Annotated in this window: 46 protein-coding genes, 1 tRNA gene and 1 pseudogene (1 of these 48 running past the window's edge); 21 read left to right on the top strand and 27 right to left on the bottom strand. The window is 69.6% G+C overall.

Going from position 1 to position 57671, the window contains the following annotated elements; translation table 11 throughout:
- A pseudogene (locus ACF1CT_RS23915) lies at positions 1 to 774 on the bottom strand (hypothetical protein) (it extends 514 nt beyond the left edge of the window).
- A 413-nt stretch (positions 775 to 1187) separates the two neighbouring features.
- Between ACF1CT_RS23915 and ACF1CT_RS23910 the strand changes: the two are divergent.
- From ACF1CT_RS23910 to ACF1CT_RS23885, 6 genes are all read left to right on the top strand, one after another.
- Entirely contained in the window at positions 1188 to 4346 is a 3159-nt protein-coding gene (locus ACF1CT_RS23910) for a SulP family inorganic anion transporter (protein WP_391785957.1), read from the top strand.
- Between the two features lie 277 nt (positions 4347 to 4623).
- Positions 4624 to 6594 (top strand): acetate--CoA ligase, encoded by a 1971-nt coding sequence (gene acs / locus ACF1CT_RS23905; RefSeq protein WP_391785956.1) that lies wholly within the window; start codon positions 4624 to 4626, stop codon positions 6592 to 6594.
- Positions 6595 to 6890: 296 nt separating this feature from the next.
- Entirely contained in the window at positions 6891 to 8294 is a 1404-nt protein-coding gene (gene nhaA / locus ACF1CT_RS23900) for a Na+/H+ antiporter NhaA (protein WP_391785955.1), read from the top strand.
- 47 nt (positions 8295 to 8341) lie between these two features.
- On the top strand, positions 8342 to 8875 hold the full coding sequence (locus ACF1CT_RS23895) for a phage holin family protein (protein ID WP_391785954.1): 534 nt from the start codon (positions 8342 to 8344) through the stop codon (positions 8873 to 8875).
- Between the two features lie 377 nt (positions 8876 to 9252).
- The gene (locus ACF1CT_RS23890) at positions 9253 to 10176 is read left to right on the top strand and encodes an alpha/beta fold hydrolase (protein WP_391786070.1); all 924 of its coding nucleotides are present in this window, start codon (positions 9253 to 9255) and stop codon (positions 10174 to 10176) included.
- Positions 10177 to 10281: 105 nt separating this feature from the next.
- A complete protein-coding gene (locus ACF1CT_RS23885) occupies positions 10282 to 10485 on the top strand; it encodes a hypothetical protein (RefSeq protein WP_391785953.1) in 204 nt (67 codons plus the stop codon).
- Between the two features lie 340 nt (positions 10486 to 10825).
- On the opposite strand, the gene ACF1CT_RS23880 is transcribed toward ACF1CT_RS23885, so the two are convergent.
- The 3 genes from ACF1CT_RS23880 to nth all read right to left on the bottom strand — a co-directional run bounded on the left by ACF1CT_RS23880 (position 10826) and on the right by nth (position 13986).
- A complete protein-coding gene (locus ACF1CT_RS23880; protein ID WP_391785952.1) occupies positions 10826 to 12031 on the bottom strand; it encodes a MarP family serine protease in 1206 nt (401 codons plus the stop codon).
- A gap of 90 nt (positions 12032 to 12121) precedes the next feature.
- Positions 12122 to 12862, bottom strand: a complete 741-nt coding sequence (locus tag ACF1CT_RS23875; protein WP_391786069.1) for an NUDIX hydrolase — start codon at positions 12860 to 12862, stop codon at positions 12122 to 12124.
- A gap of 305 nt (positions 12863 to 13167) precedes the next feature.
- Positions 13168 to 13986 (bottom strand): endonuclease III, encoded by an 819-nt coding sequence (gene nth, locus ACF1CT_RS23870; protein ID WP_391785951.1) that lies wholly within the window; start codon positions 13984 to 13986, stop codon positions 13168 to 13170.
- Between the two features lie 481 nt (positions 13987 to 14467).
- Between nth and ACF1CT_RS23865 the strand changes: the two genes are divergently transcribed.
- Positions 14468 to 15142 (top strand): Crp/Fnr family transcriptional regulator, encoded by a 675-nt coding sequence (locus tag ACF1CT_RS23865; protein ID WP_014046869.1) that lies wholly within the window; start codon positions 14468 to 14470, stop codon positions 15140 to 15142.
- A 219-nt stretch (positions 15143 to 15361) separates the two neighbouring features.
- Here ACF1CT_RS23865 and ACF1CT_RS23860 read toward each other — a convergent pair whose 3' ends face one another.
- From ACF1CT_RS23860 to ACF1CT_RS23845, 4 genes are all read right to left on the bottom strand, one after another.
- Positions 15362 to 16207, bottom strand: a complete 846-nt coding sequence (locus tag ACF1CT_RS23860; protein ID WP_391785950.1) for an MBL fold metallo-hydrolase — start codon at positions 16205 to 16207, stop codon at positions 15362 to 15364.
- Positions 16204 to 17112 carry an NUDIX hydrolase gene (locus ACF1CT_RS23855; protein ID WP_391785949.1) on the bottom strand — a complete coding sequence of 303 codons (909 nt, stop codon included), beginning with the start codon at positions 17110 to 17112 and terminating at the stop codon, positions 16204 to 16206. Before ACF1CT_RS23855 ends, ACF1CT_RS23860 begins: the two co-directional genes overlap by 4 nt.
- A 509-nt stretch (positions 17113 to 17621) precedes the next feature.
- The gene (locus ACF1CT_RS23850; RefSeq protein ID WP_391785948.1) at positions 17622 to 18092 is read right to left on the bottom strand and encodes a RidA family protein; all 471 of its coding nucleotides are present in this window, start codon (positions 18090 to 18092) and stop codon (positions 17622 to 17624) included.
- Positions 18092 to 18250 carry a DUF4177 domain-containing protein gene (locus tag ACF1CT_RS23845; protein ID WP_003967454.1) on the bottom strand — a complete coding sequence of 53 codons (159 nt, stop codon included), beginning with the start codon at positions 18248 to 18250 and terminating at the stop codon, positions 18092 to 18094. Before ACF1CT_RS23845 ends, ACF1CT_RS23850 begins: the two co-directional genes overlap by 1 nt.
- An 82-nt stretch (positions 18251 to 18332) precedes the next feature.
- On the opposite strand from ACF1CT_RS23845, the gene ACF1CT_RS23840 reads away from it, so the two are divergent.
- Positions 18333 to 19343 carry an ArsA family ATPase gene (locus tag ACF1CT_RS23840; RefSeq protein WP_391785947.1) on the top strand — a complete coding sequence of 337 codons (1011 nt, stop codon included), beginning with the start codon at positions 18333 to 18335 and terminating at the stop codon, positions 19341 to 19343.
- A 281-nt stretch (positions 19344 to 19624) separates the two neighbouring features.
- Entirely contained in the window at positions 19625 to 21283 is a 1659-nt protein-coding gene (locus tag ACF1CT_RS23835; protein ID WP_391785946.1) for an ArsA family ATPase, read from the top strand.
- A 13-nt stretch (positions 21284 to 21296) separates the two neighbouring features.
- On the opposite strand, the gene ACF1CT_RS23830 is transcribed toward ACF1CT_RS23835, so the two are convergent.
- Positions 21297 to 21650, bottom strand: coding sequence for a WhiB family transcriptional regulator (locus ACF1CT_RS23830; protein WP_391785945.1), 354 nt, complete (start codon positions 21648 to 21650; stop codon positions 21297 to 21299).
- A gap of 386 nt (positions 21651 to 22036) precedes the next feature.
- Here ACF1CT_RS23830 and ACF1CT_RS23825 point away from each other — a divergent pair, with 386 nt between their 5' ends.
- A complete protein-coding gene (locus ACF1CT_RS23825; protein ID WP_391785944.1) occupies positions 22037 to 24307 on the top strand; it encodes a transglycosylase domain-containing protein in 2271 nt (756 codons plus the stop codon).
- Between the two features lie 402 nt (positions 24308 to 24709).
- On the opposite strand, the gene ACF1CT_RS23820 is transcribed toward ACF1CT_RS23825, so the two are convergent.
- Positions 24710 to 25174: a GatB/YqeY domain-containing protein gene (locus ACF1CT_RS23820; RefSeq protein ID WP_391785943.1), complete on the bottom strand. Its 465-nt coding sequence runs from the start codon at positions 25172 to 25174 to the stop codon at positions 24710 to 24712.
- A gap of 295 nt (positions 25175 to 25469) precedes the next feature.
- On the opposite strand from ACF1CT_RS23820, the gene ACF1CT_RS23815 reads away from it, so the two are divergent.
- Positions 25470 to 26408, top strand: a complete 939-nt coding sequence (locus ACF1CT_RS23815; protein ID WP_391785942.1) for a metallophosphoesterase — start codon at positions 25470 to 25472, stop codon at positions 26406 to 26408.
- Between the two features lie 123 nt (positions 26409 to 26531).
- Positions 26532 to 26605 (top strand) — tRNA-Pro (locus ACF1CT_RS23810).
- A 275-nt stretch (positions 26606 to 26880) separates the two neighbouring features.
- Here the strand turns inward: ACF1CT_RS23810 and ACF1CT_RS23805 are convergent.
- The 3 genes from ACF1CT_RS23805 to ACF1CT_RS23795 all read right to left on the bottom strand — a co-directional run bounded on the left by ACF1CT_RS23805 (position 26881) and on the right by ACF1CT_RS23795 (position 29905).
- Complete coding sequence (locus ACF1CT_RS23805; protein ID WP_391785941.1) at positions 26881 to 27582, bottom strand: GIY-YIG nuclease family protein; 702 nt, start codon at positions 27580 to 27582, stop codon at positions 26881 to 26883.
- Between the two features lie 351 nt (positions 27583 to 27933).
- Positions 27934 to 29421 (bottom strand): alpha/beta hydrolase, encoded by a 1488-nt coding sequence (locus ACF1CT_RS23800; RefSeq protein ID WP_391785940.1) that lies wholly within the window; start codon positions 29419 to 29421, stop codon positions 27934 to 27936.
- Between the two features lie 154 nt (positions 29422 to 29575).
- Positions 29576 to 29905 carry a DUF4190 domain-containing protein gene (locus ACF1CT_RS23795; protein WP_391785939.1) on the bottom strand — a complete coding sequence of 110 codons (330 nt, stop codon included), beginning with the start codon at positions 29903 to 29905 and terminating at the stop codon, positions 29576 to 29578.
- Positions 29906 to 30146: 241 nt separating this feature from the next.
- On the opposite strand from ACF1CT_RS23795, the gene ACF1CT_RS23790 reads away from it, so the two are divergent.
- On the top strand, positions 30147 to 31448 hold the full coding sequence (locus ACF1CT_RS23790) for a histidine kinase (protein WP_391785938.1): 1302 nt from the start codon (positions 30147 to 30149) through the stop codon (positions 31446 to 31448).
- Positions 31445 to 32161, top strand: a complete 717-nt coding sequence (locus ACF1CT_RS23785) for a response regulator (protein WP_391785937.1) — start codon at positions 31445 to 31447, stop codon at positions 32159 to 32161. Before ACF1CT_RS23790 ends, ACF1CT_RS23785 begins: the two co-directional genes overlap by 4 nt.
- A gap of 114 nt (positions 32162 to 32275) precedes the next feature.
- Here the strand turns inward: ACF1CT_RS23785 and ACF1CT_RS23780 are convergent, their stop codons facing one another.
- Positions 32276 to 32728, bottom strand: coding sequence for a MarR family transcriptional regulator (locus ACF1CT_RS23780; RefSeq protein ID WP_391785936.1), 453 nt, complete (start codon positions 32726 to 32728; stop codon positions 32276 to 32278).
- Between the two features lie 112 nt (positions 32729 to 32840).
- On the opposite strand from ACF1CT_RS23780, the gene ACF1CT_RS23775 reads away from it, so the two are divergent.
- Positions 32841 to 33683, top strand: coding sequence for an alpha/beta hydrolase (locus ACF1CT_RS23775; RefSeq protein WP_391785935.1), 843 nt, complete (start codon positions 32841 to 32843; stop codon positions 33681 to 33683).
- Here ACF1CT_RS23775 and ACF1CT_RS23770 read toward each other — a convergent pair.
- Positions 33670 to 34173 (bottom strand): FBP domain-containing protein, encoded by a 504-nt coding sequence (locus ACF1CT_RS23770; protein ID WP_391785934.1) that lies wholly within the window; start codon positions 34171 to 34173, stop codon positions 33670 to 33672. The two genes, ACF1CT_RS23775 and ACF1CT_RS23770, sit on opposite strands and share 14 nt — an antisense overlap.
- A 709-nt stretch (positions 34174 to 34882) precedes the next feature.
- On the opposite strand from ACF1CT_RS23770, the gene ACF1CT_RS23765 reads away from it, so the two are divergent.
- On the top strand, positions 34883 to 35686 hold the full coding sequence (locus tag ACF1CT_RS23765; RefSeq protein ID WP_391785933.1) for an SGNH/GDSL hydrolase family protein: 804 nt from the start codon (positions 34883 to 34885) through the stop codon (positions 35684 to 35686).
- 371 nt (positions 35687 to 36057) lie between these two features.
- Here ACF1CT_RS23765 and ACF1CT_RS23760 read toward each other — a convergent pair whose 3' ends face one another.
- Together ACF1CT_RS23760 and ACF1CT_RS23755 are read right to left on the bottom strand one after the other, a co-directional pair.
- Complete coding sequence (locus ACF1CT_RS23760) at positions 36058 to 36447, bottom strand: nuclear transport factor 2 family protein (protein ID WP_391785932.1); 390 nt, start codon at positions 36445 to 36447, stop codon at positions 36058 to 36060.
- Between the two features lie 52 nt (positions 36448 to 36499).
- A complete protein-coding gene (locus tag ACF1CT_RS23755; protein WP_391785931.1) occupies positions 36500 to 37339 on the bottom strand; it encodes a class I SAM-dependent methyltransferase in 840 nt (279 codons plus the stop codon).
- A 157-nt stretch (positions 37340 to 37496) separates the two neighbouring features.
- On the opposite strand from ACF1CT_RS23755, the gene ACF1CT_RS23750 reads away from it, so the two are divergent.
- A complete protein-coding gene (locus tag ACF1CT_RS23750) occupies positions 37497 to 39428 on the top strand; it encodes a S9 family peptidase (RefSeq protein WP_391786068.1) in 1932 nt (643 codons plus the stop codon).
- A 178-nt stretch (positions 39429 to 39606) separates the two neighbouring features.
- Entirely contained in the window at positions 39607 to 40602 is a 996-nt protein-coding gene (locus ACF1CT_RS23745; RefSeq protein ID WP_391785930.1) for an SURF1 family cytochrome oxidase biogenesis protein, read from the top strand.
- Between the two features lie 102 nt (positions 40603 to 40704).
- On the opposite strand, the gene ACF1CT_RS23740 is transcribed toward ACF1CT_RS23745, so the two are convergent.
- The 7 genes from ACF1CT_RS23740 to ACF1CT_RS23710 all read right to left on the bottom strand — a co-directional run bounded on the left by ACF1CT_RS23740 (position 40705) and on the right by ACF1CT_RS23710 (position 47942).
- A complete protein-coding gene (locus ACF1CT_RS23740) occupies positions 40705 to 42285 on the bottom strand; it encodes a hypothetical protein (protein WP_391785929.1) in 1581 nt (526 codons plus the stop codon).
- Entirely contained in the window at positions 42282 to 42857 is a 576-nt protein-coding gene (locus ACF1CT_RS23735; RefSeq protein ID WP_391786067.1) for a SigE family RNA polymerase sigma factor, read from the bottom strand. The genes ACF1CT_RS23740 and ACF1CT_RS23735 overlap by 4 nt, the downstream gene beginning before the upstream one ends.
- A gap of 359 nt (positions 42858 to 43216) precedes the next feature.
- A complete protein-coding gene (locus ACF1CT_RS23730; RefSeq protein WP_391785928.1) occupies positions 43217 to 44293 on the bottom strand; it encodes an aspartate-semialdehyde dehydrogenase in 1077 nt (358 codons plus the stop codon).
- Positions 44290 to 45561: an aspartate kinase gene (locus ACF1CT_RS23725; protein WP_391785927.1), complete on the bottom strand. Its 1272-nt coding sequence runs from the start codon at positions 45559 to 45561 to the stop codon at positions 44290 to 44292. The genes ACF1CT_RS23730 and ACF1CT_RS23725 overlap by 4 nt, the downstream gene beginning before the upstream one ends.
- Before the next feature lie 288 nt (positions 45562 to 45849).
- Complete coding sequence (locus ACF1CT_RS23720; RefSeq protein ID WP_391785926.1) at positions 45850 to 46509, bottom strand: DUF5063 domain-containing protein; 660 nt, start codon at positions 46507 to 46509, stop codon at positions 45850 to 45852.
- A 160-nt stretch (positions 46510 to 46669) separates the two neighbouring features.
- Complete coding sequence (recR, locus tag ACF1CT_RS23715) at positions 46670 to 47269, bottom strand: recombination mediator RecR (protein WP_391785925.1); 600 nt, start codon at positions 47267 to 47269, stop codon at positions 46670 to 46672.
- A gap of 337 nt (positions 47270 to 47606) precedes the next feature.
- Entirely contained in the window at positions 47607 to 47942 is a 336-nt protein-coding gene (locus ACF1CT_RS23710; protein ID WP_391785924.1) for a YbaB/EbfC family nucleoid-associated protein, read from the bottom strand.
- A 356-nt stretch (positions 47943 to 48298) separates the two neighbouring features.
- Here ACF1CT_RS23710 and ACF1CT_RS23705 point away from each other — a divergent pair, with 356 nt between their 5' ends.
- A complete protein-coding gene (locus ACF1CT_RS23705; RefSeq protein ID WP_391785923.1) occupies positions 48299 to 49123 on the top strand; it encodes an SLATT domain-containing protein in 825 nt (274 codons plus the stop codon).
- A gap of 315 nt (positions 49124 to 49438) precedes the next feature.
- Here the strand turns inward: ACF1CT_RS23705 and ACF1CT_RS23700 are convergent, their stop codons facing one another.
- The 3 genes from ACF1CT_RS23700 to ACF1CT_RS23690 form a co-directional block, all read right to left on the bottom strand.
- The gene (locus ACF1CT_RS23700) at positions 49439 to 50089 is read right to left on the bottom strand and encodes a hypothetical protein (protein WP_391786066.1); all 651 of its coding nucleotides are present in this window, start codon (positions 50087 to 50089) and stop codon (positions 49439 to 49441) included.
- Positions 50090 to 50290: 201 nt separating this feature from the next.
- Positions 50291 to 51085 carry a GntR family transcriptional regulator gene (locus ACF1CT_RS23695; protein WP_391785922.1) on the bottom strand — a complete coding sequence of 265 codons (795 nt, stop codon included), beginning with the start codon at positions 51083 to 51085 and terminating at the stop codon, positions 50291 to 50293.
- Between the two features lie 295 nt (positions 51086 to 51380).
- On the bottom strand, positions 51381 to 52754 hold the full coding sequence (locus tag ACF1CT_RS23690) for an aspartate aminotransferase family protein (RefSeq protein ID WP_391785921.1): 1374 nt from the start codon (positions 52752 to 52754) through the stop codon (positions 51381 to 51383).
- A 528-nt stretch (positions 52755 to 53282) separates the two neighbouring features.
- Between ACF1CT_RS23690 and ACF1CT_RS23685 the strand changes: the two genes are divergently transcribed.
- Together ACF1CT_RS23685 and ACF1CT_RS23680 are read left to right on the top strand one after the other, a co-directional pair.
- Positions 53283 to 55430, top strand: coding sequence for a protein kinase (locus ACF1CT_RS23685; protein WP_391785920.1), 2148 nt, complete (start codon positions 53283 to 53285; stop codon positions 55428 to 55430).
- 534 nt (positions 55431 to 55964) lie between these two features.
- Positions 55965 to 57560, top strand: a complete 1596-nt coding sequence (locus ACF1CT_RS23680) for a helix-turn-helix domain-containing protein (RefSeq protein ID WP_391786065.1) — start codon at positions 55965 to 55967, stop codon at positions 57558 to 57560.
- Positions 57561 to 57671: the final 111 nt, after the last annotated feature.

The raw sequence follows: 57671 nt of genomic DNA, 5'->3' as shown, positions 1-57671 counted from the left end.
TCGGCCAGACCTGATTGTTGACCCCACTGGAGTCGTAGCGGAAGCCCATCGCTCGCGCTGCCGCCACCATGTTCCCCCTTCTCTCCAGACAAGGAGTACGGCCACCGACGAGCTCCCTGTCGTAGTCGAAGGGGAGCGGCTTCTCCTTGTTGAGGGCGGGGTCGTTGGTCTTCCAGTTCTTCACAGAGGACTTGGCCTGATCGATCTCGCTCCTCCACTGATCGACGGTCCAGGTACCGACGCCACCGTCCGATCCACAGAAGCGACCGTTGAAATGGGTACCGATCTCACTTCCGTCCGCCCAGGCGCCTCGCACCTGGGTGATGGTGTCGCGGATGCCCTCGGTGTCGTTGAACCCGATGTCGGAGCTGCCGATGTTGTGCCGTGGCGGGTCGTAGAGCATCCGCTTGCTCTCCGGGAACATGTACACACCACTGAGGAAATACGTCATGCTCGCGCGGTATTTCCTGCCCACCTCACGGAAGCGCGAGAAGGGCTTCTGGCTGTCCTCACCGGCGCCGTCCCATGAGAGCACCACGAATTGGGGCGGTTCCGGCCTTCGCTGAGGCTCTTGGCCACAGGCCGCATCGGCTGGCTGCGGGTGAAGGCTGTGGCGCCGGCCCCGATGAGGCGGAACGCGCTTCCGGACCCGGTTCTCGGAAAGTTCTTCTTCACTGCGGGCCCGGGCCTCTCGGCACGTGGTCCGGCCGCACCGGTCACGCCGTGCGACCGGGCGGAGCAGCCGACCGGGCCCGCAGCCGGCGCGATGGACATGCCGCACGAGGCCGACCGCCCGGCAACGCTCCCACCCCCGCTCCTCCCCTCCCTGATCCCCCTCTCCGCAGCTCCTCTTCCCGTGCTTCTGCCCCTCCGTGCACGGACCGTCGTGGCAGCCGGCATTCACCCCGCCTCCCTTCGTATTCACTTTGCGCAGAATGTGCAGTTTTGGAGCTAATGCGAGCGCACGCCAGCGGAGCCGACAGTGGCACGAAAGGCCACATGAAAAACTGCTTATTCACCTGAATGAGTGAATGAATAGGTCATTTGACCCCAAGCATGGACATCGATATTTACTCTCCATTACGATCTATTTACTAAGAGTTGGTAAATCCCGCCGCCGCACGCCGTGATTCACGGCCGCTTCTCTCACGTTTCGCGCCCACGCCTTCCGGAGGAGACGGGAAAACATGTCTGCCTGTGTACCCACACGCCATAAACGCGCGTCCCGCAGCTCGCGCCCACCCCGTGCCCTGGGGGTCAAGCGACCGCACAGCCCGCCGCGGCCATCGCCACCACGTGGTCCTCGATTCCGTGTCACGAGCGCCGATCTCTCCGCGTCGATCACGGTCTTCCTGCTCGCCGTCCCCATGTCGCTCGGCCTGGCCGTCGCCATGGACGCCCCGCTGACAGCCGGACTCCTCTCCGCCGCGATCGGCGGCATCGTCGCCGGACTGCTCGGCGGCACCCCCCTCCAGGTCAGCGGGCCGTCCGCCGGACTGACCGTCGTCACAGCCGAGTTGATCCAGATCTACGGCTGGCGCACCACCTGCGCCATCACCATCGGCGCCGGATTGCTGCAGATCGTGCTGGGCTCAATCCGGGCGGCACGCAGCGCTCTCGCGGTCAGCCCTGCCATCGTGCACGGCACACTCGCCGGCATCGGCGTGGCCATCGCACTCGCCCAGCTTCACATCGTGCTCGGCGGCTCGCCCCAGAGCTCGGCGGTATCCAACTTCGCCGCGCTGCCGGAGCAGTTGGGGAAGGTGGCTCCTTCCGCGCCATTGATCGGTGTGCTGACCATCTCCATCCTGATCCTGTGGCCGCGGGCTCCCGGCCGGATCGGCCGGGCAGTACGACGCGTTCCGGCCGCCCTTGTCGCAGTGGTGACCGCAACGGGAGTGGCTGCGGTCGCGGCGCCCGGAATCGCTCGCGTCGACCTGCCGTCCTGGCGCGCGCACGCGCTTCCGGAGCTGCCTCACGGGCCAGTCCTCGCACTTTCCACCGCCGTGTTCACAGTGATGCTGGTAGCCAGCCTTGAATCGCTGCTCGCTGCGGTCGCCGTGGACAAACTGACCGCCGACCGTGTCGGCGGACGGGCCGTCGCCAGGAACAGGTCAGTAGACAAATCGCCGTCGGGCACCTCTCCCACGCCTGCGACGCATACCGCCTCGGACCGGAGCTCACTTTCCGGCGCGGGCACGGGCTCCGCTCCGGCCACACATGTCAGACCGGGCCACGACTCCTCGTTCCCTGACCCCTCTTCTGCTTCCTCAGACGCACCGGGCTCACCGGGCTCACCGGGCTCACCGGGCTCACCGGGCTCACCGGGCTCACCGGGCTCACCGGGCTCACCGGGCTCACCGGGCATGGTGGACACAACAAAGACCTCGACGTTGCCAACCGTGTCCGACCATCCCAGCGGCCCGACCGAACCCACCTCACCGACTTCACCCGCTCCGCCTGTCGGGCGTTCCGACCTCGACCGTGAGCTGCGTGCGCAGGGCATCGCCAACACTCTGTCCGGTTTGGTGGGCGGTCTGGCGGTGTCCGGCGGAGCGGTGCGGAGTTCGGCGAATGTCAGGGCGGGAGCGACCGGCCGCGCCTCCACCGTGCTGCACGGGGTCTGGGTGATTGTCGCCACCGTTCTGCTGGTCACCGTCCTGGAACAGATTCCGTTGGCCGCGCTCGCCGCACTGGTCATGATGGTCGGTATCCAAATGGTGAGCTTCGCCCACATCCGTAACGTCCACAGGCACCGGGAATTCCTTGTGTACGGCGCGACGATCACCGGTGTCGTCGTCCTCGGCGTCCTCAAAGGGGTGGCGATCGGCATCGCCGTAGCAGTGGTCGTCGCCCTTCACCGTCTGGCTCGTACCAGAATCAGTGTCACCGATCGGGGTGGACAACATCTTGTGGTCGTGCGGGGCCAGTTGACGTTTCTCGCAGTACCTCGGCTCAGCCGGATCCTCGGCCGATTGCCACAGGACGGGGATGCGGTCGTCGAACTGGACGGCTTCTTCATGGACCACGCGGCCTACGAGACGATCCAGGACTGGAGCATTGCCCAGACTGCCCACGGCGGCAGTGTCGTTTTCACCGGCAGGTCCGGGGGACGGATCGCGGAGCCCGCCGCAGCGGCGCATTCCTGCTGCCGGCCCTGGACCCCGTGGCGCAACCATCAGTGCCACGACCGGTCCGACCCGCTATTCGCCCCCCACCACGACCTCGACGCCTCCCTGAACAGCGCCCGCACCAACGTCAGCCGCTCCCCCGAGCCCGAACCCGAACCCAACCCCGGCCCCGGCCCTGGCCCCGGCGTTGTCGGCCCCGGAACGAACGAAGTTCGCGGCACGGGTTCCGGCACCGTGTGCGGCCCTGTTCCTGCTCCCGTCCCAGGTTCTGGCTCCGGTTTTCTCTCCGTCGCCGACTCCGCCCCCACCGGCCTCGGACCGAGCGCTACCGCCTCACCAGAAATCCACGGCACCTCGACCCGGGGCCCGGATCGGGCCCACTCCTTCGCCGCCGCCCCGCGCCCGACGAGCACCAGGCACCTGATCAGTGGGCTCAGTTCGTTCCAGCGCAACACTGCCCCGCTGGTGCGTGAGGAACTGGCCCGGCTGGCCAGAGAGGGTCAGCGGCCCTCCCAGCTCTTCATCACCTGCGCCGATTCGCGTCTGGTCACCAGCATGATCACGGCAAGCGGACCGGGTGATCTGTTCACTGTCCGGAACATCGGCAATCTGGTCCCACCGCCGGACGCCGAACCGGCGGACAATTCTGTGGGGGCCGCCGTCGAATACGCGATGAACGTGCTGGGGGTGGGGTCCATCACGGTCTGCGGACACTCCGGCTGTGGTGCGATGGACGCGCTGATCGAAGGCCGCCCGGCCCCGGACACCCCGCACACTGCCCTGTGGCGGTGGCTGAGACACGGGCTGCCGAGCCTGGAACGCATGGATTCCCGCCGTCATTCGTGGGCTCGGATTTCCGGCCGACTGCCGGTGGACGCCGTGGAACAGCTCTGCCTCACCAACGTCGTCCAGCAGCTGGAACATCTACGTGCCCACGAAGCGGTGGCTCGACGGCTCGCCGAAGGCACACTCCACTTGCACGGGATGTACTTTCACGTGGGCGAAGCGCAGGCATATCTGCTGGCCGAGGGTGCGAGCACCGGCCTGGCCCTCGACGAGGTCTTCGACAGGGTGGACCCCGGCGACCCGAGCGGCCCCGGCGACCCCAGCGGCCCCAGCGGCCCGGGAAACTCCAGTGCTTCCGGTCCCGATGCCTCACCGGGTGAGACAGATACCTCATCCGACCCGGACGATCGGGAACGCGCCGACGCCTGAACCGGAAACCCACCGGCATCTGAACCGGACGGGCTCCCGACCCGTGGAAATTCCGTAGGACCGTGTGGCCCCGCCTCTCACGGCACCACCCCTACCACCTCAAGTGGTGTCGCATCGTGTCACTCCGCACCGTGCCGCACGGCGCGGCGCAGCATGTGGGAGGCGGGCCCGTGTCTCCATACACCGAAACACAGGTCTAAACCAATTCCCGGCAGACTCTTGTCACCTGGCCCCTGGCCTGATGAGCTATGCGCGGGACACAACGGACACCCTGGGAATGGGAGATGTCGTGAGCAACGAAAGCCTGGCCAATCTGCTTCGTGAGGAGAGGCGGTTTGCACCGCCTGCCGATCTGGCAGCGAACGCCAACGTCAAGGCGGAGGCGTACGAGCAGGCCGAGGCTGACCGGCTGGGCTTCTGGGCCGAGCAGGCCCGCCGCCTGACCTGGGCCACGGAGCCGACCGAAACGCTCGATTGGAGCAACCCGCCCTTCGCCAAATGGTTCGCGGACGGCAAGCTCAATGTCGCGTACAACTGCGTGGACCGCCACGTCGAGGCCGGCCATGGCGACCGGGTCGCCATCCATTTCGAAGGTGAGCCGGGCGACAGCCGTGCCATCACCTACGCCGACCTGAAGGACGAGGTCTCCCGGGCCGCGAACGCCCTCATCGAGCTCGGTGTCGGCAAGGGCGACCGGGTCGCCGTCTACCTCCCGATGATCCCCGAGGCCGCCATCGCGATGCTGGCCTGTGCCCGCATCGGCGCCGCGCACTCGGTGGTGTTCGGCGGCTTCTCCGCCGACGCCATCGCCGCCCGCATCCAGGACGCGGACGCCAAGGTCGTGATCACCGCCGACGGCGGCTACCGCCGCGGCAAGCCGTCCGCGCTCAAGCCCGCCGTGGACGAAGCCGTCTCCCGCATCGACGGCGTCGAGCACGTGCTCGTGGTACGCCGCACCGGCCAGGACACCGCGTGGACCGAGGGCCGTGACGTCTGGTGGCACGAGATCACCGGTCGGCAGTCCGCCGAGCACACTCCCGAGGCGTTCGAGGCGGAGCAGCCGCTCTTCATCCTCTACACCTCTGGTACGACGGGTAAGCCGAAGGGCATCCTGCACACCTCCGGCGGTTACCTCACCCAGGCGGCGTACACCCACCACGCGGTCTTCGACCTCAAGCCGGAGACCGACGTCTTCTGGTGCACCGCCGACATCGGCTGGGTGACCGGGCACTCCTACATCGTCTACGGCCCGCTGGCCAACGGCGCGACGCAGGTCATGTACGAGGGCACGCCCGACACCCCGCACCAGGGGCGCTTCTGGGAGATCGTGCAGAAGTACGGCGTCACGATCCTCTACACCGCGCCGACCGCGATCCGAACGTTCATGAAGTGGGGCGACGACATCCCCGCCAAGTTCGACCTGAGCAGTCTTCGGGTCCTCGGATCGGTCGGTGAGCCGATCAATCCCGAGGCGTGGATGTGGTACCGCAAGCACATCGGTGCGGACAAGTGCCCGATCGTCGACACCTGGTGGCAGACCGAGACGGGCGCGATGATGATCGCGCCGCTGCCGGGCGTCACGGAGACCAAGCCGGGGAGCGCCCAGCGCGCCCTGCCCGGTATCTCCGCCACGGTGGTCGACGACGAGGCCCGCGAGGTCCCGAACGGCGGGGGTGGCTACCTCGTCCTGACCGAGCCGTGGCCGTCGATGCTCCGTACCATCTGGGGCGACGATCAGCGCTTCATCGACACCTACTGGTCTCGTTTCGAAGGCAAGTACTTCGCCGGCGACGGTGCGAAGAAGGACGAGGACGGCGACATCTGGCTGCTCGGCCGGGTCGACGACGTGATGCTCGTGTCCGGGCACAACATCTCGACCACAGAGGTGGAGTCCGCGCTCGTGTCGCACCCGTCGGTCGCCGAGGCCGCCGTGGTCGGCGCCGCCGACGAGACGACCGGCCAGGCCATCGTCGCGTTCGTGATACTGCGAGGATCGGCCAGCGCCTCCGACGCACTGGTCGCGGAACTGCGCAACCACGTCGGCGCCACGCTCGGCCCGATCGCCAAGCCGAAGCGGGTTCTTCCGGTCGCCGAACTGCCGAAAACCCGATCCGGCAAGATCATGCGGCGTCTGCTGCGTGACGTCGCCGAGAACCGCGAGCTCGGCGACGTCACGACGCTCACCGATTCGTCGGTGATGGACCTCATCCAGACCCAGCTGCCGTCGTCCTCGTCCTCCGAGGACTGAACACGTCGTCCCCTGAGGGCTGAGCAGATCGCTCCGCCCCGGGCGTTCGTTCCTTCGGCACCCCGGCGCAGGAGGACGGACATACGGCCAGCAGCGATCTGAGGGGCATCCGGCGACGCGCCGGGTGCCCCTCAGGCGTTTACGGTGGTGATCACCGGATTGAGCCGGGCATACCCGGGGTACAGTGTCAGGCGCGTCAAGAAAACAACAAAGCTCCACTGGGTGTGCCGGGAAGTCTGGTCGGCGAGTGCATCAGCCATGCCGTCGCCGCAGCACCGACCCGGAGGTCCCCACCCGTGGACGCCCCCACCCGCACGCCCTCTTCCCGCCGTACCTTCCTGGGAAGGCTGCCCCTTCCCGAGCGGAACTACCTCGCGGACGCCCTGCGCACCGAGACCGTCGGCGGAGTCATTCTGCTGGTCGCGGCGATAGCGGCCCTGCTGTGGGCGAACACCTTCGGTTCCAGTTACGACGCCGTCAGTGATCTGCACTTCGGCCCCGGTTTCCTGGGGCTCAATCTCTCCGTCGAACACTGGGCGGCGGACGGGCTTCTCGCGATCTTCTTCTTCGTCGCGGGTGTCGAACTCAAACGGGAACTCGTCGCGGGGGAACTCCGCGACCCCAGGGCCGCAGCCCTCCCGGTCGTCGCCGCGCTGTGCGGAATGGCGGTTCCAGCCGTCGTCTACACGCTGGTGGCCGTGACCGGTGGCGGTTCCACCGACGGCTGGGCCGTACCCACCGCAACCGATATCGCCTTCGCGCTCGCCGTCCTCGCGGTCATCGGCACCTCGCTGCCGAACGCGCTGCGCGCCTTCCTGCTGACACTCGCCGTCGTCGACGACCTCTTCGCGATCCTGATCATCGCGGTCTTCTTCACCGAGGAGATCAACTTCATCGCGCTGATCGGAGCCTTCATCGGCCTCACCGTGTTCTACCTGCTGCTGCGCCTCGATGTGCGCGGCTGGTACATCTACGTTCCGCTCGCCATGGTCATCTGGGGCTTGATGTACAACAGCGGCATCCACGCCACCATCGCCGGTGTCGCCATGGGCCTGATGCTGCGCTGCACGCGCCGGGACGGTGAGACGCAGTCCCCCGGCGAGCACATCGAGCATCTGATCCGCCCCCTCTCGGCCGGTGTCGCGGTACCGCTGTTCGCTCTCTTCTCCGCCGGAGTGTCGCTCTCCGGCGGGGCGCTGGCGCACGTCTTCACCCGGCCCGAAACACTCGGTGTCGTCCTGGGTCTCGTCGTCGGCAAGACGGTCGGCATCTTCGGCGGTACATGGCTGGCCACCCGCTTCACCAAGGCGGAACTGAACAAGGACCTGGCCTGGGCGGATGTCTTCGCGGTCGCCTCGCTCGCCGGAATCGGCTTCACCGTCTCGCTGCTCATCGGCGAACTGGCCTTCGTCGGTGACAAGGACACAATCAACGAGATCAAGGCCGCCGTCCTGATCGGCTCGCTGACAGCCGCCCTGGTCTCCGGGGTACTGCTCAAACTTCGGGTACGCAAGTACCGAATGCTGCACGAGGCGGAGGAACTGGACGAGGACGAGGACGGCGTGCCCGACATCTACGAGCAGGACGACCCGGAGTACCACCTGCGGATGGCCGCGATCCACGAGAAAAAGGCGGCCGAGCACCGTCGTCTTGCCCAACTGGCGGGGGCAGCGAGCAGCAAGCCGGACAGTCCGGCATGATCTGACACCAGATGTGTTGAGCAGGAGAGCAGGAGAGGGAGTCAGGGATGAGCGACCCCGGCAACAACGCGGACAACGCCGACCGCAGTCTCGGACAGCTGGTAGCCGCGGCGACGGCCGAGATGTCCGCACTGGTGCACGACGAGATCGCCCTGGCCAAGGCCGAGGTGCGCCAGGACGTCAAGCGCGGCGTCACCGGCAGCGTGGTGATCATCGTCGCGGGCGTGCTGTTCCTGTTCGCGATCCCGGTGCTGAGCTTCGCGGCGGCATACGGAATCCACAACCTGGGGCTTGGGCTGGCCTGGTCGTTCCTGATCGTCGGCGGCGCCTTCATCATCCTCGGAGTACTGCTCGCGCTGTTCGCCATCGCCAAGTTCAAGAAGGTGAAACCGCCGGAGAAGTCCATCGCCTCGGCGAAGCAGACGGCGGCCGTGCTGCAGGGCGTCAAGCCGCATCCGCGCCCCGCCATCACAGCGGGGACAGGCCGTCCGGCCACCGGCGGCAGCACATTGGCGGACAGGGCGCTGGAGCAGTCTCCGGTGCAGGACAACGCGTCGGCTGTGGCACGCTCGTCGACATGACGGTCTCCGATTCCAACGCATCCGACCCGGTAAGTCCGGATGACCCGGCGAACCGAGCAGGACGGGCAGGTCCTGGCGGTCGGACGGCTCGGGGCATCCGGACGGGTCAGGCGGGACCGGACGGCCGGGAACCCCAGGACGGTTCTGCGGGCTCGGACGGTTCCGCGAGCGCCTCGACTCCTACGAGCGCCTCGGCTCCTGCGAGCCCGTCCGGACCATCCGGCACGTCCGGAACCTCAGGCACGTACAGGTCAGGCTCCGGCGAGACGTTCAGCCCACCTCACCCGTCCAGCCCTGCGCCCCCGCCCGCCCCGTCCGGCTCACATGGCTCAGACGTTTCGCCCGGCTCACCCGGTGCACACGCCACGCCCGGCTCCATCGGTGCGAGCGGGCCCGTACGCCTGGACGGACCTTGGACCCACCGGGACGTGGCGGCCAATGGTGCGCGCTTCCACATCGCCGAGCTCGGCGAAGGGCCACTCGTACTGCTGTTGCACGGCTTCCCCCAGTTCTGGTGGACCTGGCGCCATCAGCTCACCGCGCTGGCCGATGCCGGGTTCCGCGCCGTGGCGATGGATCTGCGGGGTGTCGGCGGCAGCGACCGTACACCCAGGGGTTATGACCCGGCCAACCTGGCACTCGACGTCACCGGCGTCATCCGCTCGCTCGGTGAACCCGATGCCGCCCTCGTCGGTCATGACCTGGGCGGCTACCTCGCCTGGACGGCTGCCGTGATGCGGCCGAAGCTGGTGCGCCGGCTCGTGGTCTCCTCGATGCCGCATCCCCGCCGTTGGCGCTCCTCGATGCTCTCCGACTTCGCCCAGACCCGGGCGGGATCCTACGTATGGGGCTTCCAGCGTCCGTGGGTACCGGAACGTCAGCTCGTTGCCGAAGAAGGAGCGTTGGTGGGCCGACTGCTCCACGACTGGGCGGGACCCCGGACGCCGGGCTTCCCCGACGACGCCACGGTCGATATCTATCGGCGTGCGATGTGCATCCCGTCGACCGCACACTGCTCGATCGAGCCGTACCGCTGGATGGTGCGCTCCCTCGCCCGTCCGGACGGAATCCAGTTCAACCGGCGGATGAAACTGCCGGTGCGCGTCCCCACCCTGCACCTGCACGGGTCGCTCGATCCGGCTGTCCGCACCCGGAGCGCGGCGGGTTCGGGCGAGTACGTCGAGGCACCGTACCGTTGGCGACTTTTCGATGGTCTGGGGCACTTCCCGCATGAGGAGGACCCGATCGGCTTCTCGGCCGAACTCATCAGCTGGCTCAAGGATCCCGAGCCCGACCGGTAGCCCACGGGTGCAGTTGTCCGGCGAATGGCCAATTGCCCGGCGCATAGGCCAATTGGCTGACGGATGGGCGGTTACCGACCATGTGGCACGGGCAGACGTCGAGGTATGGGCTGGACGCACGACTTCGGTGACGCAGCACGCAACCGTCGCTCGACCGCCACGGCAGGTCCGAGCAATCACGAGGGGGGCGGCCCCCAGGGCCGGGTGTACGACATGCATGTTCTGCACGATCCCCAGCTGGGCATTCCGCGTATTCTGCGCCGCAGAGCCCGTTGGGTCTCGGCGCGGCTGCGCCATCCGCGCGGCTGACAGCCGCGCCGGTCGGCTGACAACTGCTCCGGTCGACAGGGAACTTCACCGGCCGAACCAGGAACCTGTGGCGCGTCGAGCCTGTGGCGCGTCGTCCCTGTGGCGCGTCTCGTCCCTGCCATGACGGGCGTGAGCGGGGATGGCCGGTCGGGGCGTGTGGTCGGTAAGGGCCTGTATTCGCCCGGCACGTATGTACGGTCACCGTCGCGGCGGGCGGAGCGCGGTCGGCCGCGCCGACGACCGGCAACGGACGAGGACGCTGTATCCCTCGATCGAGCGAAGCCGAGAGCGCGGTGAAGCAGGCGTCGCCGCACCACCGCCGGAGATTACGGGGCCGTCCTCACAGAGCGCACCCCTGGCTGTCGACCTGCTGATTGGCTGCGAGGCCGTGCGCGATGTCCTGGCGGATCTCGTCTGCCGTCAGCGCATAGCCGGTGTCGGGGTCGTCGAGCGACTTCGCGAACACGACTCCGTACACCCTTCCGTCGGGGGTCAGCAGCGGTCCGCCCGAGTTCCCCTGCCGGACGGTCGCGTACAGCGAGTACACATCGCGCTGGACGGTGCCCCGACGGTAGATGTCCGGGCCCTTGGCGTCGATGCGGCCCCGGACGCGCGCGGCCCGCACGTCGTACGAGCCGTTCTCCGGGAAGCCCGCGACGATGGCGCTGTTCCCGGTCCGGGCGTCGTGGTCGGTGTCGGTGAACTTCAACGGCTTCGCGTCGAGGTCCGGCACATCGAGTACGGCGATGTCACGCCGCCAGTCGTAGAGCACGACCTTCGCGTCGTACAGCCGCCCCTGGCCACCGATCTGAACGGTCGGCTCCTCCACACCGCCGACGACGTGGGCGTTCGTCATCACACGTCGGTCGGCGAACACGAAGCCGGTTCCTTCGAGGACCTTGCCGCAACTCGGGGCCGTGCCCACGACCTTCACGATGGACTGTTTGGCGCGGGCCGCGACGGGGCTGCCCATCAGCGCCGGATCCGGAGCCTGAACCTCCGTGATCGGCTCGTTGGCGAAGGGGCTGAAGACCTGCGGGAAACCGTTCTGCGCGAGCACCGAGGAGAAGTCGGTGAACCAGGTCGAGGCCTGGACGGGCATCACCCGCGAGATGCCGAGCAGGACCGAGGAGCTTCGGACCTCCTTGCCCAGCGTCGGCAGCGAGGTACCGGCCAGCGCCGAACCGATCAGCCAGGCGACCAGCAGCATCGCGACCACGTTGACCAGCGCGCCCCCGGTGGCGTCGAGGGCGCGCGCCGGTGACCAGGTGATGTACCGGCGAAGCTTGTTCCCGAGATGTGTGGTGAACGCCTGCCCCACCGAGGCACAGACGATCACGATCACGACCGCGACGACCGCCGCCGTTGACGAGACCTCGGAGCCGTCCGTCACCTTGTCCCACAGAATCGGCAGCAGGTAGACGGCGACGAGTCCGCCGCCCAGGAACCCGATCACCGACAGGATGCCGACGACGAACCCCTGTCGATAGCCGATGACCGCGAACCACACGGCGCCGGCCAACAGCAGGATGTCCAGCACGTTCACCGTCTATTGCCTCGCAGATTCGTCACCGGGGGCCCGTTGCCTTCGGCTGGTTCCGGGTGGGCCCGGACAGCGCAGCACGGAGTCAGCCTGTCATGCGCGCCAGTCGAGAGGCACCTGCTTGGCGGAGTCCCACGGACGCTCCCAGCCCGCGAAATGCAGAATCCGGTCGATCACTCCTGCGGTGAAACCCCACACAAGGGCGGATTCGACCATAAACGCCGGACCCAGGTGCCCGCGCGGATGAACCGCCGTCGCCCGATTGGCCGGATCAGTGAGATCCGCCACGGGAACGGTGAAGACTCGCGCGGTCTCACCCGGATCGACGACCCGGACCGGGCTCCGCGACCGCCACCAGCCCAGAACCGGCGTCACGACGAAGCCGCTCACCGGGATGTAGAGCCGCGGCAGCACGCCGAAGACCTGGACACCGCGCGGATCGAGGCCGGTCTCCTCCTTCGCCTCCCGCAGCGCGGCTCTGAGCGGCCCTGTCGTCGCCTGATCGCCGTCCTCCGGGTCCAGGGCCCCACCGGGGAAGGAAGGCTGCCCCGCGTGGGACCGCAGGTTCCCGGCCCTCTCCATGAGAAGCAGTTCGGGTCCACGCTCGCCCTCGCCGAACAGGACGAGCACCGCGGACTGGCGCCCCGCGCCGCTCTCGGGCGGCAGAAATCGGCTGAGCTGGTCGGGCTCGACGGTCTGCGCGGCACGGGCGACCGGGCCGAGCCAGTCGGGCAGGCCCTCGGTCGTGACGGGGACGGTGAAAGCGGCATCCTGGCCCGCCGCCGCGCCCGTGGTGGCCTCGGCGGCGGCAACGGCCGCGGCGGGGCCGGTCACCGCTGGACGGCCCGCCTCGGCTGCCGAGGCGACCTCCGGTGCGGCCGTCTCTCCTCGGGGCCGTTGCCGCGTCGCGTCGTCGCGTTCGTGCGCGCCCTGCGCGTGCGCGCTAGCTTCCCCGGCGGACCACTCACGTGCCGCGGCCTGCTGGTCGGCGCGCTGCGGGTGCGTACTCGGTCCGTGCGCGGTCTGCTGATGCTCGTGCGTGGTCTGTCCCCGTGTGCTCGGTTCGTGCGTCTTCATGGGCACCCCTCGTCTCACAACGCCTGGCGTCACGCATTTCGTTCCGCGGTGAACGCCCTGTGTCAGCCGGCCCCCAGCGCGGGCGCCGGCTTCCCCGGGAAGTCCGCCGGTGGACTCAGCCGCTGACCGGGTTGACCGCCCATCTCGTACTTCAGCAGCTTTCTGGCCTTCTCCGGATCCGTCTCGCCCTCCCCGTACGCGGGACACAGCGGAGCGATCGGACAGGCGCCGCAGGCCGGTTTGCGGGCGTGACAGATGCGCCGGCCGTGGAAGATGACGCGGTGCGAGAGCATCGTCCACTCGCTCTTCGGGAAGATCGCGCCGACCTCGGCCTCCACCTTCTCCGGGTCCTCCTGGTCCGTCCACTTCCAGCGACGGACCAGACGGCCGAAGTGCGTGTCGACAGTGATGCCGGGTACGCCGAACGCGTTGCCGAGGACAACGTTGGCGGTCTTGCGTCCGACCCCCGGAAGCGTGACGAGGTCGGACAGCCGACCCGGTACCTCACCGCCGAAATTGTCCCTGAGCGCCGCCGAAAGACCGATGAGCGACCTGGTCTTGGCCCGGAAGAAACCCGTCGGCCGGACGAGCTCCTCCAACTCCTCCGGAACGGCTGCGGCCATGTCCTCCGGAGTGGGGTAGGCGGCGAAGACCGCGGGGGTGGTCTGGTTGACCCTCAAGTCGGTGGTCTGGGCGGAGAGGACCGTGGCGACGAGAAGCTCGAAGGGGTTCCTGAAGTCCAGCTCGGGGTGCGCGTACGGGTAGAGCTCGGCCAGCTCACGGTTGATCCTCCGGGCGCGACGGACCATCGCCAGATGCGACTCCGGTTTCGCCCCGGCCCTCACCCCGGCTTTCGTTCCGCGTTCCGCGGCGGCCTTCACCGTTCCCCTTGCCGGGGGCCTGGCCCCGGACCGTGCCGACGACCCGGCCACGACACCCTTCGCGACCCGCGGAGCCTTCGCACCCTTCGAGGCCTTCGCATTCCCCGAGGCCCTCACGCCCTCCGAGACCTTCGCGTTCTCCGAGGCCTTCGCTCCAGCTCTTCGTGCCTGCGGGCCATCGGGGCGATTTGTCACCGTTTCCGAACGACTCGCATCCTGTTCGCCCACAGCGGAATCACGGCCTTCCGACACTCCATCAGCCCCCTCGGCCTGCACTCTCACTGGCGTTTCGGACACCCGGCCAGCCTAGAGCCACGCACCGACATCCGCCCCGTCCACTGCGCATACGCCCCCGATCGGCCCCCTGCCTCACGGTTCGGCACGCCCGTGCGTCAAACTGGTTTGTGATTGATCGCACTGTTTTACCGTCCGGCATGATGGGGACCACGGTTCCCTGGACAGGCCGACAAGGAGAGAACTCGTGGACGACGTTCTGCGGCGCGCCCCGCTTTTCGCGGCGCTCGATGATGAGCAGGCCGCGGAGCTCCGCGCCTCGATGAGTGAGGTGACCCTCGCACGCGGCGACGCGCTCTTCCACGAGGGCGACCCGGGTGACCGCCTCTACGTGGTCACCGAGGGCAAGGTGAAGCTCCACCGCACCTCCCCCGACGGGCGCGAGAACATGCTGGCGGTCCTCGGCCCCGGCGAGCTCATCGGCGAGCTCTCGCTCTTCGACCCGGGCCCGCGCACCGCCACCGCGACCGCGCTCACCGAGGTCAAGCTCCTCGGCCTCGGTCACGGCGACCTCCAGCCCTGGCTGAACGCGCGGCCCGAGGTGGCCACGGCGCTGCTGCGCGCCGTCGCCCGCCGACTCCGCAAGACCAACGACCAGATGTCCGACCTGGTCTTCTCGGACGTTCCCGGCCGTGTCGCCCGTGCCCTCCTCGACCTCTCCCGCCGCTTCGGCGTCCAGTCCGAGGAAGGCATCCACGTCGTCCACGACCTGACACAGGAGGAGCTGGCCCAGCTGGTCGGCGCCTCCCGCGAGACGGTCAACAAGGCACTCGCCGACTTCGCCGGCCGTGGCTGGCTGCGTCTGGAAGCACGTGCCGTGATCCTGCTGGACGTGGAACGCCTGGCGAAGCGGTCCCGCTGACCGACCAGCGGCTCGCACCCGCGGGGGAGCCCGGGGAGTCCGGGACAGCAGTCGTCACGACCGCACGGCGGGCTCCGTGCAACGACGCCGCACAGCGGCTCCGCGCGCCTTGCCGCTCGGGCGTGAGCCCGCGCCGGTCGCCCCCGGGCGAGGGGCCACGTGCGTAGGGGCCCGTACGACGTGCGTGAGAGGCCCGCGGCCCTGCGGGCCTCTCACGCGTCAGTCCCGGTCCGACCGGATCAGCCCGTGCTCGCCCAGGTACTCCAGCTGTGCCCGCACGGACAGCTCGGCGGCCGGCCACAGGGAACGGTCCACATCCCTGTACACGTGCGCCACCACCTCGGCCGGCGTCCCGTGCCCGGCCTCGACCGCCGTCTCCACCTGGGCAAGCCGGTGGGCCCGGTGCGCGAGGTAGAAGTCGACCGCGCCCTGCGCGTCCTCCAGCACCGGCCCGTGCCCCGGCAGCACCGTGTGCACACCGTCGTCGACGGTCAGCGAGCGCAGTCTGCGCAGCGAGTCGAGGTAGTCGCCGAGCCGCCCGTCGGGGTGCGCGACGACCGTGGTGCCGCGCCCGAGAACGGTGTCGCCCGTCAGCACCGCCCGGTCGGCGGGCAGGTGGAAGGAGAGAGAGTCCGCGGTGTGCCCGGGCGTCGGTACGACACGGAGTTCCAGCCCTCCGGTCGTGATCACGTCGCCCGTGCTCAGCCCCTCGTCGCCGAGGCGGAGCGCCGGGTCCAGGGCGCGCACCTTCGTTCCGGTCAGCTCGGCGAAGCGCGCCGCGCCCTCGGCGTGGTCGGGGTGGCCGTGGGTGAGCAGGGTGAGCGCGATACGACGGCCCTCCCGTTCGGCGGTGGCGACGACCGCCCGCAGGTGGGTGTCGTCCAACGGTCCCGGGTCGATGACGACCGCGAGGTCGGAGTCGGGTTCGGCCACGATCCAGGTGTTGGTGCCGTCCAGCGTCATCGGCGAGGGGTTGGGCGCGAGGACGTTGATCGTGCGCGTGGTCGCGGGTCCGGACAGTACCCCGCCGCGTGGCTGTCCGGGCAGTGCGGACGCGTCACTCATACGGGCTCGCCTCCCGCGCCGCGGGCGGCGGTCGGCCCGCTCGGAATGTGCTTGGTGAACTCGTCGTGCCCCGGCCAGCTCAGCACCAGGGCGTCGCCCTCCAGCCTCGCCCGCGCGAGAACGGGCGCGAGGTCCTGCGAATCCGCGGCTTTCAGCGCCTCGGCGGCCGTCCCGTAGGGCCGCAGCGCCCGCAGCGTCGACACGGTCGGCGGCATCATCAGCAGCTCCCCGCGGTCGTAACCGTCGGCCGCCTCCCCGGGACCGATCCACACGGTCCGGTCGGCCTCGGTGGAGGCGTTGCGGGTTCGCTGCCCCCCGGGGAGGGCGGCGACGAAGAACCAGGTGTCGTAGCGGCGTGGCTCGAACTCGGGGGTGATCCAGCGCGCCCAGGCGCCCAGCAGGTCGGAGCGCAGGACCAGACCACGTCGGTCCAGGAACTCCGCGAAGGACAGTTCCCGGGCGACCAGTGCCTCGCGGTCGGCCTCCCAGTCCGTCCCGGTGATGTCGCCGACCACCGAGTCGGCGGTCGGTCCGGCGAGGAGGACGCCCGCCTCCTCGTACGTCTCGCGGACCGCCGCGCAGACGATGGCCTGTGCCTCGGCCGGTGTCCCGACCCCCAGTCGTTCGGCCCAGCTCTCCAGAGCGGGACCGGCCCAGTCGACCAGTCGGTCGTCGTCGCGCGGGTCGACGCCGCCGCCCGGATAGGCGTACGCCCCGCCGGCGAAGGCCATGGAGGCGCGGCGGCGCAGCATGTGAACGGCCGGTCCGCACTCGGCCCCGTCGGCGGGATCCCGGAGCAGCATCACCGTGGCGGCCCGCCTCGGCACCGCGGGCGTCAGCTCGCCTGCGGCGAGTGCCCGAATCCGGTCGGGCCATTCCGGTGGGTACCACTGACCATTGGACATGGCCGGAGGCTATCCGGAACCGCGCCGATGTTCGAGAGGCGGAGTGATCGCCATAATCACCGCAATCGCTCCAACCGCCGCGATCACCTTGACGGTCACCATCACCATGCGTGACCTCCCCCGTCACCACGGTTCCGGATGACCGCCGTAAGCACCGTCATCACCGTAGACGCCGTAAACGCCGTAAACGCCGTGATTGCTGTGATTGCTGTGATTGCTGTGATTGCTGTGATTGCTGTGATTGCTGTTCGGAAAGTACAGCGATCGTTCCCGCACGCGCACCACCCCACCCCTGCATCCGTGCACCACACCCGCGCCCACACCCGCCTCGCGCATGCCCGGACGCACGTGATCCCGTCCGGTCACATCGACCGAACGGGATCAGGAGTTCGACGGCAAGGAACGATCACGGCCCGGACACACCTGGGACGGTGGTCGGGACCGGTACCGGGACTGCGCCCGGCCCGGACACTTCTGGGCCGGGCGCCGGGACCGGCCCCGGACGCGCCTCAGTCCCCGACCAGCTCGACCTGGACCTCAACCTCCACCGGGGCATCCAGCGGCAGCACCGCGACACCCACCGCGCTGCGCGCGTGCACACCCTTGTCTCCGAGAACCTCACCCAGCAGCTCGCTGGCGCCGTTGATCACGGCGGGCTGACCGGTGAAGTCGGCCGCCGAGGCGACGAAGCCCACGACCTTCACGACCCGGGCGATCCGGTCCAGGTCGCCCGCGACGGACTTCACGGCGGCCAGCGCGTTGAGCGCGCAGGTCCTCGCCAGCTCCTTGGCCTCGTCGGGCGTGACCTCCGCGCCGACCTTGCCGGTCACCGCGAGCTTGCCATCGACCATCGGCAGCTGGCCGGACGTGTACACGTACACCCCCGACCGCACGGCCGGCTGGTACGAGGCCAGCGGCGGCACCACGTCCGGCAGGGTCAGCCCGAGTTCGGCGAGCCTCGACTCGACGACGCCCGCCACTACGCCTTCTCCCGCTTCAGGTAGGCAACGAGCTGCTCGGGGTTGTTCGGGCCGGGAACGACCTGGACCAGCTCCCAGCCGTCCTCGCCCCAGGTGTCCAGAATCTGCTTGGTCGCGTGCACGAGAAGGGGCACGGTCGCGTATTCCCACTTGGTCATGGCCCGACTGTAATGCCTGCGCAATCCCCGGCACGCGCAGCCTCGTGCGTAGCCCGCGGTCCGACTGGTTAGGCTCGAATACGTGAGCAGGTTCCAGGTCGTCAGCGGCAAGGGCGGTACCGGTAAGACCACGGTCGCCGCCGCCCTCGCGCTCGCCCTCGCGGCCGAGGGCAGGCGCACCCTCCTCGTGGAGGTCGAGGGCAGGCAGGGCATCGCCCAGCTCTTCGAGACGGATTCGCTTCCGTACGAGGAGCGCAAGATCGCCGTCGCCCCGGGTGGCGGCGAGGTGTACGCCCTGGCGATCGACGCGGAGCGCGCGCTGCTCGACTACCTCCAGATGTTCTACAAGCTCGGCAGCGCCGGCCGGGCGCTCAAGAAGCTCGGCGCGATCGACTTCGCCACCACCATCGCACCCGGTGTACGCGACGTGCTGCTGACCGGCAAGGCCTGCGAGGCAGTGCGCCGCAAGGACAAGCAGAACCGGTACGTCTACGACTACGTGATCATGGATGCCCCGCCCACCGGACGCATCACCCGCTTCCTCAATGTCAATGACGAGGTTGCCGGACTGGCCCGGATCGGTCCGATACACAATCAGGCGCAGGCCGTGATGCGGGTACTGAAGTCCCCCGCGACCGCGGTCCATCTGGTGACGCTGCTGGAGGAGATGCCGGTCCAGGAGACCGCGGACGGCATCGCCGAGTTGCGGGAGGCCGAGCTTCCGGTCGGCCGGGTCATCGTGAACATGGTGCGCCCGCACCTGCTGGACGAGGACGCGCTGCGCACCGCCGCGGGCGGTCGCCGCAAGGAGATCGCCAAGACCCTGACCCGCGCGGGCGTGACGGGTTCCGCGGCACTCGTGCGCCCGCTGGTCGACCAGGCCGCCGAACACGCCCAGCGGGTCGAGCTGGAGCGTGAACAGCGCGCGGTGCTCGCGGAGCTGGGACTCCCCGGGTACGAACTCCCGCTGATCGGTGAGGGGATGGACCCGGCCGGGCTCTACGACCTGGCGATCGAGCTCCGCAAGCAGGGTGTGGGGGACGGAGTGGCCGATGGCCCGGAACGAGGGGCCGGACAAGGGGCGGGCGCATGACACCACAGGGCACAGGCGCGGAGACGATCGCCGATCGGGGCACCGACGAGACATCGTCCCCGTCACGGCGCCGGCTCCCGGAAGCCGCCACCGACACAACACCCCCGTCCCCGGACACGTTCCGAACCTCGCCCACGGCTGTCTCCCGGGCGTCGTCCCGTACCGCGGGAAGGACCACCCCCGCGGCCACCGACCTCCCGCACTCCGTACCTACGGACTCCGCGCTCCCGAGCTCCGTACCTGCGGACTCCGTGCACCCGAGCTCCGTACCTGCGGACTCCGTGCACCCGGGCCCCACCCACACACCCGCCGCCACGCCGGAACTGGACACCGACGCGCTGCTGGACGACCCCGGCGTCCGGATCATCGTGTGCTGCGGCTCGGGCGGGGTCGGCAAGACCACCACCGCGGCGGCGCTCGGCGTACGGGCGGCCGAGCGCGGTCGCAAGGCGGTCGTCCTCACCATCGACCCCGCCCGCAGGCTCGCCCAGTCCATGGGCATCGACTCGCTGGACAACGTTCCCCGCCGGGTTCCCGGCATCGGGGACGAGGGCCTCACGGGCAGCGGCAGCAAGGACGTCGAGGGCGGGAACGAGGGCCAGGGCAGCGGGGAACTGCACGCCATGATGCTCGACATGAAGCGGACCTTCGACGAGATCGTCGAAGCCCACGCGGATGCCGAGCGGGCCCGGGCGATCCTGGAGAACCCCTTCTACCAGTCCCTGTCGGCCGGCTTCGCGGGCACGCAGGAGTACATGGCGATGGAGAAGCTGGGGCAGTTGCGCGCGCGCGACGAGTGGGACCTGATCATCGTCGACACGCCTCCGTCGCGCTCCGCGCTGGACTTCCTGGACGCGCCCAAGAGGCTCGGTTCGTTCCTTGACGGAAAGTTCATCAAGCTGCTGATGGCCCCCGCGAAAATGGGCGGCCGGGCCGGAATGAAGTTCCTCAATGTCGGCATGTCGATGATGACCGGAACACTCGGCAAGCTGCTCGGCGGCCAGTTCCTGCGCGATGTGCAGACTTTCGTCGCGGCGATGGACACCATGTTCGGCGGCTTCCGCACCCGCGCCGATGCCACGTACAAGCTGCTGCAGGCGCCCGGAACCGCGTTCCTCGTCGTCGCGACACCGGAGCGCGATGCGCTGCGCGAGGCGGCGTACTTCGTGGAACGTCTCGCCGCGGAGAACATGCCGCTGGCCGGCCTGGTGCTCAACCGCGTCCACGGCAGCGATGCCGCCCGGCTCTCCGCCGAACACGCCCTGGCAGCCGCGGAAAATCTTGATGCGTCCGGCATTGTGGATCAGGCTGCCGGGAAGGCTGGACTTCGTGACCCGGCCGACTGGTCGGTCGCCTCCCCCGAAACCGACCACCCCACGGCCGGCCCCGGTCCCGAACTCTCGCCCGGAAGACCTGCAGAAGCCGCCGCCGCCCCTGCCGAGCGCGAGGACGCGGCCGAGCCCGGGAACACCACGAACACCACTGACCGCACTGACGGCACTGACGGCACTGACGGCACTGACAACCCGGACGCAGCAGACACAACAGATACAACAGACACAACGGAATACATAGAACAAACAAAAGGCGCAGAAGCCCGAGTTCCGAACGGAAGTCGCGAACCAGAAGAAGGGCCTGCCGCCCCGGAAGCAGATCCGGAACAAGCCCCCGACGTCACACCCACAACCACACCTTCAGTCGCACCCGCGTCCGCGTTCCCACCCGTCGAGCAACTGACGGCCGCCCTGTTGCGGCTGCACGCGGAACGCATGCAGGTGGTCGCGCGCGAGCAGCGCACACGCGACAGCTTCACCGCACTGCATCCCGAGGTGGCCGTGACGGAAGTCGCGGCACTTCCCGGTGATGTGCACGACCTGGCCGGCCTCCGGTCCATCGGGGAGCGCCTCGCGACCGGACCGGCCGGGGACGGGGCCTCGTAACCGTCCGCCCGCCTCAACCCACCGCGGCGTACCTCTCGTGCAGTTCCTCGTCGTCCAGTCCGATCGCCACGGGCAGGATGCCTCCCGTGGACTGCTCGTACTCACTGCGCGCGGTCTCCAGCAACCTGCGCCAGGACGTGACGGTGGGCCGCCTGCGCAGCAACGCGCGGCGCTCCCGCTCCGTCATTCCGCCCCACACGCCGAATTCGACGCGGTTGTCCAGCGCGTCGGCCAGGCACTCGGTCCGCACCGGACATCCGGTGCACACCGCCTTGGCCCTGTTCTGCGCTGCTCCTTGCACGAACAGTTCATCCGGATCGGTAGTGCGGCAGGCTGCCTGCGCACTCCAGTCGGTTACCCAGCCCATCCCGGCGCCGTCCTCTCCCGAATCGAGGCTCCCCCACGGCGGCAGCGGCATATTCACCGCTGCCAGTTGAGGACGTTACGGAAGGTGGCGACAGCACAACACCCCCTTCGGGCCCAATCTTGAATGGCCCGAACGGACTATGCGTATGCGGCAGATCACCCAGGGGAGTGAGGTGAGGACATAAGTGAAAATCCCCGCAGAATTAGGGCAGTTCTCCCAGATCGCAACGGGCTTTCCATGACACACGAGGCGAATTCGGGAACACCTCGGTACATGGCCGGATCGCGCACGGGGGTTGATGCGGAACCGGACCGCTGTGACAGTTGAGTGCAGCTTAGGCCAAGGCATATACGTGTGTCCGGCGAATGAGAACGTAGGCTGCCCTCATGCCAAAGAAGCGCTCGGGCGGGGGTCTCTCGACGACCCAGCAGGCCGCCAAGTTCCTCGGTGTCGCCGCACTTTCCGGAGTTGTGCTCGCGGGCATCGCGCTGCCGGCCGCCGGAGCACTGGGGCTCGCCACCAAGGGAACGGTCGAGGGATTCGACGAGATCCCGGCCAATCTCCAGACTCCGCCGCTGAGCCAGCGCACCACGATCCTGGACAGCAAGGGCGGAATGATCGCCTCGGTGTACTCGCGCGACCGCACGGTGGTCGAGCTGAAGGACATCTCGCCGTACATGCAGCAGGCGATCGTGGCGATCGAGGACGCCCGCTTCTACGAGCACGGGGCGATCGACCTCAAGGGCATCCTGCGCGCGCTGAACCGCAACGTGCAGACCGGCGGGCCGGCGGAGGGCGCCTCGACCCTCACCCAGCAGTACGTGAAGAACGTCTTCATCGAGGAGGCCGGTGACGACCCGGACAAGGTCGCGCAGGCCACTCAACAGACCATGGGCCGCAAGATCCAGGAGTTGAAGTACGCGATCCAGGTCGAGGAGAAGCTCGGCAAGAAGCGGATCCTGGCGAACTACCTCAACATCACTTTCTTCGGACAGCAGGCGTACGGCGTCGAGGCGGCGTCCCAGCGCTACTTCTCCAAGTCGGCGAAGAACCTCACGCTGGGCGAGGCCGCGCTGCTGGCCGGCATCGTGCAGTCGCCGACCCGCTACGACCCGGTCAACGACCCGGAGGAGGCGACCAAGCGCCGCAACACCGTCCTCCAGCGGATGGCCGACGTCGGCAACGTGACGCAGGCCGAGGCCGACAAGGCGAAGGCGACCCCGATCAAGCTGAAGGTCAAGAAGCCGAAGAACGGCTGCATCACGGCCGTCAGCGGAGCCGGCTTCTTCTGCGACTACGTACGCAACGTCTTCCTCACCGACACCGCCTTCGGCAAGACCAAGGAGGACCGGGCCAAGCTCTGGAACCGCGGCGGCCTGACGGTCCGGACGACACTCGACCCGCAGTCCCAGCAGGCGACACAGGACTCGATCAAGAGCCACGTCTACAAGACGGACAAGGTCGCCACGGCCGTCACACTGGTCCAGCCCGGCACCGGCAAGATCCTGGGGATGGGCCAGTCCAGGCCGTACGGCTTCGGCCCCAACGAGACCCAGTACAACTACTCGGTCAACAAGGACATGGGCGGCTCGAACTTCGGCTTCCCGACCGGTTCGACGTTCAAGCCCTTCGTGGCCGCCGCCGCGATAGCGCAGGGCAAGCCCGCCACCCAGGTCTATTCGTCACCGTACGAGATGCCGTACCCGACGGTGCAGACCTGCGACAAGCCGTACGTGAACGTGAACGGCGAGCGGGTGCCGAACGAGGACAAGTCCGAGTTCGGCCCCTACGGGCTGCGGGAAGCGATGGAGAAGTCGGTCAACACCTACTTCATCCAGATGGTGGAGGACATCGGCCTCTGCCCCGTGACGCAGCTGACCGACAAACTCGGCGTGGTGCAGGGCAACGGCGACAAACTGCCCCAGTCCCCTGCCATCGCCCTCGGTTCCAAGGGCCTCTCCCCGCTGACGATGGCAAGCGCGTACGCCGCGTTCGCCAACCGTGGCACCTTCTGCACGCCGATCGCCATCGAGTCGGTGAAGAAGGCGGACGGCTCCTCCCTCAAGGTGCCGAAGACCAGCTGCTCGCAGGCCATGTCCCCGACCGTCGCAGACACCATCAACACCCTGCTACGGGGTGTCGTCGACTCGGGTACCGGTCAGCAGGCGGGTCTCCAGAGCCGCGACAACGCGGGCAAGACCGGTACGACCGACTACCGCAAGAACGCCTGGTTCGTCGGCTACACGCCGAACCTGTCCGGCGCGGTCTGGGTCGGCAGCCCGGCCCAGGACATCGAGATGGAGAACATCACCATCGGCGGCGTGTACCAGGCCAAGGTGTACGGCGGGCAGGTCCCCGGACCGATCTGGCGCGACGCGATGACGGGCGCTCTCGAAGGACAGCCCGCGGCCTCCTTCAACACGGTCGACATCCCGGACCAGCGGAAGGGCGACGACGAGAACCACGACGGCGACCGTCCGGGCAACGGCGGCAGCAAGCCCAACCACAAGCCGGGACAGAAGCCGGGCGAGAAGCCCGGCGGGAAGCCGGGGGGCGGAAACCCGTTCCCGGGATTCAGCATCCCGCCCAACACGGGCGGTGAGAATCCCGGCACCGGCCACGGCCGGAACAACGGCGGCGAGACACAGGGTCCCTGAGCCGTACGGTTCATACGTATGAGGGCGGGGTTTCCCGGACCGATCATGGTCCGGGAAACCCCGCCCTCATACGTACACGCGGCTCCGTACGCCCGCCCGCCCGGACTGTACGTCCATGACATCCGCACGTCCGCCCGGGACCTGTAGCCACGCCCGGGCCTGTCGAACCGACCGGACCTGTAGAACCGACCGGATCTGTAGAACCGACCGGACCTGTAGAACCGTCCGCACGGGTAGGTCCGGACGGATCCCGGCGCCCGTACCGCGTACCTGTCCGACCGCCCCGGCCCATCCGCATCCATCCGTACGGAGAACCCAGGTCCGTACCCGTCCGGAGCATCCGGGGCCGCAACCGTACGGAAAATCCACGGCCGTCGCCGCGCGGAAGGCCGGTGTCCGGTTTCAGCCCGCCAGAAGCTTCTTGACCGCGGCCGCCACCCGGCCGCCGTCAGCCAGCCCCGCGACCTTCGGGGTCACGATCTTCATGACGGCACCCATCGCCCGCGGACCCTCCGCGCCGGCTGCCCTGGCCTCGTCGACCGCGGACGTCACGATCGCGCCCAGCTCGTCGTCGGTCAGCTGCTTCGGCAGGTACGCGTCGAGGATCTCGCCCTCCGCCTTCTCGCGCTCGGCCTGCTCGGCCCGGCCACCCTTGGCGAACGCCTCGGCCGCCTCCCGACGCTTCTTCGCCTCCTTGGCGATCACCTTCTGCACCTCGTCGTCGGAGAGCTCGCGCGCCGACTCGCCGCTGACCTCCTCCTTCGCGATGGCGGTGAGGGTCAGCCGGAGCGTGGACGAGGTCAGCTCGTCACGTGCCTTCATGGCCGTGGTGAGGTCTTCCTTGAGCTTGGACTTGAGCGTGGTCATGTGGTGATTGTGGCAGGTGCGCAGCCTCCTGCGCCCGTCTGTTTCCTCCACGCCCCGCTCCCCCGCGCGCTCCCTTCTCCTCTCTGTCCCCTCCCCTCTCCCGCCTCCTCTCCCCCCTTCCCCTCTCACCTCTCCCTTCTGCCCTCTCCTTCTCTCCTCCCTCCCTTTCCTCTCTCTTTCCTCCGCTCTCCTCTCCCCTTCCCGGCCGCCGTCCGGCCACCACCCACCTCGCCGACGGGCTGTCTCCCGCCCACCAACTTTCCTCCCGCCGCGCGGTGTCTGCGACGATGGACTCATGCGCGCACGCTACGGAGTTCCCCTGAAAATCACGGCAGTCGGCGCGGCGGTCGGCGCGGCCGGTCTCGCCTACGCCGCCGGATTCGAGGCCCGCTCGTTCCGCCTGCGGCGGGTCGCCATTCCCGTGCTTCCCCATGGGGCACGCCCGCTGCGCGTCCTCCAGGTCTCCGACATCCACATGGTGAGCGGCCAGCGCAAGAAGCGTGCCTGGCTGCAGTCGCTGGCCGGGCTGCGTCCGGACTTCGTCGTCAACACCGGCGACAACCTCTCCGACCCCGAGGCGGTGCCGGAACTGCTCGACGCCCTCGGTCCGCTGATGACGTTCCCCGGCGTGTACGTCTTCGGGTCCAACGACTACTACGGGCCCAAGCTCCGCAACCCTGCCCGCTACCTCCTGGAGAAGGTCCAGGGCAAGCACGGTCTCAACGGAAACGCCCCTGCGGTCGGCGCCGTCCACAACCCGTGGCAGCCCATGCGCGACGCCTTCGACGAGGCTGGCTGGCTCGGCCTGTCCAACACCCGCGGCCACCTCAAGGTCGACGGGCTGGACATCGCTTTCACGGGCCTGGACGACCCACACATCAAACGGGACCGCTACGCAGAGGTCTCGGGCGGCCCCGAAACCGGTGCCGACCTCTCCATCGGCGTCGTCCACGCTCCCTACCTGCGCTCCCTGGATGCCTTCACCAGGGACGGTTACCCCCTGGTCCTGGCCGGTCACACCCACGGCGGTCAGCTCTGCATCCCCTTCTACGGCGCCCTGGTCACCAACTGCGACCTGGACACGGACCGGGTCAAGGGCCTCTCCACCCACTCCGTCGACGGCAACCGCGCCTACCTCCACGTCTCCGCGGGCTGCGGCACCAACCGCTACACGCCGGTCCGCTTCGCCTGCCCTCCCGAGGCGACCCTCCTGACCCTCACCCCCCGCGACTGACTCCGCGGCACCACTGGCTCCCCGACCCCGCTCACCGCAGCCGTCAGCGGCCCGCAAACCGGATTTCGTCTGCGGGCGCGGGTGGGCTAAAGTAATCGATGTCGCCGGGAAGCCGGTGGCGATCGGGGTGTAGCGCAGCTTGGCAGCGCGCTTCGTTCGGGACGAAGAGGTCGTGGGTTCAAATCCCGCCACCCCGACAGCTGAAACACCAGGTCAGGGGCTTGATCCGCATCGCGGGTCAAGCCCCTGAATGGTTTACGGGCCGCGATGCTCTCAGCGATCGTCGGCTCGCCCTCCTGACACGGGGCGGGCAGGGCGCTGAACCTGTCACGTCGGGCACCTCCGAATTCGCCGCCCCGCCGGAGCCCGGTGCGGTTCGGGACCGTACGGACTCCAGCCGTTCGGGTACGACTTCACTTGCGTCGGCTTCGACGCGGCGCGGGGCGTCGGCACCCGACCCTGACAGCTGGGGCTACAGGGTCTTGACGTACGCATCGATGACCGCGGCCGCCTGCCTGTAGTCCATACGGAAGAACTCGCGATCGCCTCGAAGCCGGTACTCGGCAAGTAGCGCGTGAAGATCGCCTTCCACGCGGCGAGCGTGTGGAACCATCCAGGCGCCTCTTGCCCCGTATGGGATGGGGACGCCTGTCGAGGAGCTGATCTCCCTCGCCCTTGTCGCCACGTCCCGGTCCGTGTAGCCCACCTTGAGGATGCCCGGCATCTCACGTGTCGACAGAACGTAGATGAAGCCGTGGTCCGGCTTGCGCAGGGGCGTGCCTTCGATGAACCGCTGGAGAGTCGCGACCAGATCACGAGTGCCGAGCGCGGCGATCCGGCTAGACGTGGCTGTTGCGTCACAGCCCTGTATCGCTCTGCGCAGGGCCAGCAGGTCGCCGGAGACGCCGCTGGCCATCCGGTGGGGCGGAAAGCCGAGCTGACTCCACACCGTGAACCAGTCCCACTGGTCCTTCTTGTAGGTCCGGGTGAACATGCCCTTGATCACGGAGAGATCATCGATCCGCCCCAGGGCAGCCGTGCGGCCATCCACCAGGGTTGCAAGCACGGTGCGGGCTGCCCTGATGCGTTCTGCCTGCACATTCGACTTGATCGGGGCCATGCCGAAGCCCCACTTCTGCTCGACGCGGGCCGCTGGCTTGGGTGCTGCTGTCATCCGTTGATCTTACGAAGCCCCCTACAGCGTCCCGTCCCCAGCTCCAGCCTGACCAGGGGAAACGCCGCTCGCGCAGGCGGGGATCCTGGGTCTACCTCGTTCGGGACGAAGAGGCCGTGGGTTCAAATCCCGCCACCCCGACAGCTGAAACACCAGGTCAGGGGCCTGATCCGCGAGAGCAGGTCGGACCCCGAGCCCCAGTCCACGGACCACCGGCCCCGGTCCCCGTCCACGGACCACGGGCCGGTCCATGAATGACGGGGTCCCGCCACGAGCATGAGGGTGGGGCCTTCCCCCGACGGGACGGCCCCACCCTCATGCTCTGGGCCGGTGGGCGTCAGGAGCGGTGGTTCATCGCGTGGCCGGTGTCCGGCAGGTGAGGTCCTCGGCCGGGAGCCTGCCCGTGGTCAGGTAGACGGTGGCGAGCTCGTCCGCACAGGACTCGGCGCCGTAGACGCCGTGCCCCTCTCCTCCCGCGACGGTGACCATCCGGGATCCGTGCAGCGCGCGATGCATGGACCGGGCGGCCGCCAGAGGCGTTTGGGAGTCCCACTCGTTCTGCAGGATCAGCGCCTTGACCTTGTTGTCGACCTTGGTCGGGGCCTCGCTGCCCGGCTTCCAGAAGGCGCACGGCTTGATGTTGGAGGCGAAATCGCCGTACAGCGGATAGCGGGCCTTGTCGCGCATGGCGTCGCTCCGGTACTGCTCGGGGTTGTGCGGCCATGCACGGGAGGTGTCGCCGCACATGACCGCCCAGAGGCTCGCTATCTCGTTCTCCGGCGGGAGCCCGGGGTCGGGCGCCGGTGCGGCGGGCTCGCCGCGCTCGGCGGCCTTCTTCAGTCCGACGATCCAGTCGGCAGCCTGCTCCGTCCGGAAGAACATGTCGCGCATGGCGCGGATGTCGTCACCGGTGAAGGGTCCCTCGTCGGTGACGACGGGCTTGCGGTTGGCCCGGGCCACGATGTCCCAGAAGGTTTCGCGGACCTCGGCCGGGGTCTTGCCCAGTTGGTACGTCGTGTGCCGCTGGGCGGTCCACTGGCTCCACCTCTCGAAGGCGGGCTCGGTCGCCTCCGCCATCTGCTGGAACGTACCGCGCCCGTACTGTGCGGGGTCGACCGCGCTGTCCAGCACGAACCGGTCGGACCGGGTGGGGAACATCTGCATGTAGACGGCGCCGAGGTAGGTGCCGTACGAACCCCCGAAGTAGGAGATCTTTCGCTCTCCCAGGACGGCACGGATGAGGTCCATGTCGCGTGCGGTGTTGCGGGTGGTGATGTGCGGCAGCTTGTCCCCCTCCTCGGCCAGGCACTTGTCGGCCACCGTTCGCGCCCACCGCACGTCCTTCGCGAAGGCCTTGGCGTAGTAGGGACGGTCGAAGTTCAGTTCGTCGGGACTCAGACCGCAGCCGAGGGGAGAGCTCTGTCCGACGCCCCTCGGGTCGAACCCGATGAGGTCGTACTGCCTCTTCACCTCCTGGGGGAGGTATTTCTCCATGGCGACCGGCAGGCCCAGGCCCGACGCGCCGGGTCCGCCGGGGTTGAACAGCAGCGCGCCGCGACGTTCCTTCGTGCTGCCGGCCCTCAACCGGTTCACCGCGATGTCGAGCTTCCTGCCACCGGGATCGCCGTAATCCAGCGGCACCTTGAGAGTCGCGCACTGAAAGGTGGCGGGAGTCTCCGCGTCGCAGCGCTGCCAGTGGAGCTTCTGCTGCGTGTACTGCCGCATGAGGTGTCCGGCCGGGGCCCCGGATGTGGTGGAGGCCGACGCGGGTGTCGGCGTCGCCGCCAGAGTCGCCGCGGCGCCAATGGCCAGAAGGGAGGCCATGCGTGTGTTTCGCACAGTGATGCTCGTCCTTGTCGGGTGAGGGGTGATGTGCTTTTCCGTGCCTTGCACACGGGTGGGCGAAGTGGCCACGAACGGAAGTCGGGCATGAATTCACGGCCGGCGAACGGATTGCGTCGTGTGCCCTACTGCCCGGGGAACCTGTTGTCGGTCAGTTCCCGGCGAGGTGCCCGCGGACGCACTGCACGTATTCCTGGAAACTGTCGGGCCGGTAGCACTCCTGCGTCTTGTTCGCGTACCAGGCCATGAAGAAGGCGAACAGGACGGACACCGTGATCGCGAGAATCGACGTCATCACACCGGTGAGGGCCCTGCCCCGGCCGACACCGGTTCGCCGGGTCGCCCTCAGGCCGACGACGCCCAGGACCACGCCGATGGCGCCGAGCAGTCCGCCGACAAAGACGAACGAGGTGAACAGGCCTGTGATGCCCAGCACCACGGCTGCCGTGGCCAGGCCGTTCCTGCCCGCCTGAGGCCGCATACCGTCCCCGGCCCCTCCGGACGGCGCCGACGTCGTCCGGACCGTAACCGTCCCCGTCGATGCCCCGTGACGCGGCGGCGCCGCCATCCCCTGCGTGTTCATCTGTCGTCCTCCCGTTTCGACTGGGCCGGACACGATCATGGATTCCGGGGGCACGGACGCACATCGCGAGAAGGCGGGAAAAAGTCCTCCCCCGATCGAGGGAGGACCGCGGCGAGTCGAACAGCCATACTGGCCGACTATGACCAGGGGAATCCGGCCGTTCTTGAGCGGCTCCACGTATACGGGCATGCTGTTCGCCTTTTTCGGAGCCATGGCGAGCGCTCCATTGTTGCCTTTCGCCGCTCTTCCGGCGCAGGCGTGGCCTTCCGCCCCGTATGAAGTACAGGCCGCTCTTGCCCTGCTGGTCTGGGCGGCGCTGGTCGCCCCGGTCGGCCTCGCCACCATCACGCGGCGGGTACTGATCATGTGCGCCCGCCGCATGCTGAGGGTGCAACTGCCGGATCCGGTTCCCGTGCGCGGACGTGCGGGCGTGGCCGGCACCGGCCCGGGGCCGGCCGCGCCGGAGCCCGCCGTGCCGTCCGGCGGCGACCGCTGGCGCACTCCGCTCTGGCTGCTGTTGCACGTGGCGCTGGGGTGGACGGGGACACTGGCGAGCGTCGTACTGCTCCTCGCGGGCGTGTCCCTCCCGGGGCATTGGCTCGACATCGACGCGGAGCTGGTTCTGTTCGACTGGACGCTGTGGCCGAGGGGCGGCTGGCAGAGCTGGGTGGCGGCGCTCGTCTGCGTGCTGCTGGCAGCGCTCGTGTGCGTGGCGACGACGGGCACTCTGCGGTGGCTGGCGCCACGGCTGTTGGGGCCGTCATCGGCCGAACGGCTCGCGCTGGCGGCCGAGCGGGAACAGCGGCTGGCCGAACGCAACCGACTGGCGCACGAGTTGCACGACTCGATCGGGCACACACTGACGGCGGCCACGATCCAGGCGGCGGTGGCGGGCGAGGTACTCGCCGCGGACCCGGTGGCGGCGAGGGCCGCCCTCCGCAGCATCGAGGAGTCGACCCGGGCCGCGTTGGAGGACCTGGACTACGTGCTGGGTGTGCTGCGCGAGGAGAAGGCGGAGACGGCACCGCCCCGGACCCTGGCCGATCTGCCCGAACTGATCGATCGGTTGCGGCACGCGGGCGCCACGGTCGAACCGGAACTGACGGGGGACGTGGCGCAGGTGCAGGGAACGCTGTCCCGGGCGGCGTACCGAATCCTGCAGGAGGGGCTGACCAACGCGCTGCGGCACGGAGCGGAAGGTCCGATCAGGGTCGGAGTGGCGACCACGCGGGACGGGCTGGAGCTCAGCGTGGTCAACCGGACCGGGCAGGGGACGAGCCCGGTCACGGATGCGGGCCGGGGGATCTTCCCGACATCCGGGCACGGCCTGCCCGGCCTCGCGGAGCGCGTGCGGCTGCTGCACGGCGAGTTCGGGGCGGGCCCCGACGGGGCGGGGCACTGGCGGCTGACGGTCCGCCTGCCCGCACGGGTGTCGGCATGACGGGCCCTGAAGCGGTTGACGTCGCAAACGGCACCGCGGACACCGGCCCTGCCGCCACCACGGTCACCCTTTTGATCGCGGACGACGACGAGGTGACCCGCAGCGGTCTGCGCATGCTGCTCGCGGCGCAACCGCGGATAACGGTCGTCGGGGAGGCCGCCGACGGTATCGAGGCCGTCGAGCAGGCCCGGCGGCTGCGGCCGGACGTGGTCCTGATGGATGTACGCATGCCCCGCCGCAACGGGATCGAGGCCACCCGACGGCTTCTGGCGGAGTCGCCGGATCCGCCGAAGGTCATGGTGATCACCACCTTCGAGAACGACGACTACGTCACCGCCGCGCTCAGTGCGGGGGCCAGCGGGTTCGTGCTCAAGCGGCTCCCGGTCCGGCAGATCGCGGAGGCGGTGCGGGTGGTGGCGGCGGGAGAGGCGGTCCTCTTCCCGGCGGCCCTGCGCCAGATGGTCACCGCCCGCCCGCTGAACTCGGCCGAGGCGTTGCCGAAGGCGGCACTGACGGGGCGCGAGGAGGCGGTGCTGCGGCTGATGGCCACCGGCCAGTCCAACCCGGAGATCGCCCGGGCGCTCACGGTGAGTCTGGAGACCGTGAAGACACACGTCGGGAACGTGCTGACCAAGCTCGGTGCGCAGAACCGGACCCACGCGGTGGTGATCGCGTACGAATCCGGCCTGGTGGTGCCGGGATTCGCCAGCTGACGCGGTCCCGACCCGCTGTCCGGGGACGGTGCAACGCTTCTGTTCAGGAACAGTACGGCGCTCCCGTTCAGGCAAGTACAGCGTTTCTGTTCAGGGGCGGTACGGCGCTCAAGTTCAGGGGCGGTACGGCGCTGCCGGCATGAGGTGGCGCTTCAGCACGTCCAAGGCCTCGGCGACCTCCGACAGACGCTGCGGGTCGTCGGATCCGAGGGCTGTGGCCAGAGCGCTCTCGACACCCGCGGCACGCACCTGGGCCACCCGCTCGGACACCCCGGCGGCCGGACGTACGAGAACACGACGCCGGTCGGCGGGGTCCGGCACGGTCTGCACCGATCCTGCCTCCTTCAGCCGTGCGACGGCCACGGAGACCTGGCTCTGCGGGAGGCCCGTGCGGGCCGCGATCTCACCGACCGCACTGTCCGGGTGGGCCGCGATATCGCTGGTCACGATCAGTACCAGCCGAGTACTGCCGGCATAGCGGCCAGTGCCTCCGGGGGGCTCGGGCAGGGCATCCTCACCGATCTTCATCAGTGCGCGCCCCAGCAGGAACAGCTCGACTCCGTCCACCCCCACAACATACATCCAAATAGATTCATCTGCATTGATGTATCCAATGCGATGGAATACGGTGACCGCAGGGCACGACGGAGAGGCCGCCGTACCCGAAGAGGGAGGAACCATGCCCGCGACCACCGGCACGCTCTCCGTACCCGACGCCGTCCTGCACTACCGGGTCGAGGGAGTCGGCCCGCCGCTGCTCATCTCGGAGAGCGGGGAAGGGGACGCCGACCGCAGCGCCGATCTCGTCGCCCGGCTCGCCGAGTCGTACAGCGTGATCACATACGACCGGCGCGGCCTGTCCCGCAGCCGACCGGACTTCCCGGAACGGGGGGCGAGCCTCACGGAGCACGCCGACGACGTCCACCGGCTCCTCACCGCACTCGCAGACAGCCCGGTCCGCATGCTCGGCTGCAGCCTCGGCGCCGTCATCGGCATGCACGTCGCCGTCCGGCACCCGGGGAGGATTCACACGCTCGTGGCCCATGAGCCCGTTGCCCCGCGCCTGCTACCCGACCACGAACGCATCCGCCATGTACGCGAACTCGCGACCCTTCGGAACCTCTACGACCGGGAAGGACTCGACGCCACCATCCCGGAGATCGCCCGGACCCTGGGGATCGATCCCGCCCACACCGATGCTGAGCCCGGTCTGACGCCGCAGCCGATGAACGCTCGGCGCATCGCCAACTTCGACCACTTCATCCGGCACGACTTCACCGCGGTCATCCAGGACACGCTCGACACCTCCGCGCTGAAGAACGCCGGCACGCACATCGTCCCCGCCATCGGCCGCACGACCCCGCACACCGCGTTCGACCGCCGCTGCGCCGTGGCGCTGGCCGAACTCCTCGGCCACGAGACGGTGGACTTTCCGGGTGGCCACAACGGGAACACCAGCCACCCGAGGGCCTACGCGGCCCGCCTTCGGCAGGTACTGGACCTCACGTTCACGACTCGGTGACCTTGGCCACGAAGGCGCCCAGGTTGCTCCTCATGCGGTCGAGGCGCTCGTCCAGATCCAGCGTCTCCTCATACCGGCCGGCGCGCAGTTTCGGCTGCCGCTTGCCGCGCACGTAGAGCGAGCAGGCGAGGTCCGCGCAGACATAGATGCCGACGGTGTTGCCCTCGCGACCGCGGGCGCCCGCCAGCGGGGCCGCAAGCAGGGTCACGCCGGAGGAGGCGTGAGCCGTGAGGCAGATCTGGCAGAGGCTGGACTTCACGGCACTGGTACGCCTCACGGAAGGCACCCGCAGCGAGATTCCCAGCGGCCCCTGCGCCGCGGGAAGCACAAGATGGGCCCGCAAGGGCGCCCCCGGATCCACCCAGCCGAGAAAGTCCAGGTCAGTCCAGGCGAGTTCGGCGAAATCGAGCGGCAGGCGGAGTCGTGCGGCGTCGCCCTTGGTGCAGTTCACGAAAGACGAACGGATCTGTTTCTCACTGAGCGGTTCCACGAGGATCGACCCTAAGCGGCCTCGCGAGTGACCCGCATCCGAATATCGGCGGCCGCACCCTGTCCGTCCCCCCGGAGCGGCGCCGCCCATCCATCGTCCCGCCGGATACGCACCTGGCGACTTCAACCCGATATGCACCTTTCACCCTCACATGCGAATCTGGTGGTGGCCCATCGTCCGAGATCCGCTACAGGAGGCACGATCGTGGGCAAGAAGCAAAGTCGACAGAACCGCGGCGCCCGCAGCGGTGGTCATGAGCGAAGCGCCCCTCCGGAAACGACGGAGAAGACGCAGCAACCGCCCACCCAGGACCCGGTGCACTCGATCTCAGAACAGGTCTCCCACCGGAAGCAGCGGAGGTTCGGCCACAACTGATCTCCGCGGACGCCCCGCGCATGATCGACGGAGGCCACGACAACTGATCCCGTAGATCCAGACCCACCGCCCTCTGCGGTGGCACCCCTCACCGGGGTGCCACCGCAGAGGGCGGTTCTGTTGTGCCCGCCGCCCCCGGACCCCCGCCTCTCCACTCCCCGCGATGCAGGCGCGACCGGAGGCCGATCTACGCGCGAAGCTCACGCATTCGAATGATCATTCGGGCATTTCAGACCAGTTCTTGTTCAGCCATTACCGGCGAGTACCTAGAGCTGCTAGAAACATGGCGCTCCAACCCCCCACCCACCCCCCACACTTCGGAGGGCTGACCGCCATGTCAGTACGGAGATTCTGGGCGTCCGCATCCACTCTGGTCCTCGCCGCCGCAGCCGCCCTGGGCGTCGCCCAGCCGGCCTGGGCGAATTCCGCAGCCGCCGGCGGGTACGTCGCGCTCGGTGACTCGTACTCGTCCGGCGTCGGTGCCGGAAGCTACCTCTCCGACAGCGGCGACTGCCGCCGCAGCACCAACGCCTACCCCTACCTCTGGGCTGCTGCGAACTCGCCCTCCTCCTTCTCCTTCGTCGCCTGTTCGGGCGCGACGACGAGCTCGGTGGCGAGCACCCAACTCGGCGCGCTGAACTCGTCCACCGGCCTGGTCAGCGTCACCGCGGGCGGCAATGACGTGGGGTTCGCCTCCGTCATGCAGGACTGTGTGCTGTCCAGCGAAGCCACCTGCCTGAGCAGTGTGAGCTCGGCCGTGACGCAGGTGCAGACCTCCCTTCCGTCCCGTCTGGGCTCGCTCTACGGTTCCATCAAGTCCCGGGCCCCGCAGGCGCATGTGGTGGTGCTGGGCTACCCGCGCTTCTACAAGTTGAGCGGCAGTTGCATCGCCGGGCTCTCCGAGAAGAAGCGGGCAGCCATCAACAACGCGTCCGACGTCCTGAACGGTGTCATCGCCAAGCAGGCGGCCAATGCCGGATTCACGTTCTCCAGCGTGGTGGACAAATTCACCGGGCACGAGCTCTGCTCCGGTGACGCGTGGCTCCACAGCGTGTCCGTCCCGGTCTACAACTCGTACCACCCCAAGGCGGCCGGACAGTCGGGCGGCTACCTTCCGGCGTTCCGCTCGGCCGCGTAGGGCGCGACCGAAGGAGACACGAGGACCCGCGCCCTCTCCGGCCGTCCGTGCCAGGGGGCGTAACCGGGCTGCCGAGGAGCACGAACCCCTCGGCAGCCCACCCCGCGTTCTTCGACGAGAGCCTCACCGTCGCCCATCCGGGCAGGCACCCGCGCAGAGCGTTCAGAACGACGAACGTTCGGGCCAACGAGCGTTCAGCCCAACGATCGTTCGAGCCGACGGAGATTTCTGGCCGACGGAGGCTAGGGCCGACGAACGTTCAGGCCGGCGGACGTTCTCGGGCGCTCAGACGGACGGGCGTTCAAACGGGCGTTAAACGGGCGCCCGGACGCGGAAGGAGTGCGAGGCGTGCGGGGCCGTGCGAACGGATCTCAATAGCGCTCCACGAGGTGCTCCCGGCCCGCCGGGGGTTCGTACGGCTCGGGGCGGAAATCGGTGATGCCGCTTATCCGCCCCTCCTCGTCGAACGTGAAGAAGTGAATGGCGTGCAGCTCCTGCGGGCCGACCGTGAAAAGCGTCCGCGCGGCCGCCTGTTGCCCCTCGCGGTCGACCGCGATGCGTTCGACGCGTACGTCCCGGCCCGCCGGGTGCTCCCGGTTGAACCGTACGTACCGTTCCTTGCCGCGGATGCGTTCACGGATTTGCGGCAGGTCGAACAGCACCTCGTCGGCGAGTGTCGCGGCGAAGGTGTCCCAGTCACGGTTCCCGGCAGCGGCCCAGTACGTCTCCACCGCGGCACGCAGATCAGCAGTCGTGGTCATGGTCCGAGTCTGAGGCCCACCACTGACAACGGGCCCTGAACAGGGTTCGCGGTCAGGAACCGACAGCCGGGCGCGTTGCCTTGATCGAGTACATCAGCGGGATGCGCGGGCGGTCGGCGGGGAAGCGGTAGAAGCCGTCGGCCTGCCGTTCCAGCGCCGAGAAGCGGGCGAAGAGCGAGGCGTCGTGCTCGTGCAGGAACTCGATCCGCAGCCCTGCGGCGGCCAGCGCCGAGACCACGTCTCCGATCGGGTGCTGCCATTCGACACTGCGGTTGTGGACGGTCGGCGCGTCGAAGTCCGCATACGTGCCCGGGGCTTCCTCCACCCATGCGTCGCGGCTGAAGTAGTCGTGGACGATCTCTCTGCCGGTCGAGTCGTCGAGGCAGTCCGTGAGCGGATGGAACTCCGCGAGGTAGAGAAATCCGCCCGGGGCGACGAGCGAAGCGGCGACCTCGGCCCAACGACGCGTGTCGGGAAGCCAGTTCAACGCACCGACACCCGTGTAGACGATGTCGTACGACGAGTCGGGGACGGCCTGGGCCGCGTCGTGGACGTCGGCGGCGACGAAAGCCGCCCGGTCCGGGCCGAGTCCGATCTCGCGGGCCAGGCCGCGCGCGGCCTCGACGGCCGGTTCCGAGAAGTCCAGGCCGACGACGCGCGACGCTCCGTGGCGGGCCCAGGAAAGGGTGTCGACGCCGATGTGGCACTGCAGATGGAGCAGCGACTTGCCTGCCACGTCCCCGACCTCGGCGACTTCGAAGGCGCGCAGGGCGTCCTCGCCGGCTCGGAAGGATTCGAGGTCGTAGAAGTCGCTCGCGACATGGATGGGGACTCGTTCGTCCCAGAGCGCACGGTTGGCCTGGCGCCAGTCGGCGGGGGTCTCTGCATGCATGCCCGGGAGGTTATCCACAGGCTGCGGACGACGCGAACGAATTGTCGGCACTCCGGCGCAGAATGGGGGCATGACTGAGATCACCGGCTCCACGACCCCCGCCGCGCAGACGACCGCTTCCGCTGCCGAGTCCGGGTTTCTGCCCGAGTCCGGCGTGATGCCCGTGCCCGAGTCCGGTTCGACATCCGCGTCCACGACCGGGTCCGCGTCCACGACCGGGGGCGGCGCGGCGTCCACGACCGGGGGCGGGGCGGCCGACGCGTCCGTACCGACGTGGGAACAGCGGTTCAGGGCGCCCAGGGTGTCCCTGCCCGACTGGGCGGAGGACGCGCCGCACCGCGCGTTGTTCGTCTCCAACGCGACGGGGACGTACGAGCTGTACGCGTGGGACCGCGCCACCGGCGAACAGCGCCAGGTGACCGACCGGCCGAACGGGACGACGGAGGGCGTGCTGACACCGGACGGCGAGTCGATCTGGTGGTTCAGCGACACCGACGGTGACGAGTTCGGGGTGTGGATGCGCCAGCCGTTCCACCCCGCCGGGGACGCGAAGCCCGCGGACGAACCGGCGGCGCCGGGTCTTGCCGCCTCGTACCCGGCCGGGCTCGCGATCGGACGGGACGGAACGGCGGTGGTCGGCCGCTCGACCGACGAGGACGGGACCACGATCCATGTCGTACGGCCGGGCGCGGCTCCCGTCGAGATCTACCGGCACCGCGAGTCGGCGGGCGTCGGCGATCTCAGCCATGACGGAACGCTGATCGCCCTGGAACACACCGAACACGGCGACGCGATGCATTCCGCGCTGCGTGTGGTGCGGCCGGACGGGTCCACGGTCGCGGAGCTTGACGACACCGAGGGCGGAACGAAGGAACTGGGCCTGTCCGTGCTGGGCTTCGCCCCCGTCGCCGGTGACACCCGGCTCCTGGTCGGGCACCAGCGCCGGGGCCGTTGGGAGCCGATGATCTGGGACCCGATGACGGGCACGGAGACCGATCTCGCGCTCGACCTGCCCGGTGATGTGGGCGCCGAGTGGTATCCGGACGCCTCCGCGCTGCTGATCGTGCACGGCTTCGAGGCCCGCAGCGACCTGTGGCGGTACGAGCCGGGCGCGGACGGGGCCCCGGTGCGTGTGGAGACGCCTGCGGGCTCGCTGTCGGGCGCCACGGCCCGGCCGGACGGCACGGTGGAGTACCTGTGGTCGTCGGCCGCGCAGCCGCCCGTCATCCGGTCCACCTCGGGCACGGTGGTACTCGACCCGCCCGGTGCGAAGGCCCCCGCGTCCGTGCCGGTGGAGGACGTATGGGTGGACGGGCCCGGGGGGCGCGTCCACGCGCTCGTGCAGCGGCCCGCCGCCCCGGCCGAGGGGCCGTTCCCCACCGTGTTCGAGATCCACGGCGGGCCGACCTGGCACGACAGCGACGCCTTCGCGTCCGGTCCCGCCGCCTGGGTGGACCACGGCTACGCGGTCGTCCGGGTCAACTACCGCGGTTCCACCGGGTACGGACGCGCCTGGACGGACGCGCTCAAGCACCGCGTCGGCCTGATCGAGCTGGAGGACATCGCCGCGGTGCGGGAGTGGGCGGTGGCGTCGGGGCTCGCCGACCCGGAGAAGCTGGTGCTCGCCGGTGGCTCCTGGGGCGGCTATCTGACGCTGCTGGGGCTGGGTACACAGCCGGACGCATGGGCCCTGGGCCTGGCGGCCGTCCCGGTCGCCGACTACGTCACGGCGTACCACGACGAGATGGAGGATCTGAAGGCGCTGGACCGCACCCTGTTGGGCGGAACGCCGGAGGAGGTGCCCGAGCGCTTCGAGGCGTCGTCCCCGCTGACCTACGTCGACTCCGTCCGGGCTCCGGTCTACATCTCGGCGGGTGTGAACGACCCGCGCTGTCCTATCCGCCAGATCGAGAACTACGTGGACCGGCTGAAGGGACGCGACGCGACGCACGAGGTCTACCGCTACGACGCGGGGCACGGTTCGCTCGTCGTGGAGGAGCGGATCAAGCAGGTCCGGCTGGAGCTCGACTTCGCCCGCCGCCACCTGGGCACGGGCGGCGCCTCCTCCGCCCCCGTGTCCGACGGCTGAGCACGGGCGGCGGCGGTACGGAACGAGCGGGGCGGCAGCTGTACGGAGCGAGCGGGGCTGGTGAAACAGGCACGGCCACGGGCGCGGGCGCGGACACGGGCGCGGACGAGGCGACGCGGGGGCGGGACAGCGACACCCCAGCGCCGGGGGCCGGGAGCGGGGACCGTACCGTGGAGGGGTGTACCGGTTCCTGCTGACCCCGCGGTGGTGGGGGATCAACCTGTTCGTCGTGCTGGCCATCCCGTTCTGCGTGTTCATGGGCACCTGGCAGCTCGGCCGCTTCGAGGACCGCGTGCAGACGCACAACGCCGCCGAGAAGCAGCCGGCCCCGGGCACCAGGGCCGCCGAGCCGATCGACGACCTGCTTCCCGTCGACTTGGAGACCTCCGGCCGTCCGGCCACCGCCACCGGCCGGTACGCCGACCAGTTCCTGGTGCCCCACCGGGAACTGGACGGCAAGAACGGCTTCTACGTCCTGAGCATGCTCCGCACGAACGGCGGCAGGGCCCTGCCGGTGGTGCGCGGCTGGTTGCCCGGCAAGCCCGGCCGCACTGCGGTGCCCGCTGCTCCGGCCGGTACGGTCACGGTCACCGGCGACCTCCAGGCCTCGGAGAACGCCGGCACCTCGGGGGTCGACGCCGGGGGCGGACTGCCGACCGGCCAACTCGGCATGATCAGTGCCGCGACGCTGGTCAACCTCGTCCCGTACGACGTGTACGACGCATGGGTGACGCTCCAGGACACGGGGGCCGTGGGCGGGCTGCGTCCCGTACCGGCCGCCGCGGCGCAGGGCACCGGCCTGGACCTGAAGGCCTTCCAGAACCTCGGCTACACCGGCGAGTGGTTCGTATTCGCCGGATTCGTGCTCTTCATGTGGTTCCGACTGGTCCGCCGCGAGACCGAAGCGGCGCGCGACCTGAAGTTGGGCCTCGTCACGGAGACGAGCGCCGACGTGAACGCGAACACTGACCCCGGCGTGGCCGCGGACTCCGGGCCGGCTGCGGACTCCGGCGTGAACGCTGGCTCGGGCCCGGCATCGGACTCGGGCCCGGACGCGAACACTGGCTCTGCCGTGGACTCCGACGCGAACACGAGCGCCGTGCCCACCGATCCCGGCGTACGGCCCGACCCCGGCGTACGGTCCGACCCCGATGTGAGGACCGGCGCCGTCTGAGCCCTCCGGGGCCCGGGCACCTTCCGAGGCCCCGGTCCGGTCACACCCGGGGCACGCGCCGCTGCCCCTGCTCCTGCTCCTGCTCCTGCTCCTGCTCCTGCCTCATCGTGTGGGGGCCAGCACCCCGGTCCGGTAGATCGTCCCGGCACAGGCGTTGGCGATCTTCGCCTCCGCGACCGGGGCGCCCGCCTGCGGCGTGTGCGTCACGGAGACGCTGCCGTCCAGCAGCCCGCCGCCGCCACCTCCGTCGCCGCCGAGCTGTGCAGCCGTATCCGCGGCGCCGTCGCCGGAACCCGTGCCGGCACCGCCTGCGACAGCGGACCCACCCGCGCCCCCGGCACCGCCCGCGCCCTCGGTGGGCGTCGGGCTCGCAGAACCGCCGATGGTCGGACACGTGTCCTTCGGCACCCAGGCGAACTTCACCTCGTACGCCATGGACGGCTTCAGCTCCACGGCCGCCCGCTCGCGCGAGGGGTCGGGCAGACCCCCCGCCGCGTCGCCCGCGGCATGCTGCACGACCGCGATCTTGGCCGGGTCGGCCGCGCCCAGTGCCTGGAAACCCACGCTTCCACCGCTGCTCACCGAACACTCCTTGCCGGAGACGTTGGCGATGCGAAAGGTTCCGTACACCGTGCCGTCGGCACCGGCCGCGCCCGTCTCGGCCGAGGCGACACCGAGCTGTTCCGGGTCGCAGGCCGGTGCGGAGGAGGCGATGGTGGCGGCCGGGTCGGACACCCCACCGGTCGGGTCGCCGTCACCGCTCTGGCCCTGGCCGTCGGACGGGCTGCTGGTGCTCACCGGATGGTTCGGATCGCCGTCGTTCTGCCCGCCGATTCCGCCGCCGTTGTCCTTCCCGGCGCTTCCGGAGCCGCTCTCCATGCCGTTGCCGCCCTGCGCCTGCTCACCGTGCCCGGCTATCGCGGGGTTGGGGGCGTTCGAGCCGTCGGAGTTCGCAACGTGGACGAAGGCGGGAACCGCGGTGCCGATGAGCAGCGCCGCCGCCGCCATTCCGACGACGGCCTGCCGCCGCCTGGCACGCCGGACGGGCACGGCCCGGTGCAGGTGGTCGAGGACGCCGTCGGCCGGTTCGATCTGTTCGACGGCTCCGTGCAGCATGCGGCGCAGCGCGACCTCGTCCAGGAACTCCGGCATATCGGGGCCGTCGTCGCCACGTGCGCCGACACGCATGACCGTCACCGAACCCGAAACCGAGCCCGAGCCCGGATCCGGAGGAACGTCTGTATCCGGATCCGGAGGAACGTCCGCACTCGGGGGGAGGTCCGTATCCGGAGGAGCATTCGTATCCGGAGGAACGTCCGCGTCCGCGCCGGAACGCGGTTCGACGCCCTCGCTCGTGTCCGGGTCCGTGCCCCCGTCGGAGTCCATGTCCGCGTCCCCGCTCGTGTCCGGGCCCATGCCCGCGCTCTCGCCCGCGTCCACCTTCGCCTCCGCGTTCACGTCCGCGTCCGAATCCGAGTCCGCGTGCCGGGCGTTCTCCCGCCCGTCGTCCTCCATCCCGTTCCCGGTCCGGATTCCGTTCCCGGTCCGGTCCGCCCCGACCCCGCGCGTGCCGCGGGCCTCCCGGCCGTCCGCGCGCGCGTCCGCATTCTCGTGCGCGTTCTCGTGCGCGTTCTCGCGTGTGCTCTCGTGCGCGTTCTCGTGTCCACCGTCGGGCCGGCTCATGCCTGTGCCTCCATGACGACCCGCAGCGCCGCGATGCCGCGCGATCCGTAGGCCTTGACCGATCCCAGGGATATGCCCAGCGTCTCGGCCACCTGCGCCTCCGTCATGTCCGCGAAGTAGCGCAGCACCAGTACCTCCCGCTGGCGCCGTTGCAGCCCTCGCATCGCCTTGATGAGCGCGTCCCGCTCCAACTGGTCGTACGCGCCCTCCTCCGCACTCGCCATGTCCGGCATCGGCTTGGAGAGCAGCTTCAGCCCGAGGATGCGGCGGCGCAGCGCGGACCGCGACAGGTTGACGACGGTCTGGCGCAGATACGCCAGGGTCTTCTCGGGCTCACGCACCCGGCTGCGCGCCGAGTGCACACGGATGAACGCCTCCTGCACCACGTCCTCGCACGAGGCCGTGTCGTCCAGGAGCAGGGCCGCGAGGCCGAGCAGCGAGCGGTAGTGGGCGCGATAGGTCTCGGTGAGGTGGTCGACTGTGGTTCCGGCTGCCACGCTCTCCTCAGCGCCCTCGCGCTGTGACGACAGCCGCGCGGAACGTGCGGCGGGCATGGGCGCGATCACCGGCATGCCGCCGGGTGCGCGGGGCCGCCTGAGCGGACGCACCGAAGCGCCACGCAGGGGGCCCACCACTGTGATGTCGAGAACCTCTGCCACGCCAGTTGGACACGTTTCCCCCCATCAGGGTTGTACGCGCGCGACACCGCGTTCGACGCAGTGCGACATGCCCTCATACGTACCCGCTCTTCCCCGAATGCCCCGAATACGCGTCCCGCCGCGCAAGAAGTGACCGCATAGACGCGCATCGTTCGGCCGACGGTTGCAAAAGGCCGAAAGGTCATCGTCGGACACCGCAACACCCCAGCTCAAGGGGTTCAGTCTTCCAACTTGCTCACAGGGCGTTCACAGACCGCACAAATCAGGTTCGATCAGGTTCGATCAGACGTGGGGAACTCGGCGGCCACCGACTCGGCGATCTGCGCCACGTTCAACGCCGCCCCCTTGCGGAGGTTGTCGCCGCAGACGAACAGTTCCAGGGCCCGGGGGTCGTCCAGCGACCGGCGCACCCGTCCGACCCACGTCGGATCCGTGCCGACGACGTCGGCCGGCGTCGGGAAGTCCCCCGCCGCCGGGCTGTCGTAGAGCACCACTCCCGGGGCCGTCGCCAGGATCTCGTGTGCCCGCTCGACCTCGACCTCGTTCTCGAACCGCGCGTGCACGGACATCGAGTGCGTGGCGACGACCGGCACGTACACACACGTGGCCGCCACCCGCAGGCTCGGCAGGTCAAGGATCTTGCGGCACTCCCCGCGGATCGCGAGTTCCTCCGACGACCAGCCGTCCCCGGCCTCGGTCCCGGCCCAGGGCACGACGTTGAGGGCCACCGGCGCGGCAAAGGGGCTGCCGCCCTCCGCGTCGCCCACGGCCCGGCGCACGTCACCGGGGTTCGTCCCGAGTTCCGTACCGGCCACCAGCGAGAGCTGCTCGCGCAGCGCGGCCACCCCGTCGCGGCCCGCGCCACTCACCGCCTGGTACGAGGAGACGACGAGCTCCCGCACACCGAACTCGGAGTGCAGCGCGCCGACAGCGACAATCAGCGCGAGCGTCGTGCAGTTCGGGCTGGCGACGATGGAGCGCGGTCTGATCCGTACGGCATGCGGGTTGATCTCGGGCACGACCAGCGGGACGTCCGGGTCCAGCCGGAACGCGGCGGAATCGTCGACGACGACCGCGCCCTTGGCAGCGGCGATCGGCGCCCACTGCGCGGACACGTCGTCGGGCACCAGGAACAGCGCCACGTCGACACCGTCGAAGACGTCCTCGGTGAGCGGGAGGACCTCGCTCTCCTCGCCGCGTACGACCAGCTTGCGGCCTGCCGAACGCGGCGAGGCGATCAGCCTCACCTCGCCCCAGACATCCGCGTGCTGCGAGATGATCTGGAGCATGACACCGCCGATCGCCCCGGTCGCACCGACGACCGCGAGCGAAGGGCGGCGAGCGGTCATCGGCCGGTGCCCCCGTAGACGACGGCCTCGTCGGAGTCGCTGTCGAGACCGAAGGCGGTGTGCACGGCGCGCACGGCCTCGATGACGTCGTCCGCGCGGGTGACGACCGAGATGCGGATCTCGGACGTCGAGATCAGCTCGATGTTCACACCGGCGTCCGACAGCGCCTCGAAGAACCCGGCCGTAACCCCCGGATTCGTCTTCATACCGGCACCGACCAGGGAGATCTTCGCGATCTGGTCGTCGTAACGCAGCGAGTCGAAACCGATGGAGCCGCGGTTGCGCTCCAGGGCGTCGATGGCCTTGCGGCCCTCGGCCTTCGGCAGCGTGAACGAGATGTCGGTGAGCCCGGTCGACGCGGCGGAGACGTTCTGCACCACCATGTCGATGTTGACCTCCGCGTTCGCGATGGTCCGGAAGATCGCGGCGGCCTCGCCGGGCTTGTCGGGCACACCGACGACGGTGATCTTGGCCTCGGAGACGTCATGGGCGACTCCGGAGATGATCGCGTGCTCCACCTTCTGGTCCCCTTGCGGCTCGTTGCTGACCCAGGTTCCGCGCAGCCCGGAGAAGGACGAACGGACGTGGATCGGGATGTTGTAGCGGCGTGCGTACTCCACGCACCGGTGCAGCAGCACCTTGGAACCGGACGCGGCCAGCTCCAGCATGTCCTCGAAGGAGATCCAGTCGATCTTCCGGGCCTTCTTCACGACCCTCGGGTCGGCGGTGAAGACACCGTCCACATCGGTGTAGATCTCACAGACCTCGGCGTCCAGCGCGGCGGCGAGCGCGACCGCGGTGGTGTCGGACCCGCCGCGGCCGAGGGTGGTGATGTCCTTCTTGTCCTGGGACACCCCCTGGAACCCCGCGACGATCGCGATGTTCCCCTCGTCCAGCGCCGTACGGATACGGCCCGGCGTCACATCGATGATGCGCGCTTTGTTGTGGACCGAGTCGGTGATGACGCCGGCCTGGCTGCCCGTGAACGACTGGGCCTCGTGGCCCAGGTTTTTGATCGCCATCGCCAGCAGGGCCATGGAGATCCGCTCCCCGGCGGTCAGCAGCATGTCGAACTCGCGCCCGGCAGGAATCGGGGATACCTGCCCGGCGAGATCGATCAACTCGTCCGTCGTGTCGCCCATCGCGGACACCACGACAACCACCTGGTTGCCGCTCTTCTTGGCATCGACGATTCGCTTGGCGACGCGCTTGATGCCCTCGGCATCGGCTACGGAGGAGCCTCCGTACTTCTGCACGACAAGGCCCACGTGCGCTCCTCGCTCAGTCCATTACTGCGGTCGGCTCAGTTTAACGAGCAGCCCGGAAACGCCCCGCCGATACCACATGGTGAGATGTCCCGCTCAACACGTGATCATCGGCGTGTCGTTCCGAGCCGCTCGTACGGGGGCTGCTGCCCGCCGATCGGGGCCGCACTCCCTATGTGGCCCAGCCCACACGCACGGCGCGCCGGGTCCACGATGCGGGATGCACCCCCTCCAGCGTGGACCGGAACCCCACGATCCGCTCTTCGGCGCGGGGCGCGGGCCTCGCTCCCGCTACCGCACCGGGCGCAGTCCCAGCGGACCCGCGATCTCCTCGGCCATCACCCGGCCCGCCTCCTCGGCCAGCTCGTCATCGACGGTCTCCGAGTCCGTGTCCAGGCCGTCGAGCTCCTGGAGGGGCTGGTTGAGGCGGATGTGGGCGATCAGCGACTGCAGGGCGCGCAGGGTGGCGGACGCGGTGGAACCCCAGTTGGAGAAGTAGGAGAACTGCCACCACCACAGGGCCTCGGTGGTACGGCCCTCCTCGTAGTGGGCCAGGCCGTGGCGCAGGTCGGTGACGAGGTCGGCCAGGTCGTCCGAGATGCGGGCCGGAACCGGCGCCTTGCGCGGCTCGTACGGGTCGAACACCTCGGAGTAGACGTCGATCGGCTCCAGCAGGGCGGCGAACCGTTCGCGCAGGCCGTCGGCGTCCGGCTCGGCCCCCAGATCCGGCTCGTATCGCTCGTCGGGGACGATGTCCTCGTACGCGCCGAGCCGCCCGCCCGCCAGCAGCAGCTGGGAGACCTGGAGCAGCAGGACGGGTACGGCCTCCTCGGGCTCCTCGACCTTCGACACCTCGGTGACCGCGACGATGAACGTCTTGATCTGGTCGGCGATCTGGACGGCGAAATCGTCCGGGTCCTGCGTGACGGAGTTCAGCGTGGCGTCAGACATCGAGGGACCTCCCGTGGGCACGGTCGCAAACGGTGAGTAGAACATAGCGTCGCTGAACGTAAAGTCGTCGTGAGTCGGGCAAACGGTCGCCACAGGAACACCGGACGACGTAAAGACGTCGGGCATCGGGCACGCGCCGGGACCGGGCACCGGGCTCACGTCAGACATCGAGCAGGCGCCTCCCCTCGAAGGCGCGGCCCAGGGTGACCTCGTCCGCGTACTCCAGGTCGCCGCCCACCGGCAGACCGCTGGCCAGTCTGGTGACCCGCAGGCCCATCGGCTTGACCATCCGCGCCAGATACGTCGCGGTGGCCTCGCCCTCCAGGTTGGGGTCGGTCGCCAGGATCAGCTCCGTGACCGTGCCGTCGGCGAGACGGGTGAGCAGCTCACGGATGCGCAGGTCGTCGGGGCCGACGCCCTCGATCGGGCTGATCGCGCCGCCGAGCACGTGGTACCTGCCGCGGAACTCACGGGTCCGCTCGATCGCGACGACGTCCTTCGGCTCCTCGACCACGCAGATGACCGTCCGGTCGCGTCGCGCGTCCCGGCAGATGTTGCACTGCTCCTGCTGGGCGACGTTGCCGCAGACCGAGCAGAACCGAACCTTGTCCTTGACCTCCAGGAGGGCATGGGCGAGACGCCGCACGTCGGTCGGCTCCGCCTGCAGGATGTGGAAGGCGATCCGCTGCGCGCTCTTCGGACCGACGCCGGGCAGCCTGCCCAACTCGTCGATGAGGTCCTGAACCACGCCTTCGTACAACGGAAACGCCTTCCTCTTCCTGAGACCCCGCCTGCCGCGAGGCCCGTGTCCGCGGACCCTGCCCGCCGACGAGGCCCGTGTCCGCCATCTGCCGCCCTGGGGCGTCGCGGACGGTGCACCACCGGCGGTGCACCGCGCCCCGCGTGCGACGGGCCATGAATACAACGTACGAGTCCGGGCCGCCGACGAGAAGAGCCGGTGTCGAACGGCGGCCGCCCCTCAGGTGCCCGAACCGACCCGATGACGGCCGTTCCACCCCGATGACGGCCGTTCCTCCTCGAAGGCGGACGCCGCGACCGGGACGGCACGGGGTTTTCAGCGGGACGGCACGGGGTTTTCAGAAGGGGAGACCGGGCACGCCGCCGAGTCCCTGGGCGAGCGGGCCCAGCTTCTGCTGCTGGAGCTGCTGCGCGTTCTCGTTCGCCGCCTGGACCGCGGCGACGACGAGGTCCGCCAGCGTCTCGGTGTCCGCCGGATCGACGGCCTTCGGATCGATCACCAGGGCGCGGAGCTCACCGGAGCCGGTCACGGTCGCCTTGACCAGACCACCACCCGCCTGCCCCTCGACCTCGGTCCTCGCCAGCTCCTCCTGAGCCGCGGCGAGGTCCTGCTGCATCTTCTGGGCTTGCTGCAGCAGCTGCTGCATATTGGGCTGACCTGCACCGGGAATCACGGTCGCTCCAGGCAATTCGACGACGAAATGTTTCGATACGCCGAGCCTACGTGGTCACCGCTCAGCGCGCCCCACCCGCTGGTGGGCAACTCTTTCGAGTGAGTTTCGGTCAGCGCCGACATGACGCCTATACCTGATCACAGCCCCCACGCTCCCGGGAATACCGCGATTTCGACTCCGCAGCCCACCATTCGGCGGTAGGAAGGGCATGCGCGTCAGGACACACAGGCACACCGCTCGTCACGCAAAGTTACGCGAGCGGGACAGTCGGCCACGCCGGAGAGCAGTGATAGCCCACCGTCGAGAACACCGCCGTACATCAGGCGCCACTACGCAGAACGCAGAGGAGTACCCCGGTGAGTCAGCCGGAGATGCAGCCCGAAGGATCCCGCAACGAGCCCGGTTCGGCCGGCTCGGCCGGTTCCTCCGGTTCGGGCTCCGGCGCACGCGGCCGGGTGGCACGGGGCCGGGTGGCACGGGACCGGAAGGCGCGCCGGGGCGGAGACCTGACCGCCACGCCGTTCCCGCTCGGCGACTGGAGCGAACCCGCCGAGCGTCTCGACGAGCTGTACCAGTGGGTCGAGGACGCGGCGCTGCGCACCGCCGAGTGGTACCTGAACGACCGGGTGTGGAAGCGGCGCGCGGCGCGGACGCTGCGCATCGGCACGGCGGCGGGGGCGGTGGCGGGCGCCGCGCTGCCCCTGCTCGACCTCACCGGGGTACTCACCGGGGCGGCCGGGTGGGGCTACCTCTCGCTGCTGCTGGGGGCCGCGTGCATGGCGTGTGACCGGTACTTCGGCCTCACCTCGGGCTGGATAAGGGATCTCGCCACCGCCCAGGCCGTGCAGCGACGACTGCAGGTGCTCCAGTTCGACTGGGCGTCGGAGTCGGTGCGAGAGGTGCTGGGGCCGACCGAGGGAACGGCCAGCGAGGCGGCCGAGCGCTGCCTCGGGGTGCTGCGTCGCTTCTCGGAGGACGTCACGGAACTCGTCCGGACCGAGACCGCGGACTGGATGGTGGAATTCCGGGCCGGCCCTGCGCCGATGGGGCTCCAGACCCTGTCGTCCGGCACGGGCGCCAACGCGCGCCCGGAGCAGGGTGCGCTGCCGGGGCGGTTCCCGATGCAGACGATCACCCGGCCGAACATGCCGCGCCAGCGCCCTCCGGAGTCCCCGCGCTGACACCGCGGGGACTCCGGAGGGACGCTGTAGGGACTCCGGAGGGCGCCGCGGGAACTGCTCGGGAACTCCGGAGCTTGACGACCGCACGCCGAGTCCCGAGGGCCGCCACCGATACCGGTGCCGCATTGATGTGATGGACCGCCACAAGCATCGGCACAACGGCCGCTACAAGGATCGGGGCAGCGGATCGGGGCAGCGGGCTGACGGTGTGTCGGGGGTCGGGGTGCCCGGGTGTCGGGCTGTCCGGCCGGCTGACCGGCTGACCGGCTGACCGGCTAGCCGACTCACCGGCTGATCGGCTGACCGACAGTCGGGTCAGCTGAAGATGATCATCGAGCCCTGGGCGAGGCTGCGGGTGGCGGCCGCGTACAACCCCAGCCAGACGTGCCGCTCGCGGGCGAACGGACTGTCGTCGTGCGGAATCGGGGCCGCCGGTTCCTCCAGCTCGGTCGGCGCGGCGGGCGGCAGCGGGGCGGCCGGTGGGTTCGCCGGGTCGATGCCGATGGCCGGGGCGACGAATTCCAGCTCTCTCAGCAGCCCGTGGCTGGAACCGAGCGGGCCCCCGCCCGCGAGCAGGTCGTCGTCCGAGAGCGGCACGGCGAAGTCCAGCGGGACATAGGCCCCCGCGTGGTCGTAGTGCCAGACCAGGTGGGACTGCTGGGCCGTCGCCTCGAACATCTCCAGCAACTGCTCGTAGTCACCGCCGAGTTCGTCGACGGGCGCGACGGCGAAACCGCTGAGGTGGAGCAGGTACGCGCGGCGCAGGAAGTGCAGGGCGTCGTAGTCGAAGCCCGCGATGGGGGCGACGTCGCCGGTCAGGCCCGGCATGTACGCGTACACGGGGACGGGCGGCAGTCCGGCCTCGCCCAACGCCTTGTCGTAGACGGCTATCTCTTCGGCGAACGGATTGTCGGGGCTGTGGCACAGCACATCGACGAGGGGGACCAGCCACAGGTCACAGGCCACGAATTCTCGCTCTCCCACGGGTACGCGTCGAAATATTCATAATGGTCGGGACAGCGTAATGCGGTGTGCACGTCGCGCACAGTGGCAGACGGCCGGGGATCGGACCGAACGTGCGCCGGGTGTGCGCCGAAGAGCGGGCGGACACCGACGAGCGGGCGCCCGCCCCGGGCCCACGCGGTCCGCACGCCCGGCGCGGGCGGGTCAGGACGATGGGCCGTGCGCGCCCGGTTCACTGGTGGTGAAAGGGGCACCGGGGGCGGCGAATGGTGGTGCGGTCGTCCGCGGTGCGCGCCCCGGGGGCGGGGGATTTCCGGCCGCCAGTCGGTCCGCCCAGCTCAACGCGTGCGCGTTGTAGTCGTGCATCACCGCGCGCACCGCGTCGTGATCGCCGAGTGTGATCGCCGCGACGAGTTCCGGATGCCCGTGCCAGAGCCAGTCGCGGGCGCTCACGTCGTGGCGCAGGTACGGCACCGCGAACACCCACGCCTGGACGCGCAGCCGGTGCAGGAAGTCGTTGATGTACGCGTTGTCGAAGAGCGCGCCCAACTCGCGCCAGAAGCGCAGGTCGTAGCCGATCAGGATGTCGAGGTCACCGCCCTGCGCCGCCCTCGCGGCCTCCTGGGCCCTGCGGCGCACGGAGACCAGACTGTTCTCGTACGTGGCGGACCGGCCGACCGGGATCCCGGGGCCGGGGACTGCGCTGCGGATGACTCCGTCGATGACCAGAGTGCGGGCCTGGACCATCGACCGGTAGTCGGCGACGGTGAATTCGCGTACGCGGAAGCCTCGGTGCTGATCCGATTCGAGCAGGCCCTGCGCCGACAGGTCGAACAGGGCCTCGCGCACCGGAGTCGCCGAGACGCCGTACTGCTCGGCGATCTGCTTGACGGTGAACTCCCGTCCCGGCTGCAACCGCCCGGCAAGCACTTCGTCGCGCAGCGCGTCCGCGATCTGCTGCCGCAGCGTACTGCGGGTCACAGCTCCGCTCGCGCCCATGGCGCCCCTCCCCTGTTTTCCGCCTCCGGTCACCTTAAGGCAGCGCCGACGTGCCCGGATCCGGGCAACGGGCGGCCGGGATTCCGGAAACCGGGAGGCAGGGAGGGAGGCGGGAAGGCAGGGATTCCGGAATCCCTGAATCCGGAATCCGGGAGACAGGGCCGGGAGGGGCACCACACGAATCCGCACGACGGACCCGTCCGCCCCGCACGACAGACCCGTCCGCCCCGCACGACAGACCTGTCCGCCCCGCACGACGGACCTGGCGGCCTCGCCGTGCGGTGGACTCGGTCCGCTACACGGTGTATTCGTCCGCGACCGACAGCGCCGTGTCGAGCGCCGCGAGGCCCTCCTTGGCCTCGGCCTCGGTGATGTTGCAGGCCGGAACGGCGTGCGTGCGGTTCATGTTGATGAAGGGCCACAGCCCGTTCTTCTTCGCCGCCGCACCGAAGGCCGCCATCGGCGCGTTGGCCTCGCCCGTCGGGTTGTACGGGACCAGCGGCTCGCGGGTCTCCTTGTCGCGCACCAGATCCAGCGCCCAGAACGCGCCGAGTCCCCGGACCTCGCCGACCGACGGGTGACGCTCGGCGAGTTCGCGCAGGCCGGGGCCGAGCACGGTCTCGCCGATGCGGGCGGCGTTCTCGATGACCTTCTCGTCCTCCATCACGTGAATGGTGGCGACGGCCGCCGCGCAGGCCAGCGGGTGACCGGAGTAGGTAAGTCCGCCCGGGTAGGGGCGGGTTTCGAAGGTGGCGGCGATCTCGGCCGAGATCGCGACACCGCCGAGCGGTACATATCCGGAGTTGACGCCCTTGGCGAAGGTCATCAGGTCCGGCACCACGTCGAAATGGTCGGCCGCGAACCACTTGCCGGTACGGCCGAATCCGGCCATCACCTCGTCGAGGACGAAGACGATGCCGTACCGGTCGCAGATCTCGCGGACGCCCGCGAGGTAGCCGGGCGGCGGCGTCATGATGCCCGCCGTGCCGGGGATCGTCTCCAGGATGATCGCGGCGATCGTGCCGACGCCTTCGTAGGCGAGGGTGTCCTCCAGGTGCTGGAGTGCCCGGGCGCACTCCTCGGCCTCCGTCTCGGCGTGGAACGGCGAACGGTAGAGGAAGGGGGCCCAGAAACGGACGACCCCCGCCGAGCCGTTGTCGGACGGCCAACGGCGCGGGTCACCGGTCAGGTTGATCGCGGTGGAGGTGGCCCCGTGGTAGGAGCGGTACGCGGAGAGCACCTTCGTACGGCCGGTGTGCAGCCGGGCCATCCGGATGGCGTTCTCCACGGCCTCGGCGCCACCGTTGGTGAAGAAGATCTTGTCCAGGTCACCGGGGGTGCGCTCGGCGATGAGACGTGCGGCCTCGGAGCGTGCCTCGATCGCGAAAGCGGGGGCGAAGGTGGCGAGCTTTCCCGCCTGTTCCTGGATCGCGGCGACGACGGTGGGGTGCTGGTAGCCGATGTTGGTGTAGACGAGGCCGCTGGTGAAATCCAGGTAACGGTTGCCGTCGTAGTCCCAGAAGTACGCGCCCTCGGCGCCGGCGACGGCGAGCGGGTCGATGAGGCCCTGGGCGGACCAGGAGTGGAACACGTGTGCGCGGTCGGCGGCCTTCACGGCCGCGCCGGCGGCGGGGTCGACATGCGGGGCATGCGAGGCATGAGGGGTCATGCGGTGAGCGTAGGACGTACCGGGGACGGGCCGACATGACCACGTTGTATGGCGTGCGGCTCTTCGCTGGGCAGGGTGTCGCGTCGTCGTGGACACACCTCTGTGGCACTTCTCCGCGCGGTCGGACGCGTGCGCGGCGGGAACCGGGGCGATCCGCGGGCCGTCTCTGTCCCCGAGCACCGGGACGGGCGCGACTCACCGATTCCGGTTGTTTCAGGACACTTCCAGGCGTTTCCGGGCGGATTCTGACAGTTCCGAGTGGCCTCGGGCTGCTCCGGGCGGATTCTGGCAGTTCCGGGCGGATTCGGGCGGCCCGGTGTGGCCGGCTCTCCGGCTCCGCCGGGTTCCGGGAGGCTCCGGCGCAACCGACCCGTCGGCTCCACCCCTTCCACGGCGGGAGGAACGAGGCCGGGGAGAGACGGGGATGCCCGCGCGAGGGGGGCCGGAAACCGGCCCGTCGTCGCGGCATCGCTCGCAGCTATTCTCAACGCGTTCCGGCGCATCGCCGCACGGGGGAGGACGCACACCATGGACAAGCTCGGGCCCACCGACCCTCAGCGCATCGGCGGATACCGCCTGCTGGGCCGACTCGGTGTGGGCGGCATGGGTCAGGTCTACCTGGCCCGTTCCGACCGCGGCCGTACCGTCGCACTCAAACTTGTACGCGGCGAACTCGCCGGACAGCAGGAGTTCCGCGACCGGTTCCGCCGGGAGGTACGGGCCGCGCGCCGGGTCGGCTCCGCCTGGACCGCTCCGGTGCTGGACGCCGACACCGAGGCCGTCGTGCCCTGGGTGGCGACCGGGTATGTCGCCGGTCCTTCCCTCCAGGCCACCGTCTCCGGCGGGTCGGCGACCGCCGCGAAACCGGCGCCGGGCGTGTACGGGCCCCTGCCCGAACGCTCGGTCCGCATTCTGGGGGCCGGTCTCGCCCACGCCCTGCGGGCGATCCATGCCGCCGGTCTCGTCCACCGCGATCTCAAACCCTCCAACATCCTGCTGACGATCGACGGCCCACGCGTCATCGACTTCGGCATAGCCCGGGCGCTCGACACCGCCACCCAGAGCAGCCTCACCCGCACCGGGGCTCTTGTCGGCTCTCCCGGTTTCATGTCGCCCGAGCAGGTACGGGGCGAGCAGGTGACCCCGGCGTGCGACGTGTTCTGTCTCGGTTCGGTGCTCGCCTACGCGTCGACCGGTCGGCTTCCGTTCGGGACGTCCGACAGCGGCGCGCACGCACAGATGTACCGGATCGCCCAGGAGGATCCCGATCTGGCCGGTGTCCCGGTGGGCCTTGTCGGGCTGATCGGGGACTGCCTGCGCAAGGACCCGGCCGCCCGCCCGTCGACCGACGCGATCCTGGGACGACTGCCGGACGACGACACGACGGAGCCGTGGCTCCCGGGCGCGCTCATCGCCCAACTCGGTCGTCACGCGGTGGAACTGCTGGACTCCGAGGATCCGGAGGAGAACCCCGGGGAACGGCCGGCCGCCGCCGTTCCGCCCCTGACGGCCACCGCACTCACCGGACCTCCTGCGCTGTCCGTCCCTCCCGCCCCCACCGATACCACTGGTGCCATCAGTCCCACCGGTTCCACCGGTTCCACCGGTTCGACCAGTCCTACTGTTCCCACCGACCCCACTGGTCCTACCGACCCCACTGTTCCCACCAACCTCACCAGTCCCGCCGATCTCGCCAGTCCTGCCGATCTCACCAGTCCTGCCGATCTCACCAGTCCTGCCGATCTCACCAGTCCTGCCGATCCCGTCGGCCCCGGTCCAGCAACCGCGCCTGCGCCAACCCCGGAAGCGCCGGGCGACCGTCTCTCCCCCACGCCTCCCGGCGCCGTCCACTCGCTTCCCCCGGTGGCCGGCACGCCGACGTCTGTATCACCGCCCGCGCCGCCGTCCCACACGTACGGCTACCCGCCCCAACAGCCGGCTCAGCCGCATCCCGGCCGGGCAGCGGCTTTCGGCACACATCAGAACGGCGCCGCATACGGATATCCGCCGCAGCAACAGCCCTACCCCCAGGCAGGGTTCGGCGCCACGCCCCCGTACGGCCCCACTCAGACGACCGCTCCGGACCCCGTTCGCCGGGGCAGGGGCGCGACGATCGCCCTCGTCGCGGTCGCCGTACTCGTCGCGATCGGTGCGGGCGGCTCCGTCTACGCCTTCATGAACGAGAAGGGGAAGAAGCCCGGCCCGTCCGCCACCTCGCCCACATCCCGTTCCGGCTCGCCGGACACCGACGACGCGCCGTCCTCCACCGACCCGGGCTCCTCCTCGGCCGACGACGACCGGGACCAGGACGGTACGGGCTCCATACCGTCCGGCTATCTGGGCACCTGGTCGGGTTCGATCGAGAACGCCGCGGGCCATTCCACCCGCGAGCTCGTCATCCGGCAGGGAACAGTCGGCCGCACCGTTCTCACGCTCACCGCGGAAGGCCCCCTCGACAGCGGTGGCTCCTACCACTGTGTCTTCGAGGCGTCCCTGTCGTCCGAACCCTCGACGAACGGCCCGGTCGAGGTCGGTGCCTCCACGGTCGTCACCGGTGAACCCATGTCGTCCTGCACGGCGGGCAGGCCCACCACGCTCACCCTGCTCCCCGACGGCTCTCTGCGTCGCACGAACCAGGACAGCGGCGAACAGCTCACATACACGAAGTCCGGCTGACCGGACCGCCTCGACAGCCCGTCCGGGCCGGGTCGGGAACAGGCCCCGGCCAAGAAACTCGTCTGCCCGCCCCAGGGCCTGTCGGCCTGGAAACCACCACCGACAACGGCAGGGCCGACCCCCGAGAACAGCGGGAGCCGCCGTCGGCCACGGACGGAAGAAGAGCGGTCGCGGCCGACGGCAGCGGCCACCCCCGTGAGCCGCTGCCGTCGCCCCCGTGCCCCACCCCCGAAGGGCCGCCGCAACCGCGTTCGGACTCTATGACGTCGAGTCAACGACAGGAAGCTTCAGTTCGCACTGCGTGGGCAGCAGGCGGTAACAGTCCGCACAACGAAACCGGTACGCTGCGCTCCGGTTTCAGGGCACGCGGACATACGAGGCGCGGCAGCGGCAGCGGCAGCGGCAGCGGCAGCGGCAGCGGCAGCGGCAGCGGCAGCGGCAGCGCCGAACGGACGTGTGGACGTGCGGACGTGCGGAAGCACAATGAGCGGAGGACGGGTGCACGGGCGGGAACGAGCCGACGACGTACTGAGGATGTACCGACTGGCTCGAACCGGTGGATCACGGGAACTCCTGCGCTGGTTGTCCGGCCGGGCGGCGGGCTGGGCCGCGCTGATCGACGCGGACGGCGATGTCCTGCAGGGCGTGACCAGGGCCCCCGACGACGGGACACGGGCACCCGTCCGACCGGGCACGGGGCCGACCGCCCACACGGAGGCGTCAGCCACCGCTCCGGTCACCGGCATCGCCGCATGGGCCGCGCAGGCCGCCGCGCTCGCGGCCGAGGGCGTCCAGGAACTGGCGACGCTCGACGCGCGCTCCTTCTCCTTCGACAGGGGGCCGAACACCGTGTTGCTGTTCCCCCTGGACGGCCGGCCCGATGCCCCGGCCCCGGTACTGGCGGTCGTCGCGCCGCGCCCGCTGCCGGACGGACTCGCCGCACTGCTCTCCGACATCGCCATGCCACTCGCCATGTGCTGGACCGCGGAGACCGTGGAACGCAGGCGCCGGCGCGTCGACCTGGCGGAGTCGCGCACCAGGGAAGCGGTGCTGCACCTGCTCATGACCGGTCAGATGTCCATCGCGCACCAGGTCGCGGGGGCCCTGAGACCGGAACTGCCCGACCCGGTACGGGTGTGTGTCGTGGAATGCCCCGTGGGCCGTCGGGACGACGTGGCCCGGGTCTGTGCGGAGATCTCCGGCGGCCGGTCCTGGATCGTGCGGTGCCCGGTGTACGCGCGCCATCTGATCCTGATCGTGCCGGCCGGACCGGCCTCGGTCGACCCACCGGTCGGACGGCGGGTCGCCGATGTGGTGGAGGAATGCGTCGTCGGGGCCAGCGAGGACGTGCCGCTGACCGACACGGCGACCGGCTACCGCCAGGCGTTCCACGCCCTGGCGGTGGCCCGCGGGGTGCCCACCCGGCACGCGGCCTTCGGTTCGGCACCGGAGGCGGCCCTGGTCGTCGGTACGGCCGGCGCCCAGTGGGCGGACGCGCTGCTGAGCCCCCTGCTCACCCACGTACCGCGGCGCAGTCATGATCCGGGCGGCCAGGAGCTCATGGCGACCCTCGCCTCCTGGCTCTCCTTCTCGTCACACGCCGTCCAGCACCTGAAGATCCACCGGAACACTCTGGCGGCACGGTTGCGGCTGATCGGCGAACTGCTCGGCCTCGACCTGAACCGGCTGGCCGACCAGGCCGCCCTGGACCTGGCCCTGCGCATCCGCGCCACGCCCCTTGCGTCCCGGTCGTCCCAGACGTCCGAGGTCTCCCGCCAAGGTCCCGGACCGGACGGTACGGCCGCCGGAACGCCGTACCACCTTGACGACATCCTGCGCGGCCCGGCCGCCCAGGAGTGGTCGGCCCACCAGTTGCGCCCGCTCGGTGCTCCGGATGCCTCCGGCAACGCCGCCGACCCGCACACGACTCTCCGGACCTGGCTCGACTGCGAGGCCCAGCTCTCCCGTACCGCCGAAGTGCTGGGCATTTCGGTACCGGGAGCGCGCAAACGGCTCACGCGCCTCGAATCGATGCTCGAACGTTCGCTGCTCCAGGCCCCGAGCGCGCGGTACGACCTGTGGCTGGCGTTCCGGACCCTGGACGTCACCAAGGAATCCCCCACCCCCTGAACGCGGAGGCGGGGGGGGGGGGGGGGGGGGGGGGGGGGCCCGCCCCCCCCCCCCCCCCCCCCCCCCGCCAACGCAACGAGAAACAAAGACCCCCCGCCGCGCGCCCCCCCC

Origin of the sequence: Streptomyces sp. NPDC014734 (assembly GCF_043083325.1) — a bacterium.
Lineage (GTDB): Bacteria > Actinomycetota > Actinomycetes > Streptomycetales > Streptomycetaceae > Streptomyces.
The sequence above is the reverse complement of the archived record's forward strand: the minus strand, read 5'-3'. Positions and strand labels throughout refer to the sequence as shown.

What these genes read in the sequence shown, in the direction of transcription:
- ACF1CT_RS23910 (WP_391785957.1), top strand. Translation starts at nt 1,188, where the DNA reads ATGTCTGCCTGTGTACCCACACGCCATAAACGCGCGTCCCGCAGCTCG.
- acs (WP_391785956.1), top strand. Translation starts at nt 4,624, where the DNA reads ATGGGAGATGTCGTGAGCAACGAAAGCCTGGCCAATCTGCTTCGTGAG.
- ACF1CT_RS23895 (WP_391785954.1), top strand. Translation starts at nt 8,342, where the DNA reads ATGAGCGACCCCGGCAACAACGCGGACAACGCCGACCGCAGTCTCGGA.
- ACF1CT_RS23885 (WP_391785953.1), top strand. Translation starts at nt 10,282, where the DNA reads ATGGGCTGGACGCACGACTTCGGTGACGCAGCACGCAACCGTCGCTCG.
- ACF1CT_RS23860 (WP_391785950.1), bottom strand. Translation starts at nt 16,207, where the DNA reads ATGAGTGACGCGTCCGCACTGCCCGGACAGCCACGCGGCGGGGTACTG.
- ACF1CT_RS23855 (WP_391785949.1), bottom strand. Translation starts at nt 17,112, where the DNA reads ATGTCCAATGGTCAGTGGTACCCACCGGAATGGCCCGACCGGATTCGG.
- ACF1CT_RS23845 (WP_003967454.1), bottom strand. Translation starts at nt 18,250, where the DNA reads ATGACCAAGTGGGAATACGCGACCGTGCCCCTTCTCGTGCACGCGACC.
- ACF1CT_RS23830 (WP_391785945.1), bottom strand. Translation starts at nt 21,650, where the DNA reads ATGGGCTGGGTAACCGACTGGAGTGCGCAGGCAGCCTGCCGCACTACC.
- ACF1CT_RS23825 (WP_391785944.1), top strand. Translation starts at nt 22,037, where the DNA reads ATGCCAAAGAAGCGCTCGGGCGGGGGTCTCTCGACGACCCAGCAGGCC.
- ACF1CT_RS23820 (WP_391785943.1), bottom strand. Translation starts at nt 25,174, where the DNA reads ATGACCACGCTCAAGTCCAAGCTCAAGGAAGACCTCACCACGGCCATG.
- ACF1CT_RS23815 (WP_391785942.1), top strand. Translation starts at nt 25,470, where the DNA reads ATGCGCGCACGCTACGGAGTTCCCCTGAAAATCACGGCAGTCGGCGCG.
- ACF1CT_RS23805 (WP_391785941.1), bottom strand. Translation starts at nt 27,582, where the DNA reads ATGACAGCAGCACCCAAGCCAGCGGCCCGCGTCGAGCAGAAGTGGGGC.
- ACF1CT_RS23795 (WP_391785939.1), bottom strand. Translation starts at nt 29,905, where the DNA reads ATGCGGCCTCAGGCGGGCAGGAACGGCCTGGCCACGGCAGCCGTGGTG.
- ACF1CT_RS23790 (WP_391785938.1), top strand. Translation starts at nt 30,147, where the DNA reads ATGACCAGGGGAATCCGGCCGTTCTTGAGCGGCTCCACGTATACGGGC.
- ACF1CT_RS23785 (WP_391785937.1), top strand. Translation starts at nt 31,445, where the DNA reads ATGACGGGCCCTGAAGCGGTTGACGTCGCAAACGGCACCGCGGACACC.
- ACF1CT_RS23775 (WP_391785935.1), top strand. Translation starts at nt 32,841, where the DNA reads ATGCCCGCGACCACCGGCACGCTCTCCGTACCCGACGCCGTCCTGCAC.
- ACF1CT_RS23765 (WP_391785933.1), top strand. Translation starts at nt 34,883, where the DNA reads ATGTCAGTACGGAGATTCTGGGCGTCCGCATCCACTCTGGTCCTCGCC.
- ACF1CT_RS23760 (WP_391785932.1), bottom strand. Translation starts at nt 36,447, where the DNA reads ATGACCACGACTGCTGATCTGCGTGCCGCGGTGGAGACGTACTGGGCC.
- ACF1CT_RS23755 (WP_391785931.1), bottom strand. Translation starts at nt 37,339, where the DNA reads ATGCATGCAGAGACCCCCGCCGACTGGCGCCAGGCCAACCGTGCGCTC.
- ACF1CT_RS23750 (WP_391786068.1), top strand. Translation starts at nt 37,497, where the DNA reads ATGCCCGTGCCCGAGTCCGGTTCGACATCCGCGTCCACGACCGGGTCC.
- ACF1CT_RS23740 (WP_391785929.1), bottom strand. Translation starts at nt 42,285, where the DNA reads ATGAGCCGGCCCGACGGTGGACACGAGAACGCGCACGAGAGCACACGC.
- ACF1CT_RS23735 (WP_391786067.1), bottom strand. Translation starts at nt 42,857, where the DNA reads ATGCCGGTGATCGCGCCCATGCCCGCCGCACGTTCCGCGCGGCTGTCG.
- ACF1CT_RS23730 (WP_391785928.1), bottom strand. Translation starts at nt 44,293, where the DNA reads ATGACCGCTCGCCGCCCTTCGCTCGCGGTCGTCGGTGCGACCGGGGCG.
- ACF1CT_RS23720 (WP_391785926.1), bottom strand. Translation starts at nt 46,509, where the DNA reads ATGTCTGACGCCACGCTGAACTCCGTCACGCAGGACCCGGACGATTTC.
- ACF1CT_RS23695 (WP_391785922.1), bottom strand. Translation starts at nt 51,085, where the DNA reads ATGGGCGCGAGCGGAGCTGTGACCCGCAGTACGCTGCGGCAGCAGATC.
- ACF1CT_RS23690 (WP_391785921.1), bottom strand. Translation starts at nt 52,754, where the DNA reads ATGACCCCTCATGCCTCGCATGCCCCGCATGTCGACCCCGCCGCCGGC.
- ACF1CT_RS23685 (WP_391785920.1), top strand. Translation starts at nt 53,283, where the DNA reads ATGGACAAGCTCGGGCCCACCGACCCTCAGCGCATCGGCGGATACCGC.
- ACF1CT_RS23680 (WP_391786065.1), top strand. Translation starts at nt 55,965, where the DNA reads ATGTACCGACTGGCTCGAACCGGTGGATCACGGGAACTCCTGCGCTGG.